General features: G+C 64.0%; 57 protein-coding genes and 2 tRNA genes (1 of these 59 cut by a window edge). 27 read left to right on the top strand and 32 right to left on the bottom strand.

Annotation, left to right across the window (positions count from 1 at the left end; genetic code table 11):
• Window positions 1-434 precede the first annotated feature (434 nt).
• From ACODSP_RS03230 to ACODSP_RS03190, 9 genes are all read right to left on the bottom strand, one after another.
• A complete protein-coding gene (locus ACODSP_RS03230; protein ID WP_488964190.1) occupies window positions 435-878 on the bottom strand; it encodes a hypothetical protein in 444 nt (147 codons plus the stop codon).
• Between the two features lie 8 nt (window positions 879-886).
• Complete coding sequence (locus ACODSP_RS03225; protein ID WP_488964189.1) at window positions 887-2,350, bottom strand: hypothetical protein; 1,464 nt, start codon at window positions 2,348-2,350, stop codon at window positions 887-889.
• A gap of 56 nt (window positions 2,351-2,406) precedes the next feature.
• Window positions 2,407-3,171, bottom strand: coding sequence for a hypothetical protein (locus tag ACODSP_RS03220; RefSeq protein WP_488964188.1), 765 nt, complete (start codon window positions 3,169-3,171; stop codon window positions 2,407-2,409).
• 323 nt (window positions 3,172-3,494) lie between these two features.
• Window positions 3,495-5,597 (bottom strand): hypothetical protein, encoded by a 2,103-nt coding sequence (locus tag ACODSP_RS03215; RefSeq protein ID WP_488964187.1) that lies wholly within the window; start codon window positions 5,595-5,597, stop codon window positions 3,495-3,497.
• On the bottom strand, window positions 5,594-6,760 hold the full coding sequence (locus tag ACODSP_RS03210; RefSeq protein ID WP_488964186.1) for a DUF7146 domain-containing protein: 1,167 nt from the start codon (window positions 6,758-6,760) through the stop codon (window positions 5,594-5,596). Before ACODSP_RS03210 ends, ACODSP_RS03215 begins: the two co-directional genes overlap by 4 nt.
• Window positions 6,757-7,149: a hypothetical protein gene (locus ACODSP_RS03205; RefSeq protein WP_488964185.1), complete on the bottom strand. Its 393-nt coding sequence runs from the start codon at window positions 7,147-7,149 to the stop codon at window positions 6,757-6,759. The genes ACODSP_RS03210 and ACODSP_RS03205 overlap by 4 nt, the downstream gene beginning before the upstream one ends.
• The gene (locus ACODSP_RS03200) at window positions 7,136-7,486 is read right to left on the bottom strand and encodes a hypothetical protein (RefSeq protein ID WP_488964184.1); all 351 of its coding nucleotides are present in this window, start codon (window positions 7,484-7,486) and stop codon (window positions 7,136-7,138) included. The genes ACODSP_RS03205 and ACODSP_RS03200 overlap by 14 nt, the downstream gene beginning before the upstream one ends.
• Entirely contained in the window at window positions 7,471-8,019 is a 549-nt protein-coding gene (locus tag ACODSP_RS03195; protein WP_488964183.1) for a hypothetical protein, read from the bottom strand. Before ACODSP_RS03195 ends, ACODSP_RS03200 begins: the two co-directional genes overlap by 16 nt.
• A complete protein-coding gene (locus ACODSP_RS03190) occupies window positions 8,016-8,414 on the bottom strand; it encodes a hypothetical protein (protein WP_488964182.1) in 399 nt (132 codons plus the stop codon). The genes ACODSP_RS03195 and ACODSP_RS03190 overlap by 4 nt, the downstream gene beginning before the upstream one ends.
• 557 nt (window positions 8,415-8,971) lie before the next feature.
• Here ACODSP_RS03190 and ACODSP_RS03185 point away from each other — a divergent pair.
• Genes ACODSP_RS03185 through ACODSP_RS03175 form a run of 3 tightly spaced genes read left to right on the top strand, consistent with a single transcriptional unit; the run spans window position 8,972 to window position 9,926 of the window.
• Window positions 8,972-9,370 (top strand): helix-turn-helix domain-containing protein, encoded by a 399-nt coding sequence (locus ACODSP_RS03185; RefSeq protein ID WP_488964181.1) that lies wholly within the window; start codon window positions 8,972-8,974, stop codon window positions 9,368-9,370.
• Between the two features lie 57 nt (window positions 9,371-9,427).
• Complete coding sequence (locus tag ACODSP_RS03180; protein WP_488964180.1) at window positions 9,428-9,703, top strand: BrnT family toxin; 276 nt, start codon at window positions 9,428-9,430, stop codon at window positions 9,701-9,703.
• A gap of 28 nt (window positions 9,704-9,731) precedes the next feature.
• Window positions 9,732-9,926 carry a BrnA antitoxin family protein gene (locus tag ACODSP_RS03175; RefSeq protein ID WP_488964179.1) on the top strand — a complete coding sequence of 65 codons (195 nt, stop codon included), beginning with the start codon at window positions 9,732-9,734 and terminating at the stop codon, window positions 9,924-9,926.
• Between the two features lie 135 nt (window positions 9,927-10,061).
• On the opposite strand, the gene ACODSP_RS03170 is transcribed toward ACODSP_RS03175, so the two are convergent.
• Window positions 10,062-10,550: a hypothetical protein gene (locus tag ACODSP_RS03170; protein WP_488964178.1), complete on the bottom strand. Its 489-nt coding sequence runs from the start codon at window positions 10,548-10,550 to the stop codon at window positions 10,062-10,064.
• A gap of 134 nt (window positions 10,551-10,684) precedes the next feature.
• Between ACODSP_RS03170 and ACODSP_RS03165 the strand changes: the two genes are divergently transcribed.
• From ACODSP_RS03165 to ACODSP_RS03130, 8 genes are all read left to right on the top strand, one after another.
• A complete protein-coding gene (locus ACODSP_RS03165) occupies window positions 10,685-10,900 on the top strand; it encodes a hypothetical protein (protein WP_488964177.1) in 216 nt (71 codons plus the stop codon).
• Window positions 10,893-11,156 (top strand): hypothetical protein, encoded by a 264-nt coding sequence (locus ACODSP_RS03160; RefSeq protein ID WP_488964176.1) that lies wholly within the window; start codon window positions 10,893-10,895, stop codon window positions 11,154-11,156. The genes ACODSP_RS03165 and ACODSP_RS03160 overlap by 8 nt, the downstream gene beginning before the upstream one ends.
• The gene (locus ACODSP_RS03155; protein ID WP_488964175.1) at window positions 11,149-11,460 is read left to right on the top strand and encodes a LexA family protein; all 312 of its coding nucleotides are present in this window, start codon (window positions 11,149-11,151) and stop codon (window positions 11,458-11,460) included. The genes ACODSP_RS03160 and ACODSP_RS03155 overlap by 8 nt, the downstream gene beginning before the upstream one ends.
• The gene (locus tag ACODSP_RS03150; protein WP_488964174.1) at window positions 11,453-11,743 is read left to right on the top strand and encodes a hypothetical protein; all 291 of its coding nucleotides are present in this window, start codon (window positions 11,453-11,455) and stop codon (window positions 11,741-11,743) included. The genes ACODSP_RS03155 and ACODSP_RS03150 overlap by 8 nt, the downstream gene beginning before the upstream one ends.
• Before the next feature lie 12 nt (window positions 11,744-11,755).
• Entirely contained in the window at window positions 11,756-13,480 is a 1,725-nt protein-coding gene (locus ACODSP_RS03145) for a ParB/RepB/Spo0J family partition protein (RefSeq protein WP_488964173.1), read from the top strand.
• A gap of 93 nt (window positions 13,481-13,573) precedes the next feature.
• Window positions 13,574-13,951 carry a hypothetical protein gene (locus ACODSP_RS03140; protein WP_488964172.1) on the top strand — a complete coding sequence of 126 codons (378 nt, stop codon included), beginning with the start codon at window positions 13,574-13,576 and terminating at the stop codon, window positions 13,949-13,951.
• Complete coding sequence (locus tag ACODSP_RS03135) at window positions 13,941-14,165, top strand: hypothetical protein (protein WP_488964171.1); 225 nt, start codon at window positions 13,941-13,943, stop codon at window positions 14,163-14,165. Before ACODSP_RS03140 ends, ACODSP_RS03135 begins: the two co-directional genes overlap by 11 nt.
• A 50-nt stretch (window positions 14,166-14,215) precedes the next feature.
• Window positions 14,216-15,466, top strand: coding sequence for a tyrosine-type recombinase/integrase (locus ACODSP_RS03130; protein WP_488964170.1), 1,251 nt, complete (start codon window positions 14,216-14,218; stop codon window positions 15,464-15,466).
• A 226-nt stretch (window positions 15,467-15,692) separates the two neighbouring features.
• Here ACODSP_RS03130 and ACODSP_RS03125 read toward each other — a convergent pair.
• Window positions 15,693-15,778: transfer RNA gene (locus ACODSP_RS03125), tRNA-Leu, on the bottom strand.
• Window positions 15,779-15,920: 142 nt separating this feature from the next.
• Here ACODSP_RS03125 and ACODSP_RS03120 point away from each other — a divergent pair.
• Together ACODSP_RS03120 and ACODSP_RS03115 are read left to right on the top strand one after the other, a co-directional pair.
• A complete protein-coding gene (locus ACODSP_RS03120) occupies window positions 15,921-16,442 on the top strand; it encodes a disulfide bond formation protein B (RefSeq protein ID WP_488964169.1) in 522 nt (173 codons plus the stop codon).
• Window positions 16,439-17,071 (top strand): demethoxyubiquinone hydroxylase family protein, encoded by a 633-nt coding sequence (locus tag ACODSP_RS03115; RefSeq protein WP_488964168.1) that lies wholly within the window; start codon window positions 16,439-16,441, stop codon window positions 17,069-17,071. Before ACODSP_RS03120 ends, ACODSP_RS03115 begins: the two co-directional genes overlap by 4 nt.
• A gap of 46 nt (window positions 17,072-17,117) precedes the next feature.
• Here the strand turns inward: ACODSP_RS03115 and ACODSP_RS03110 are convergent, their stop codons facing one another.
• Complete coding sequence (locus tag ACODSP_RS03110; protein ID WP_488964167.1) at window positions 17,118-17,543, bottom strand: YccF domain-containing protein; 426 nt, start codon at window positions 17,541-17,543, stop codon at window positions 17,118-17,120.
• Window positions 17,544-17,586: 43 nt separating this feature from the next.
• Window positions 17,587-18,954 (bottom strand): sodium-dependent transporter, encoded by a 1,368-nt coding sequence (locus ACODSP_RS03105; protein WP_488964166.1) that lies wholly within the window; start codon window positions 18,952-18,954, stop codon window positions 17,587-17,589.
• A gap of 255 nt (window positions 18,955-19,209) precedes the next feature.
• Here ACODSP_RS03105 and ACODSP_RS03100 point away from each other — a divergent pair, with 255 nt between their 5' ends.
• On the top strand, window positions 19,210-19,446 hold the full coding sequence (locus tag ACODSP_RS03100; protein WP_488964165.1) for a hypothetical protein: 237 nt from the start codon (window positions 19,210-19,212) through the stop codon (window positions 19,444-19,446).
• A 373-nt stretch (window positions 19,447-19,819) separates the two neighbouring features.
• Here the strand turns inward: ACODSP_RS03100 and ACODSP_RS03095 are convergent, their stop codons facing one another.
• Window positions 19,820-20,617 (bottom strand): tetratricopeptide repeat protein, encoded by a 798-nt coding sequence (locus ACODSP_RS03095; RefSeq protein ID WP_488964164.1) that lies wholly within the window; start codon window positions 20,615-20,617, stop codon window positions 19,820-19,822.
• Window positions 20,618-20,668: 51 nt separating this feature from the next.
• Between ACODSP_RS03095 and ACODSP_RS03090 the strand changes: the two genes are divergently transcribed.
• The gene (locus ACODSP_RS03090) at window positions 20,669-21,592 is read left to right on the top strand and encodes an SDR family oxidoreductase (RefSeq protein WP_488964163.1); all 924 of its coding nucleotides are present in this window, start codon (window positions 20,669-20,671) and stop codon (window positions 21,590-21,592) included.
• A gap of 41 nt (window positions 21,593-21,633) precedes the next feature.
• Window positions 21,634-22,920: a DUF445 domain-containing protein gene (locus ACODSP_RS03085; RefSeq protein ID WP_488964162.1), complete on the top strand. Its 1,287-nt coding sequence runs from the start codon at window positions 21,634-21,636 to the stop codon at window positions 22,918-22,920.
• Between the two features lie 9 nt (window positions 22,921-22,929).
• On the opposite strand, the gene ACODSP_RS03080 is transcribed toward ACODSP_RS03085, so the two are convergent.
• The 3 genes from ACODSP_RS03080 to ACODSP_RS03070 form a co-directional block, all read right to left on the bottom strand.
• Window positions 22,930-23,805, bottom strand: coding sequence for a glycosyltransferase family 8 protein (locus ACODSP_RS03080; RefSeq protein WP_488964161.1), 876 nt, complete (start codon window positions 23,803-23,805; stop codon window positions 22,930-22,932).
• Between the two features lie 111 nt (window positions 23,806-23,916).
• On the bottom strand, window positions 23,917-24,615 hold the full coding sequence (locus ACODSP_RS03075) for a hypothetical protein (protein ID WP_488964160.1): 699 nt from the start codon (window positions 24,613-24,615) through the stop codon (window positions 23,917-23,919).
• Window positions 24,616-24,714: 99 nt separating this feature from the next.
• Entirely contained in the window at window positions 24,715-25,383 is a 669-nt protein-coding gene (locus ACODSP_RS03070; protein ID WP_054166706.1) for a glutathione S-transferase family protein, read from the bottom strand.
• A gap of 236 nt (window positions 25,384-25,619) precedes the next feature.
• Here ACODSP_RS03070 and ACODSP_RS03065 point away from each other — a divergent pair, with 236 nt between their 5' ends.
• Window positions 25,620-26,078 carry a GNAT family N-acetyltransferase gene (locus ACODSP_RS03065; RefSeq protein WP_488964159.1) on the top strand — a complete coding sequence of 153 codons (459 nt, stop codon included), beginning with the start codon at window positions 25,620-25,622 and terminating at the stop codon, window positions 26,076-26,078.
• Window positions 26,079-26,186: 108 nt separating this feature from the next.
• Here the strand turns inward: ACODSP_RS03065 and ACODSP_RS03060 are convergent, their stop codons facing one another.
• Both ACODSP_RS03060 and ACODSP_RS03055 read right to left on the bottom strand, forming a co-directional pair.
• Window positions 26,187-27,314 carry an FIST signal transduction protein gene (locus ACODSP_RS03060; RefSeq protein ID WP_488964158.1) on the bottom strand — a complete coding sequence of 376 codons (1,128 nt, stop codon included), beginning with the start codon at window positions 27,312-27,314 and terminating at the stop codon, window positions 26,187-26,189.
• Window positions 27,315-27,322: 8 nt separating this feature from the next.
• On the bottom strand, window positions 27,323-28,027 hold the full coding sequence (locus ACODSP_RS03055) for an arylesterase (RefSeq protein ID WP_488964157.1): 705 nt from the start codon (window positions 28,025-28,027) through the stop codon (window positions 27,323-27,325).
• Between ACODSP_RS03055 and ACODSP_RS03050 the strand changes: the two genes are divergently transcribed.
• The 4 genes from ACODSP_RS03050 (at window position 28,026) to ACODSP_RS03035 (ending at window position 34,432) form a co-directional block, all read left to right on the top strand.
• Window positions 28,026-28,757, top strand: coding sequence for an ABC transporter ATP-binding protein (locus ACODSP_RS03050; protein ID WP_488964156.1), 732 nt, complete (start codon window positions 28,026-28,028; stop codon window positions 28,755-28,757). The two genes, ACODSP_RS03055 and ACODSP_RS03050, sit on opposite strands and share 2 nt — an antisense overlap.
• A gap of 1 nt (window position 28,758) precedes the next feature.
• A complete protein-coding gene (locus ACODSP_RS03045; RefSeq protein ID WP_488964155.1) occupies window positions 28,759-31,365 on the top strand; it encodes an ABC transporter permease in 2,607 nt (868 codons plus the stop codon).
• 92 nt (window positions 31,366-31,457) lie between these two features.
• Complete coding sequence (locus ACODSP_RS03040; protein WP_488964154.1) at window positions 31,458-31,910, top strand: PilZ domain-containing protein; 453 nt, start codon at window positions 31,458-31,460, stop codon at window positions 31,908-31,910.
• Window positions 31,911-32,212: 302 nt separating this feature from the next.
• On the top strand, window positions 32,213-34,432 hold the full coding sequence (locus ACODSP_RS03035; RefSeq protein ID WP_488964153.1) for a TonB-dependent receptor: 2,220 nt from the start codon (window positions 32,213-32,215) through the stop codon (window positions 34,430-34,432).
• A 40-nt stretch (window positions 34,433-34,472) separates the two neighbouring features.
• Here the strand turns inward: ACODSP_RS03035 and ACODSP_RS03030 are convergent, their stop codons facing one another.
• The 7 genes from ACODSP_RS03030 to ACODSP_RS03000 form a co-directional block, all read right to left on the bottom strand.
• Window positions 34,473-35,516 carry a sulfate/molybdate ABC transporter ATP-binding protein gene (locus ACODSP_RS03030; RefSeq protein WP_488964152.1) on the bottom strand — a complete coding sequence of 348 codons (1,044 nt, stop codon included), beginning with the start codon at window positions 35,514-35,516 and terminating at the stop codon, window positions 34,473-34,475.
• 13 nt (window positions 35,517-35,529) lie between these two features.
• The gene (gene cysW / locus ACODSP_RS03025; protein ID WP_488964151.1) at window positions 35,530-36,393 is read right to left on the bottom strand and encodes a sulfate ABC transporter permease subunit CysW; all 864 of its coding nucleotides are present in this window, start codon (window positions 36,391-36,393) and stop codon (window positions 35,530-35,532) included.
• A gap of 1 nt (window position 36,394) precedes the next feature.
• Window positions 36,395-37,249, bottom strand: a complete 855-nt coding sequence (gene cysT, locus ACODSP_RS03020; protein ID WP_488964150.1) for a sulfate ABC transporter permease subunit CysT — start codon at window positions 37,247-37,249, stop codon at window positions 36,395-36,397.
• A 195-nt stretch (window positions 37,250-37,444) separates the two neighbouring features.
• Window positions 37,445-38,452, bottom strand: coding sequence for a sulfate ABC transporter substrate-binding protein (locus ACODSP_RS03015; protein WP_488964149.1), 1,008 nt, complete (start codon window positions 38,450-38,452; stop codon window positions 37,445-37,447).
• A 467-nt stretch (window positions 38,453-38,919) separates the two neighbouring features.
• Window positions 38,920-39,906, bottom strand: a complete 987-nt coding sequence (locus tag ACODSP_RS03010; protein ID WP_488964148.1) for a hypothetical protein — start codon at window positions 39,904-39,906, stop codon at window positions 38,920-38,922.
• 208 nt (window positions 39,907-40,114) lie between these two features.
• Window positions 40,115-41,401 carry an EAL domain-containing protein gene (locus ACODSP_RS03005; protein WP_054166630.1) on the bottom strand — a complete coding sequence of 429 codons (1,287 nt, stop codon included), beginning with the start codon at window positions 41,399-41,401 and terminating at the stop codon, window positions 40,115-40,117.
• 268 nt (window positions 41,402-41,669) lie between these two features.
• Window positions 41,670-41,744: transfer RNA gene (locus tag ACODSP_RS03000), tRNA-Gln, on the bottom strand.
• Window positions 41,745-41,927: 183 nt separating this feature from the next.
• On the opposite strand from ACODSP_RS03000, the gene ACODSP_RS02995 reads away from it, so the two are divergent.
• A complete protein-coding gene (locus ACODSP_RS02995; RefSeq protein WP_488964147.1) occupies window positions 41,928-43,160 on the top strand; it encodes a peptidoglycan-binding protein in 1,233 nt (410 codons plus the stop codon).
• A 1-nt stretch (window position 43,161) separates the two neighbouring features.
• Here the strand turns inward: ACODSP_RS02995 and ACODSP_RS02990 are convergent, their stop codons facing one another.
• The 5 genes from ACODSP_RS02990 to ACODSP_RS02970 form a co-directional block, all read right to left on the bottom strand.
• Complete coding sequence (locus ACODSP_RS02990; RefSeq protein ID WP_488964146.1) at window positions 43,162-43,662, bottom strand: N-acetyltransferase; 501 nt, start codon at window positions 43,660-43,662, stop codon at window positions 43,162-43,164.
• A 199-nt stretch (window positions 43,663-43,861) separates the two neighbouring features.
• On the bottom strand, window positions 43,862-45,517 hold the full coding sequence (locus tag ACODSP_RS02985) for a long-chain-fatty-acid--CoA ligase (protein ID WP_488964145.1): 1,656 nt from the start codon (window positions 45,515-45,517) through the stop codon (window positions 43,862-43,864).
• 197 nt (window positions 45,518-45,714) lie between these two features.
• The gene (gene motA / locus ACODSP_RS02980) at window positions 45,715-46,575 is read right to left on the bottom strand and encodes a flagellar motor stator protein MotA (RefSeq protein ID WP_488964144.1); all 861 of its coding nucleotides are present in this window, start codon (window positions 46,573-46,575) and stop codon (window positions 45,715-45,717) included.
• Window positions 46,576-46,843: 268 nt separating this feature from the next.
• Window positions 46,844-47,965 carry a 3-dehydroquinate synthase gene (gene aroB, locus ACODSP_RS02975; protein WP_488964143.1) on the bottom strand — a complete coding sequence of 374 codons (1,122 nt, stop codon included), beginning with the start codon at window positions 47,963-47,965 and terminating at the stop codon, window positions 46,844-46,846.
• Between the two features lie 26 nt (window positions 47,966-47,991).
• Entirely contained in the window at window positions 47,992-48,549 is a 558-nt protein-coding gene (locus ACODSP_RS02970; RefSeq protein ID WP_488964142.1) for a shikimate kinase, read from the bottom strand.
• A 220-nt stretch (window positions 48,550-48,769) separates the two neighbouring features.
• On the opposite strand from ACODSP_RS02970, the gene ACODSP_RS02965 reads away from it, so the two are divergent.
• The 4 genes from ACODSP_RS02965 to ACODSP_RS02950 are packed head-to-tail and all read left to right on the top strand — an operon-like array spanning window position 48,770 to window position 52,233.
• A complete protein-coding gene (locus ACODSP_RS02965; protein WP_488964141.1) occupies window positions 48,770-48,946 on the top strand; it encodes a hypothetical protein in 177 nt (58 codons plus the stop codon).
• Entirely contained in the window at window positions 48,930-50,702 is a 1,773-nt protein-coding gene (locus tag ACODSP_RS02960; RefSeq protein ID WP_488964140.1) for a hypothetical protein, read from the top strand. The genes ACODSP_RS02965 and ACODSP_RS02960 overlap by 17 nt, the downstream gene beginning before the upstream one ends.
• A 5-nt stretch (window positions 50,703-50,707) precedes the next feature.
• Window positions 50,708-51,718 carry a site-specific tyrosine recombinase XerD gene (gene xerD / locus ACODSP_RS02955; RefSeq protein ID WP_488964139.1) on the top strand — a complete coding sequence of 337 codons (1,011 nt, stop codon included), beginning with the start codon at window positions 50,708-50,710 and terminating at the stop codon, window positions 51,716-51,718.
• Complete coding sequence (locus ACODSP_RS02950) at window positions 51,715-52,233, top strand: SixA phosphatase family protein (RefSeq protein WP_488964138.1); 519 nt, start codon at window positions 51,715-51,717, stop codon at window positions 52,231-52,233. The genes xerD and ACODSP_RS02950 overlap by 4 nt, the downstream gene beginning before the upstream one ends.
• A 78-nt stretch (window positions 52,234-52,311) precedes the next feature.
• Here ACODSP_RS02950 and aspS read toward each other — a convergent pair whose 3' ends face one another.
• Window positions 52,312-54,129 (bottom strand): aspartate--tRNA ligase, encoded by a 1,818-nt coding sequence (gene aspS, locus ACODSP_RS02945; RefSeq protein WP_488964137.1) that lies wholly within the window; start codon window positions 54,127-54,129, stop codon window positions 52,312-52,314.
• 229 nt (window positions 54,130-54,358) lie between these two features.
• Between aspS and rnd the strand changes: the two genes are divergently transcribed.
• Window positions 54,359-54,868, top strand: the 5' portion of a protein-coding gene (rnd, locus tag ACODSP_RS02940) for a ribonuclease D (protein WP_488964136.1). 642 nt of this gene lie beyond the right edge of the window; the window shows 510 of its 1,152 coding nt (coding positions 1-510); the start codon lies at window positions 54,359-54,361; the stop codon falls past the right edge of the window.

Here is a 54,868-nt window from a genome sequence, read left to right as displayed (position 1 = left end):
GTGGGGCGCTTGTCGCGCCAGCGTAGCTATATGGGGGTAGGACAGTCGGGACTGTCAAGGGTCGTTTTTTGCCGCATCGGGGTGCCCGATCTCCCCCCTTGCCAGTCGCCGGAATGTTCTGCATTTGTTCACATATGGCAAAGTACGGACACATCCTGGCCGAATGGCTCGACGTTGGCATGTTTATCCGGGTGGAGTGCCTGCGCTGTGAACGCGCGGCATCGGTCGATCCGCGCCCGCTCGCCTTGCGCTACGGTGCCGCTGCCAATCCCCTGACGCTGCCATGGCGCTGTACAGGGTGCCGGGGGCGGCGGGTCTGGTGTTACCTGGACACGGCTGGCGGGGAGCAGTTCGAAAGCCTTTCAAAGGCTGAGTTGCGTTGGCGTCCGCAAGAGCAATGGCCCCTCAAACCCTGCAAATCCTGGCGATAATGGTCACGCCGCCGCCGGCGCCGTGCGGACCTCACCCAGCCCATAATGCCCGACCAGAACGCCAAGCGCGGCAACAAGATGGGCGCCCACATCGTCACGCCGGACGTGCGTCCAGCCCGCGAACTGCTTCAACGTCTCGCCCTGGCCCAGCACATACCACGCGACCCGCCCCGCCGGCTGATCCACACCACCCAATGCCCGCATAGTCGCGTCCAGGCGCCCGCGCGGATCGCCACCGCCATAGGCCGCAGACGGGGCCGGGCGAATGCCATTCGCCAACGTGTCGGCAAAATGGTCGTAGCGCATGATCCCGACCGATCCATGGGCCGCATCCCATTGCTGCTGGAACCGCCGCCCCGCCTCCACCTGTGCCGGCGTGATCGTCCCCCGGCCATGCATGGCGGACAGGGTATCGGCGACCTTCTTTGCCACGGACTTTTCCGTCATGCTGCACCTCAGAATTCCAGGGGGTTGTAGTCGCGCATGGGGGAGGCACGGCGACGATGGTCGGGCCGCTCCCGTTCCTGCTGCTTCTTTTGCGTGTCAATCGAGTTCATGACGTCGGCAAAGCCACCCTCGGACAAAAGCGCATAACCACCCGCATCAATGAGGTGGGAAAATTCGCCTTTAGTTGGGATGCCGCCATATGTTGCAGCACCACCAGGCTGGATGACCTTGCTGTAAACATAGCCGCTGGCCAGGCCCTTGCGCGTGTAGCGCATGCGAGGCGACAGCAGCATTCCTGGCTGCCCCTCTACCATTGTGGACATGGGCAGGCGCCATGCTTCCAGACGCGGATGCAGCTTGTTGGTGGGGGCGGCTACGACCTTGATGCCGGCATGCTCCGAAACGGACTGGATCCAGGATAGGTCATTGGCGTCAGCCTTGTCCGATCCGTCGCCTCCCGACGGATCAGCAATGCCGATAACCTCGAACCCCCTGAATTCTGCGTCGATCATGCGACGCAGCTCTTGGGCGAACCGGCGAGGGCCATAGCCAGGCCTGTACATTTCGTTAAGCCCACGCCATTGCCCGCCCTGTGCGCGTTGCCAGAAGCTGGCGGCCGGATGAAGGTCTGTATCCAGGCCGATGATGATCCGCCGACCGGGGATAGGTGTCAGTTCTGAACTGGCAACGTGAAGATCATCGTTGAACTCGTCGGCAAATACCGGCATTCCCCGCTTGGAATAGGCGTACTTGGCGTGGATCATGACGTCGATCCACCACTTCTCCTTGCCGGGTATCTTCTCTAGGTAGTATTCACGACCGCCTGTAAGGTTGTGTAAATTCTCTGCACCGGGAGACAGCCCCCCAGGCTGCTTGAACAACTTCCACCCTTTGGGCTTTTCCTCTTCGAACAATCGGTACCACCAGCTTTCTCGGTCTGGCGCATTCGTATCCATCACCAATTGTGGCTTTGTGCATCCGCCATGGAGCACTGGCGGATAGCGGTTCAAGCGGCCATCAATGGCTTGCACAACATCATAGTTGGTTTCGACTGCCTCGTTCAGATAGCCGTCAGAAAGCTCCACACCCTTCAACTTGCCCACATCCTCGGGGCGGTCCATTGCCATGAACATGATTTCAAGCTTGGCTTTGAAGGGCTCCAGAAACGGCAGTGTGTGGGTCCGCTGTTCGGCACTCCAACTCCCTTCATGTTGCGGCACCACCTCGAACCAACTCTTCATGGTCGAGTTGGTCAGTTCCGTGTACGTGTTACGGAAAATGCCGATACGCCGCCGCCGGATACCATCGATAGGGCTTGGCACTTGGTTGGCTACCTTCAAAATCAACTTGCGGAAGGAAGCGTTGGTTTTCCCGGACCCTATGGGGCCGAGAATGCCGCACACGCGGGCATCGGACAGGATGTAGGCAGCGGCAACCGGGCCGGACGGGATGTACTGGTGAAGGATGTTCATGATGGCGCCGTTTATTTTAAAATTTGAAAGGTGAATTGTCCCGAGAAGGACCCAGGTCAGACGGGCGTATCGTCGGCTGGGGGGGTGGCCCCGTCGTCGCGTGCCACCCCCCCAATTCGCGATGCGTCGGTGCCGCTAGCCAGCCCGTCCGCCCCGCCTGTCGGATTGGAAGTCTGCTTGGAAGCGCCTGCAAGACATTGATTCATATAGGCATTCTCGCCATCTGCCACTTGCACCTTACCATCTCCGTTTTCAAGCGTGAAGCTAAGACCTTGATATTGCTCGATTTGTGACGCTTCCCCGTCCAAGGTCAGCCCCTGCTGTGCTGCCCCGGCCAAATCACCGATGATCAACGTCAGTCCGCGTTCCTGCTTGATCGCAACGTCGATAGGCTGGCGCTTCTCGACGTACATGGCGGCGGTCGCTGCGCATTCCTTTTGGAACTTCGCCACGGCCAGGAGATCAGACGTGCGCAGGCGCGCCGCCAACTCTTCCACGGGAACGCTGTAGAAGTCCGCCAGCACCAGCACCGGATGGCGATGCTTGGAAAGCAGCAGCTTGCGGAATTCCACGGTCTGGCGGTTCTGGCTGCCCCTGGGCCGTCCGCCCCCTGCCCCACGACGCGGTTTACCGAAGAGCGCCTCACCAAGCCGCGCCGCATCGTCCAGCGGCCCCGCACCCGCGCCCTCTGTCTCCGCCCATAGGTCCGGCTGTTGGGCATCCTGCTGCGCTTTGCAGGCAGGATCGGAAGACAATCCTTCCGCCGCGTCCAGAACCTCCGCAACCGCTGTTGCTACCCCACCAGTCCCTGATCCTGCCATATCCCCCCCCTATTTAACCGGTGGCGGTGGTACGGGCGGCGGTACGGTGCGTGGTACGGGCTATCCTATTGGAAACTAAGGTATATCTACCTATCCGTACCACTGTACCACCTGTACCACCACACCACTACGCACCCACGCACACACATGCACATACACATCAATCAAACCCGTGGTACGGGTGGTACGGTGGTACAGCGCTGATATTGCTGCGCTTTTCCGTACCACCGCCGTACCACTCTGCCGTACCACCCACCCCGACCCATCCCGCCCGCCAAAAACCCCGCGTTTTTTCTGCCCGTCATCCTCGGGTCGGGGTTAGGTCAATAGGGGTTGGGGTCGGGGAGATGATCGGGCCAGGGGTCGGGGCCGGGTGGCCGTCCCTGGTCAACATGGAGGCGGGATTGAGCATCGGCCCCACCATCCGCCCCTGACCGTTGTGATGGGTCCGGCGGCGGGGTCGGGGCGGATGCTGGATGCTTTGCGTGTGGATGGCTGTCGCCATCCGGCAGACAGATGGTAAGGGGCACAAGCAAGGCCCGGCTTGGATAGCCACCGATGCGTATCTTCCGGGGCTTGCCGTCGCTGCCGGCCTCCGGCCTGGTCGCACCCGGCAATCGCTCCAGCGTCTGCACCCACACGCCGCGCGTGTCGGCGGCACTGTGCCAGTGCGTGCCCTGCATCAACCGGTTCAGGCCCGTGGATTGGTTGGCGATGGCCACATACTTGAACAGATATTGGCTCTGCACCCGCATGCCGATGCTGCCCAGCACCGCCTCTGCCCTGGCCGCCCTGGCGCCGATATCGTCCTTCTCACCTGAGGTCAGGTTGTCGGCCACCGCCTCCGCCGCCGCCATGCGCAGCCATTCGGCCACGGTCAACCGCTTGCGGTCGTGCGGGTCCTCCACCACACAGGTCATGAGGTGCGTGAGACAGCTATGCTCGTCCGCATCGGGCTGCGCCTCGGCAATCGCCCCCGCCGGCAACCGCTGCGCCCACGGCTCAATATCGCCCTCAACGCTGGGCGCATCGTCATAAAGGGCCAGGTGCGCGCACGCCAGCACGGTGCCATACACATCCTGACCGCGCGCGCTGTGCCCGCCTTTGGCCATGGCGTCGCGGTACGCCTCCACCGTGGCCGGGAAATCCCGCCATCGGTCGATCACACGGCGCAGCAGACGCGCACCCAGCTTGGCCATCTTTTCCTCTGTGATGGCCGGCGCCTTGCCGCCCTGGGCCAGCGGCCCCAACCGGAAAATGAGCATGCGGCTCAAATCCTGCGGCTTCATGGGCGGCATCAAGATGGACGAGAAACCCACGACGGAATACAGGTTGAAGGTGGTCCCCTCATGGTCCTGCCCGCCACGCACGGCCATGGCGCCCGTATGCGCCGATCTGGCCAGCTCCAGCAGCGCCGCCAGCTTCCGGTTATCTTCCCGCGCCTCCGCCTCGTCCAGCCAGACGGGAAAGCTGCTGTACCGCACCGTCTGGCGCACGCCCGCCGCCGTGGCATCTGCCGTCTGCAACGCGCCACCGGGTCCGTGCAACCATCGCTGCGCATCCTGCAACGTGCTCTTGCCCGTGCCATACCCGCCCGTGGTCCAATGCACGGGCCGCCGGTCCAGCGCGCCGCCGATCATGGCGGCCACGGACAGGCCAAGCATCAGATGGGCGTCTGTCTCGCCCCGCTCCAATGCCCATCGCTGGTACAGGGCCTTGACCTGGGCCGCCGGCCCCTTGTCGCCCGCCGGCTGCCGTTCGTCTGCCGGTCGCAACCCCTTGCGGCCCGATGGATAGACATAGCCGTCAACCAGCCCCGGCGCGATCTCCCGCTGCTGACCATCCTTGTCCACGCACAACAGCACATCGCCCAGATGCAGGATCAAGCCGCCATCCGTCCCTTTCCAGGCACCGGGGCCGCGCACCCGCTCCTGCGGGCTCCACACACCGCGCCGTGCGGCCTGCGCCATAAGGGCGGCGGCGACAAGGTCGGGCTTCCACCCGGTGATGATCCACTTCGTCTCTTTCTCGCCCGTGGCATACTGCGTCACCACGGCCTTCATGCTGGCCCAATGCTTGGTCAGGTACTCGCTGGCCACCTCACCAAACAGGCCCTGTACGTTCAACCGGCTATGGTCCTTGGCCTTGAGGCTGCGCAGCTGGCCAAGCGCGTCCAGATACCAATAAACATCACCCAGAAGGCCAAGCGCGATAACCGGGCAATCCTTGGGCAGGTGCCCGTCATACGGCACATAGCCATCATCGCCCCCGCCATCATCCTCTTCGGGTGGCGGCGCTGGCGGCGGTCCCTCTGCCGCTGGCTCACATAGGGCGCGGGTCATCGGGTCCGGGTGCCCTGCCGCCGCTTCTGCCTCCGCCAGCATGCGGCGCACCTCGGACATGTTCCCTTCATCTGGCGGGCTCATGCGGCCACACTCCGGCCACGCGGCCCACGCTCTGCGGTGCCGCGTGCGGCCTTCAACACGTCATTCACGTCTTTCACCCCCTGGGGCGGGCGCGGCGTCAACACGCGCTTTCCCTGCGCCTCATAGGCCGGCACCACTTTGTGGGTCAGGGTCCGGTCGGCGGGGCTGTCGGGCGCGTCATTGTCGCGCCACACCACCACCGTCTGGATCGCCTCCGGCCATTGGATCGCCGCCATATTGTCAATGGATATGCCCGCCACAATGCGGGCCTCCGGGATCTCGGTGGCCACCGACAGGGCGTTTTCAATCCCCTCGGCAATATGCACCTCCGACGGGAACCGCATGTCGCGCCATGCCGGCAACCGATTAATCTGCCCTGTCTGGGCATTGATCCGCACACCCCGCCACAGGCGGATAACCGCGCTGGCGCCGCTGAACAGGCCAAGGCTTTTCTTGTTCTCTTTCAAATCGGCCTTCACCCATTGCCCGCCCTGGCAATCCAGCCAGGTGCGATGCAGCGCCATAAACGTACCATCCGCCGCCGTGATGGCCGCGACCATGGCGGGCAGGTTATGCAGGGGTCGGCCCTTTTCGTCGGTGCCCAGCTCCTTGCACGCCAGCGCAGGGTGGAACCGCACCCCGCGAAACCACCGCTCCGCAAAGGGCAGGCGCTCAATATCGATGCCGCGCCCCAACAGATAGGCGTCAACCGGCGTGTCGATGATCCGTTCCTGCGCCTCCAGATACCGGGCCATGGCGCCGCGCCGGATTTTCTCGGCCAGCGCCGCCGCCTCGTCATCGCGCTTCGCGCGCGCCTCTTTGGCCGCCAGCGTCTTGCGCATGGCATCCGGGTCCGTGCCGTCCAGGCCAAGCCAGGCCTTGGCCCACTGCACCGCCTGGCGCATGTCCCCGCCGAACCACAGCTGGGCCGTGAATTCCAGCGCTGACCAATTCTTGCCGGCACTCCAATCCTTGATCAGGCCCTGGCATTTGCCCCTGATCGCAATGCGAAAGCTGCCGGCCTCCCGGTCATCGCGAAACGGCGACAGGCAGACAAAATCATTGCCCCGCACATCGCCAGACAATCCCCAAGCCTGCACCAGCTCGGCCATCCGGTCGCGCAACGCATCGGCAATCTGCTGGGTTGTCGGCCCCTGGCTCATCGCTGCCACCACTGGCTGGGCGCATCCTGGCCCATATCTTCCGGCGGCGGGGGCTGCTGCTTCGTCGGGCGCGCGGGCTGCTGTTCACGGTGCCGGCGAATGGCATTCGCCCGCCGCCGATGCGCCACCTGTGCCAGCGTCTCCGACAGGGTCAGCATCGCGCTCGCCACCGGCCTACTCATGCTGCTGGGGTGGGGCGTCTGTCCGTCGCAAAGCTCCCGCACCTTTTCCAGGGCGCGTACCACCGGCTCCATGTCCGCCGGCATCGGGGCGCCCATTGCCGCCGTCACGCGCGCCCATCCTTGGCTGCTGGGGGCAAGGGCCCAATTGCTTGCCGCCACCAGCAATTCGATATCCGGCGGAAAATCCGTCTCTTCATAGCGTGGCATGGCCGTCGCCCTCCCCGCCCGTCACGGCGTCAAAGGCGCGATAGGCATCGATGGCGGCGTCTCTGTAGAGAGCCTGCATTGAAGCCAGATGGTCCGCGATTATCCACGCCACATCATTCGGCCCCGTGTCCCGGATGACGACATCCGGCAATTCCGCGATTGTCATGGGGCCGGAAAATGTTCGCTGTAGCCGCACCACAGGCTCAATCCATTCCGCCATGTACGGGTTGATTTTGAACCCTTGCACAATGTTTCCGGCGCGATCGAACGATGCGGATAAAAGGGCGATACGGCCATGTATCGATACGGCCCGCGATAAGGTCAGGATGGTCTGCATGTCGCCTCCCGCCGCATGTCGGCTATCATCTTGGCCAGCTCGTCCAGCTTGGCCGAAAGGTCGGAAACCGTAACGGGCTGGGGCGCGCCATCTTGGATCAGGACCCCGCGCACCGCCTCCATCCCGAACAACAGGCTGGCCCGCGCAATATTGGCCGCACTCGGCGCCGGCCCATCATCGGCAAGCCATCGCTCCGCCGTCTGCGGCGCCACCTCAAATTCCCGCGCGATGTTCTTGGCCCGGTGGCCGTCCGCATATCGGGCGCGCAGGAACCCGCGCCAACGGCACGCGATATCCTCCGGGCGCACGGCACCGATGGCCGCGCGAATTTCCTTGGTGATCTGCCCCATTTTCTGTTCAACCCCCGTCGCCGATGCTATCCGCGTCGGTTGGGGGTTGGTCTTCGGTGGGCACCGGGGCGGCATTTCCAGCGACAAGGCCAGGGTGGCGGCGGGGGCCGCCACCCTGGCAACCTGCGGGCGGGCGAAAAAGGATTTGGCCGATGGCTGCCAGGGCTTCATGGGCTGCTTCATGGGCGCACCTCCCGCCCTGCCTGTCCGTACAGCATCACCAGAACCTGGAATTCCCGCCGCTGTTCCGGCCCCGGCTGGTTGGCGGACAGGACAAGGGATGCCACAGCGTCCAGCACGGTGGAAAAGGGCGGGTCCACCCGCCGCCGCCGTCCCGCAAATCCCTGCGCGCGGCGCAGCTCATGCCAGACCTGGCCATGCGGCTTGCCACTGCCGATGATCAGGGCAAAGGCAAAGGCCTGGGCCTCTGGCCAGTCGATGGCACACAGCCGACCGGGGGAGGTCAGGAGGGTAACCTCCCCCGGCGGCGCGGTTCGGCCCTGGCGGCAACCGGGCGGAACCGCAGCGGGGGCAAGCCACCCCCCCGCCTGTTGGGTGTGGGCGCGGGCGGCTTTCATGCCTCTGCCTGCCGGAAAAGCGGCTTAAGAAAAGTCACTGCGTCGCGCCAACCGATAATGTCGGTCAACTGGTCCATCTGGCGGGCGCCCCACAACCGGTGCGGGGCGGGCCGGCGACACTTTTTGCCACCCCAAACGCGGGTGGTGCTCAAAACGTAGTCCAGTTCCTGCCGCCGCCGGGACCGGATGAAAGTGGGTGACCGGATCATGCTGCCACCTCGTCGGAGGGAAGCGGCGGGATGAAATCTTCGGGGCCAAGTGGAATGCCGTTGCGCCGCGCATAGGCCAGCAATGGCCCCTGGTGACGGGCCGGGATCAGGCCGCCGGTTCCACCCTCCGACGGGGATACCTGCCATTTACACACAGCGCTATGGGAACGTCCGACAATGCGGCCCACGGCAACGGGGCCGCCAAGCTTGGCGATGACAGATTTCGCAATGGGAAGTGTGGCGTTGGTCTGCATGGATACTATATGTGAGAAAACAGAACATCATTGCAAGCCGAAATGTCCATCATTCGGTCATGATATGCGACTGCATCCGCAGCAAATTGCGGACATGTCTGATTTTCTCCGAGATCGCCTTCGAGACGTGGGGCGAACACAGCAGCAGTTTGCAGACGCGATCCATCGTGATCGGGTAGTGGCCACCCGCATCATCAACGGATCGCAGCCACTAAAGCTCGATCAGTTGCAAGCGGCAGCCAAGCTACTGGAGATTTCTATTGCCGACCTGTTATCCGGGTTGGGTGTCGATCCGGGCTTACCGGCGATCGACGCCGACCTGCTGGCGGATTGCCTGTCAATTATTCAGCGCAAGGCAAAGGATATGCCGCCACAGGTTCAGGCCCGCATGACCGCCACGCTCTATGATCAGGCACGCCAACACCCTGAACTGTTGGCATCCATGGATGCCACCGCCGAAACCCTGGTTCGCTTCGCCCGTGCGGGCGGATAGTTTTTGCCACCCCAAAAACCCCTTGTGCAACCGGGTTTTTGGGTGTACGAAAACCTCATGGATATCGAATTCGACCCCATAAAGCGCGATGTGACCCTGGCTCAACGCGGCGTTGATTTCGCCGATGCGGCCCTGGTCTTCGCGACCCCGCACATCACCTTTCGCGATGATCGCGTGGAATATGGGGAGGATCGGTTCATCACCGTGGGGCATCTGAATGGCCGCATGGTGTTCCTGGCCTGGACCCCGCGCGGCGCGGCCCGCCGCATCATCAGCATGAGGAAGGCCAATGAACGCGAACAGAACCTCTACGCCCCCCGTTTCCGGGGTTGACGACACACCAGACGATGACATCCCGGACATGACCGCCCCGGAATGGCAGGCCCGGATTGCCGCTGCCCCCCTGATCAACCGGGGCGGGCGGCCAAAGGCGGCGGTGACAAAGCAGAAGGTGAACCTGCGTATCTCGCCGGACGTGCTGGACTATTACCGTGCCACCGGACCCGGCTGGCAGACGCGGATGGAGGCGGCCCTGCGCGCAGGCATGAAACTGTAATGACGATGGCGCGGGTCTTCCGCCCGCGCCCTTGCCACCGCACCGGCCTGGTCAAGGGGCGGACAGGGAACAACTGGTCGAACAAGGCTTCCAGCTTGCTCAGGCGTTCCTGACGCCAGGGCGGAAGGTTGTCGTTTATCTCCGGTATGGCGGATCATATTCCCCATCATTCGGGCGCAACTTATAAGCATATGGGTCGTTTTTGCTAACCGCCTTGTATATACCACCAATATTTAGAGCCACACCACAGAGTAGAAATATAACCGTTGCTCTGTCCTTCCTGCTTTTCCAGGCAGCAAACAACAGGCCCAAAGCTATAAAGGCGAATGTGTATAACATGAAAATTTCCAGGACTATTTTCTTTATTGGCGGGCAAGTTGGAGTGTCATTAATTAAAAAATCCAGTGCAGCAGGCCCCAATATATGGGCCAAATCTGCGCCAAAAAGACATTGATTGGGATTAGGATAATCCAGTTCCACCAGTTCATATCTGGCCAGTCTGAATACATCAGATACCCAAATGTCGCGATGTCCGCCGCCAAGTAGGCGCGGACCCACCATAATTCGGTATTCAAAGCGCCCTCGCATACGATTGAATGCACGCACTTTGATAAGCACATGCAATTGAATACACCAATAGGCTGCATCACTGACACTTTGGTGTCACGCAACAATGCGGTACATCGTCGCTTGACATTATGTTCTATTTTCTCACATCATCCTGGCGAACGACATTCGCCGCCGCCAAGGAGGATGCTTTGAGCAAGCCCGCAAATTCCATTCTGACCGTCACGGCCCACGGGCCGGGGGCGGCGGAGTTTATCGAAGCCCTGCGCCGCCACGCTGCCACGCTGGGTATTCGCCCCCTGTCCACCGCCTTTCATGATGCGTTGAATGAGATGGGCGGCGATTTCCCGCCGCAACTCCACGCCGTCCCCGACATCCTGGCGACGTCGGCGGTGGGCCATGCCTGATCCCCTGCGCGAAACCATCGCCGCTTTCAACGATCTCGATTGCGGGCTGACCATCACCCTGGGCTTTGCCCGGCAGATGAACCTGCTGCAATCCGATCTGGCCGAGATCCGCCAGTACGTGAAGGCCTTCCACCAGTGGAAGGAAAACGCCGTGCTGGCCCGGAACTGGAAGGGTGAGGCCGCCACCCCCGGCGCACCGCAACCGCCCACTTGCCTGCGCCGCTACATGCCCCGAAAGGAACCGGCCCATGCCTGATCCCGCCCCCCACGGCCTGACGCCGATGCAGTTGCAGGCGATGCAGGTTATCCAGGAATTGACAGATGCGTCGGGCGGCGTGCCGCCCTCCTATGCCGATCTGGTCCGCGAACTGTCCGTATCCAGCCGCGCCTCGATCCACCGCATTATCACGGGCCTGGAAGAACGCGGCTTCATCTCCCGCATCCCCCACCGCGCCCGCACCATCGCCATCCGCCAGCGCGTCCCCATGCCCGATTTCACCCCCTTCGAATGGCTGCCCGGTCCGAACTTGGGCGGGCAGGTGGAAGCGATCAATGGTTGACGCCCCCCTGGCCACCGATCTGTGGGACTGCGCGGCTGTCGCCGCGCACCTCAAAATCAGCCGCAGGGAATTCTACCGCCGTCGCCCGGCGCTGGAAGCCCGCGGCTTCCCCAAGCCGATCCCGGAAAGCCGGCACTATCAGCCCCTGGCCATCATCGTCTGGGAGGTAGAGGCCAGCACGGGCCGCCGCCTGGATGGCGTCGCCCTGCTGGAAGCCGCCGGCATGTCCAACGTCTCAACATCCCGCATCCTGGCCGCCCGCGCCGGTGCGCTGCTTGCCTGAGGGACACCGCCCATGTCCACCGCACCCACCACCCCGTTCGGCCCCCGCCTGAGCCAGCTGCGCGCCGCGCGAAACTGGACGATGACGGAACTGGCCGATAAGGCCGACCTTGCTGCAAGCGCCATCTCCCAATTGGAAAGCGGCAAGAACGCCTCGCCGTCGCAGACCACGGCCCGCAAACTGGCCGCCGCCCTCGGCGTCACTTTGGCCGAACTGCTGGGGGAGGAAGCGCCCGCCAACACTTCATCCGTTGGAACGCTCCCACGCCGGGTTATCCGTCCCTCACCGCTCAACCCGCGAAAGCGCTTTGACCCGGAACAGCTGCGAGAGCTGGGGGAAAGCATTCGTTCCGCCGGGATCATTGAACCCATCATTGTCCGTCCGATCCCTGGGGAAGAAGGCGCCTATTGGATCGTGGCCGGCGAGCGCCGCTGGCGGGCGACCGAAACCTTCCTGTCGGGTGATGACCTGGATGCCTATCCCATGCCCGTGGTTATCCGGGAAGGGATGACGGATGAAGACCATCTGCGCCTGGCCATCATCGAAAATCTGCAACGGGTCGATGTGGCGCCGTTGGAAGAGGCTGCAGCCTTCGACCAGTTGGAATTCATGGGGTGGTCGAAAAAGGATATCGCTGGTGCCATCGGCAAGGTCCCTGAATATGTGCAGCAGCGCATCCGCCTGCTGAAACGCCTCTGCCCCGAGGCACAGGCCGCCTTGGCGGACAGGAAGATCAACTTCACCCAGGCACTGCACCTGACCTCTATTGACGCAGAGCAGCAACGTGATTTGCTGAAAAAGCTCGACCGCTACCCCACGGCGGAACGGATGCGCGATGCCATCTATGGCGACATGGTGCCGGTCAGCCGGGCTATCTTTGATCTGGCCGATTACACCGGTACCATCACTGAAAATCCGGTCACAGGCCTGCGCTACTTCGCGGACAAGAAGGCCTTCCTTGAGGCACAATTTGACGCGGTCAAGGCAACCGAGGCCCGCTTTGTGGACGCGGGTTGGTCATGGGTGGAACTCAAGAACTGGTCGCTTAGCGAAAGCCAGTACGAGGATGAACGCACCACCGACAAATCCGTTGGCGGCGTCTACATCGACCACTGTTCCTATGACGGTACGGTGAAGATCCACGAAGGGCTGGTTAAGCGCGACTTCTCTGAGCGAACAGCGAAAATCAAGGCCGAAACAGAAAAGCGAGAACGCGATGACGCCGCGCATGAAGCGTTTGTCGACATGCTCCGGCACCGTTTGAGCCTTGATGTTGAAATGGTCGCAAGGCTCGCGGTGCTTAGCCTGATGGCACAGGGCTATGACGGCGGCTTCTTCGAAACGCATCGCGGACTATCGGCGAAATGGTTGACGCCTAACAGTGTTAGGAGTGGCCAGCCGATTTTGCCGGCCTTCGCCGCCCGCTTGCAAAACAATGCCAAAGAGCAATGGAGCGGCAGCGATTGCCTGACCATGGACACCGACACCATCTGGGCGGTTCATGCCCTCATGGGCCTGCAAGACGATGAGAAGGCAGGGTCGCCAACGGCGTTTGATATCTGGGCCGAAGAAACGGCCCGCCGGCTCAAGGTTCGCCGGCATAGCAAGGCCCACCCCATGGTGGAATTCCTCGCCCGCCGCTATGCCATTCCTATCCCGGCCCATCTCCAGCCAGCACAGATCGATATCGAAGACGCTGCGAACGCCGTTCGCACCGACGCTGCGGCGGCGGAGTAACCGGCCATGCGTCGCCCCATCCTCCGCCCCCTGCTGATCGGTCTGGCGCTGGCCTGCCCGTTCCTGCTGGCTGCTTTATGGCCGGGGGTCTGAATGACGGGGCCGCGCACCACCGATCCGAATGGGGGCGAGGCGCGGCAACGCTGGCGCCCGCCCATGAAGGAAGACAGGCCTGCCCCGCCCGACCCGGACAGGCCCTATCTGGCCCTCTATGTCACCCTGGTCACCTGCATGACCAGCCTGGGTGACAAGGCGTCGATCAAGGCCTGGATCGCACAGAACAAGGCCGCGTTCGACGCGCTGTCGCAGGGATCGCCCGAACGGGCGCGCATGCTGCGGGATATCTACGCGCTCCATGTGCTCTGTCTGGACCCGCAGACGGTCCAGGCTGCCCCCGCCGCTCCCGCCCTGGTGCTGCCGGCATCCGACATGGTTGACGGCATATTGCAGGGGACCGGCGATGACACGTAGGCCGGTGCCCGTATGCCTTGAAGCCGCTGACATCGCCCTGCTTGCGCTGGGGCGCTTCACATCGGCGGCAAAGGATGCGCGATGCCGTCGCCTTGCCCGCCTGCGCCTGATTGAGAGCGTCAGCCTGTTCGTCGAAAAGGGCGTGGATATGGTGGCGTGGCGCACCACAGACAAAGGCACCCTTGCCGCCGCCCAAACGCGCATTGTGCGATAAACCGCCCTGTCCTACTCTCCCTTTCCAAGCTGCCGCCACAGCGAGGCCCCATGTCCAAGTCTGCTGCCCGCCCTCCCCTTTTCCGCGCCCGCGACGCTGCCGGCGGTCGCACCCGCTACAGCTGGGAACCGCCCACCTGGCTGGCCAAGGCTGGATGGGCCACGGTACCTATCGGCATGTCGGACACGATGACGGAGTTTGAGGCGTGGGAGAAGGCGCGCGCCATCAACGCCATGGTAGAAGATTGGCAGGCCGGGCGCCTGACAGAGGTGCCCGATCTGCTGCTGACCATGAAAGCGGTGAAGCGTGACCGCCGCCCGGCGGCAAAGCGTCTGGCCCGCGCACCGGCACTCAAGGGCACCTGCGGCCACCTGATCGAACGCTATCTGGCCAGCGATGAATTCGGGGATCTAGCCGACAGCACGCGCCGCACCTACAAGCCTGACATCGATCTGCTGCGCGATTGGTGCGGCGATCTGGCGGTATCCTCCATCTCACCGAAGGACTGCAAGGGCCTGTACAACACCCTGAAAAAGAAGGCCCCAACGCGGGCGGCCAAGGTGGTGGTTATCGGTCGCCTGCTCTGGTCCTGGGGGGAGGGCGAAAACCTGGCCACCATGAACCCCTGGCGCAAGGTGGTGGCCAAGCGCCCCCGCCGCGCCCTGCCCAATCTCTGGACACCGGAGGCGATTACCCATTTCGTGGCCACTGCCGACAGGATGGGAGAACACGGGATCGGCACCGCCGTCCTGCTGAATAGCTGGCTGGGCCAGCGCAAGGCCGATGTCCTGAAATGGTCGCGACGCATGTACCGGGACGGTTCCTTGGCCGTGGTGCAGCAGAAGACAGGTGCCCGTGTTGAACTGCCCCTGGGCATCGTGCCGCAGCTTGTGGCGCGGCTCGAAGCCGACAATGTCCGCGCTGCCGCGCGCGGCATATCCTCTACCTTCCTGGTCTACGATCCCGCCACGGGCTTGCCCTACAGCGATGACAGCAGCCGCGACGTGTTCAACCGCGTGCGCGACGCGGCCACCACCGGCATGCCGGCCACCGATGATCTGCCGGCACTGCCCCCCATGCCGGAGATTGCCGACCTGGATATGATGCGCCTGCGCCATACGGCAGTCACAGCGCTACTGGATGCCGGCTGCACCATCCCCCAGGTCCGCGCGATCTCCGGCCACTCGCTCGCCAGCATCACCCAAATCATGGAACTATACGGCATCGTCACCGCCAAACAGGCCGGCGACGCCTTCCGCCTGCGCATGGCGGCGGAAGGGATGGACGGGGCGGAGGATTGAAGGTAGCTTTCTCTCGGGTCTAACCCACGAGATCACCGCAAGGTGGTTGCCAGACGCCCGGCCATTGGTCGGGCGTTTTGCTTTTCAGCCACATCAATCCGTTCTGAAAACGTTCTATCTTGCCCCGCCACAGACGGCAGCAAATGGTATGGATGGTATGATGCAGATGGTAAATCCGGTTTTGTTCTCATGCCCAAAAACCGGAAAAATCCCAATGAAATCAAATTGGTGCCCCCGGTCGGACTCGAACCAACACGCCCTTGCGGGCAACAGATTTTGAGTCTGCCGCGTCTACCATTTCGCCACGGAGGCACCGAGCGCTTCAACGCGAGGCGGCACTATAATGATGAAAGGCGGGCGGTCAATGAAATCCTGCGGGGAGTGCCGCTTGCGGCCATCGGTCCCATCGGGGTGGCCCTTTGCGGGGGCGGGTATCATCATTATAGTGTCGGCCATGATGAATACGCCCCCCTCCCCGCTCGCCCGCCTTACCGGCGCGCCCCGCCTCCCTTCCGTGCTGCTGGTGCTGGCCGCGCTGGCAGCGCTGGGGACGGCGTTCGCCTCGCAATATTGGGGCGGGTTGAACCCGTGTGAGATGTGCTGGTGGCAGCGCTATGCCTATATGGCCGCCATCGTGCCGCTGTTGCCCTCGGCCTTTCTGCGGCTGACGGCGGCACAGCGGCGGGTGTCGCTGCTGCTGGGCGGGCTGGTCTTTCTGGTGGGGGTCGGTATTTCGCTGTTCCATGCCGGCGTGGAGCAGAAATGGTGGGAAGGTTTCACGGCCTGCACCGCCCCGATCAGCGCTGGCGGCCTGGATGATCTGCGCGCCGCGATCCTGGCCGCCCCCGTTGTGCGCTGTGACGAGATCCCCTGGTCGCTGTTCGGCATATCCATTGCCGGGTTCAGCGCCATTGCCAGCTTGGTGCTGGCCCTGTTCGCCGTGAAGGCGGCCTTTTCCACGGAGACGGCACGATGAGCCATCCCAATCCGACCCTGCCCGCCCATCTTCTGGCCCCCCGCCCCCTGGCCGACGGTCCCGCCGCCGATGCAGGCGAAGTGCCGGCCTCGGCCCGTCCGCGCCGGCTGCCCGGTGATCCCGCCCCCAGCCTGGAACGGATGATCCGCGTCGATCAGGCCGGTGAATATGGCGCCGTTCGTATCTACACGGGGCAGATGGCCGTTCTGGGCAAGGGGGATAAGGGCCCCATGCTGCGCCATATGACGGAGCAGGAGCAGGTCCATCTGGACACGTTCACCACGTTGGCGCGGGAGCGCGGCGTGCGGCCAACGATGCTGCAGCCCGTCTGGCATCTGGCCGGCTGGGCGCTGGGTGCCGGTACCGCCGCCCTGGGCAGCCGGGCCGCGATGGCCTGTACGGTGGCCGTGGAAGAGGTGATCGACCAGCATTATGCCGAACAGGCCGAGCAGCTGGGTCCCGAGGAAGCGCCGTTGAAGGCCACCATCGAGCAGTTCCGGGCCGAAGAACTGGAGCACCGCGATATCGGTCTGGCGCATGAGGCGGAGCTGGCCACCGGCTATCCGGTCCTGTCCGCCCTGATCAAGGCGGGGTCGCGTACCGCCATCTGGCTGTCGCAACGGATTTGAGGGTTAGGCCGGGGCGGCGCCAAAGGCACCGCCCCGGTCCCGCGCCTTACCGATAGCGCATCGCGTCCGCGATCTCGCGGTCGATAATGGTCTTGCCGATAGGGGCGAAGGCCAGGCCCGCAAACTTGAAATGCTGCAGACCGAACGGGATGCCGATGACCGTGATGCAGCAGGCCAGCCCGATGATCAGGTGGCCCAGGCCCAGCCAGATACCGCCGAACAGGAACCAGATCACATTGCCGATGAAACCCAGCGGGCCGGTACCGATATCTTCGCGCCCCGTCAGGTCATCACGCGATACCGCCACCCGGCCAAAAGGCCAGAACATGAAGATGGCGATGTTCAGCGCGGCCCGCGCCCAGGGGATGCCGACAATGGAAATGACCATGACCAGCGTCGCCGTGAGCCAGGCCAGCCCGGCATTCCAGCCGAACAGCAGCAGCCACAGGATATTCATCAGAAGATTGATCATCGCGCGGTCCCTCCTTTTAGGACGTGCCCTTTAATCTGGGGGTTCAGAGGAAATTTGAAACGACCGTTGCGACGACTCCGATTGGTGCCACTACGCGGACCAGAATGCGCCAGAAGCTGTAGAAGAACGGGCTTTCAAAGCCCACCGCCGCCACACTGTCCTGGCGCGTCACCACCCAGCCCGCAAACAGGGCCAGCATCACGCCGCCCAGCGGCAGCAGGATGTTGGAGGTCAGGAAGTCGATCCAGTCGAACCAGGTGCGGGTGCCGCCGAACGGATGTAGATCCGACCAGATATTGAAGGAGAACAGGGTCAGGAAGCCCAGCACCCAGGCGACGATGCCGCCGGTCCAGGCCAGCGCCGAGCGTGACAGGCGCACACGACCGGCAAAGGCCGCGACGATCGGCTCCAGCAGCGAGACCGAGGAGGTCAGGGCCGCGATGGCCAGCAGCACGAAGAACACAGCCCCAAAAATGGCCCCGCCCGGCATGGCACCGAACGCCACGGTCAGCGTCACGAACACCAGACCCGGCCCTTCTGACGGGTTCAGGCCATTGGCGAAGACGATGGGGAAGATGGCGGCACCGGCCAGCACCGCCGTCAGGATGGCCGCAAAGACGATGACCACCGAGGTGCGGGGGATCGACACGCCGCCCGGTAGATAGGCGCCATAGGCCAGCATGGTGCCAAGCCCGATGGAGAGCGAGAAGAAGGCCTGGCCCGTGGCGGCCAGCACCACATCCCAGGTCACGGCCCCGAAATCCGGCTTGAACAGATAGACCATGCCGGCGGTGAAATCGCCCTCGACCCCGGCATAGATGCAGAGCACGACCAGTAGCGCGAACAACAACGGCATCATCCAGACCACGGCCTTTTCGATGCCAGACTGGATACCGCGCGCGACCGGGATGATGGTCAGCAGCATGAACAGCGCGTGCCAGAAGGTCAGGGCCAGAGGATCGGCCAGGAAATCATTGAAGGCCTTGCCCGTTTCCGCCCCCGACAGGCCCGACATGCCGCCCATCAGCAGCTTGGGGATATAGGCCAGCGACCAGCCCGCCACGACGGAGTAGAAGGACAGGATCAAGACCGCAGCCAGCACGCCGACACAGCCGACCAGCCCCCAGGTCGCCCGCCCCGAATAGCGGCGCCCCAGTTCGACCAGGGTCTCAATTGGCCCCTGCCGGCCCATGCGGCCCAGGGTCAGTTCGGCGATCAGGATGGGCAGGCCCACGGCCAGCACACAGATCAAATAGACCAGCATGAAGGCGGACCCGCCGCCCGTGCCGATCATATAGGGGAATTTCCAGATATTGCCCAACCCGACCGAGGAGCCGATGGCGGCCATCAGGAAGGCGAAACGTGACGACCATTGGCCGGCGGCAGCACCGGCATTGTCATTGGATTGCAAGAGGCCTACCCCTGTTCCGATCCGGCCATTATCCCCCGCATGGCGAGGCCGGCCGGGTTTTGTCCGATATTTCAAGCAATAACCCTGGCCCCCAGCCAGGGGCAAGCCCCGCACCAACCGGGCGGCGGCGATTCCAGGACGATTCCATTACGGAAATCCTAACACGCGCATGGATGCCGGCCCGGTCCTGCGTTGATGGCGGATTGACGGGCTTGGTCACAGAGCATACTTTATGCCCAACAACTGAGGTGTGTGATGGCGATCAGCGGCGTGTCCTCTTATAGCTCTTCTGTCTTCCAGACCCCCGGCGTTCGCCCGGCGGAGAGCAATACACGCGTGCAGCCGGTGCCCCCGTCTGATGAGCAGGAGCAGCAGACCGCCGCCACCCAGCAGGATAATCAGCAGACCAACACCAATCCGACCGACAATGAACGTCAGGAAGCGGTTGCCTCTGGTCGTACCCGTGGCAGCTTCGTGAATATCACCGCCTGATCCGGTGATAGGTTCAAAACAAAAGGCGCGGTGCCCACGGGTACCGCGCCTTTTGTTTTTTGGGCTGGGTGAGCCCCGGATCAGGCCAAGCTGCCAAAGGTTTAGAGCGGACTTCTTTTGACTGTAAACGCGTTTTCTTCGTCATCCCGGCGACAAGCCGGGACCCAGCGTGAGGCGTGGTTAGCGCCGATATGACTCATGTCGCGGCTATCGCCGCTCTACACTGGGTCCCGGCTTCCGCCGGGATGACGATAGGGGATGATTCCAGTCAACATAAACCCGATCTAAACCTTGGCAGCTTGGAGGCTGGCGACTGCCAGCCCGGCGCTTGAGGGAACGTGAAATCTCCCTTGATCGGTTACGATCAAGGGGATCACTGTTCCTTCTTTTTCTTCAATTCCCGCTTCTGGTCGGTCTGGGCGCGGTCGAGTGCGTTCAGGTTCTGCAGGGCGATATTGGCGGCGGACGTACCGGCGGCCACACGGCGTACCGATTCCCAATCCTGCTTGGCCCGCACCATATCGCTCTTGGCGGCGCGCAGATTACCGCGCAGCAGCAGCGCCTCCCCACTTTGCGGGGACAGGCGCAGCGCCTCTTCCACATCGTTCATCGACTTGCCATCCAGCGCCAGAAGATGGTGCGCCTGGGCCCGCAGCAGCCAGGCCTCCGGCATCTTGGGCGCCAGTTCCACGACCTTGTCCAGATCGGCGATCACTTCCCAGTAGCGTTCCATGCCCGCGCGCGCGATGGCACGGTCCATCAGGATCTGCGGGTCGCGCGGCGTCAGCTCCAGAGCCTTGCCGAACGCCGCCTCCGCCTGCGGCAGCTTATGGGCATTGGACCAGGCCGTGCCCGCCCGGCTCAGCAGATTGGCGCGCACGGCGGGGCGTTCACGCACCATCTCCGCCGCCACCGTCTCCAGCGCCGGTGCCGCCTGTTCCCAATCCCCGCGCAGCATCTGGGCCAGGGCCTGGCAAAGACGGGCATCCACACCCGCCCCCTGCCGTTCCCAGAGCTTTGCCTCTTCATAGGCGAAGTCGGGCAAGGCCTCGGCCCGGTCAAGGCAGGCGGTGCGATTGGCGAAAATCGCCCCTTCCTGCGCCGTGGCAGACAGCGGCAGGCACAGGGGGATAAGGGCGATCAACGCCCCGGCATTGAGCATTCGGTTCATGGCACGCTACAAATCCTGATCCGTCCCCTGCTGGCAAGTGTCAAAACGTTCATGATCACAACACTCCCCCTGCCGGTCGGCCGGCTGTTCATCTTCGGTCTGGGTTACACGGCCCTGCATCTGGCCGACCGTCTGCGCCATATGGGCTGGTCGCTGGCCGGCACGGTGCGGGGACAGGACAAGGCCGATGCCTTGCGCGCGCAGGGCATTGACGCCTTTACCTTTGACCGGGGAAAGCCGCTGGCCGATATCGCGGCGGCACTGGATGGGGTCACCCATATCCTGTCATCGGTGCCGCCCGATGCCGATGGCGACGCCGTGCTGGACCATCACGGGGCCGATATCGCGGCGCGGGCATCTGGCCTGCGCTGGGCAGGATATCTGTCGACCACCGGCGTCTATGGCGATACCGGCGGTGGCTGGGTGGATGAGGACAGCGCCTTGAACGCCACCGGCCCGCGCGGTCGGCGGCGGGTGGCGGCGGAGACGGGGTGGCTGGCCCTGCACCGGCAGGCCGGCCTGCCGGTGCATCTGTTCCGCCTGCCCGGCATCTATGGTCCTGGGCGCAGCGCCCTTGATACGGTGCGGGCGGGCACGGCGCGGCGCATCGACAAGCCGGATCAGGTTTTCTGCCGTATCCATGTCGATGATATTGCCGGCGCCATCATCGCCTCCATGGCCGCCCCCCACCCCGGCACGGCCTATAATGTCGTGGATGATGAGCCCGCACCCGCCGCCCAGGTCGTGGAACATGCCGCAGCCCTGCTGGGAGTCGAACCTCCCCCGCTGGAACCTTTCGATCCCGCAACAATGTCGGCCATGGCCGCCAGCTTTTATGCCGATAATCGCCGGGTCCGGAACGACCGGCTTAAATCCTGGCTTCAATATCGGCTGATCCACCCCACCTATCGGGAAGGACTGGCGGCACAGCTGTGGGCGGAGACAAATGGTGTCAGGCCTGTAACGGCTGGGTAAATCCGCAGGCGGACCATTGCCGTCCAGGTTAGGATCAAGGAATGCACGACCCCGCCCCCCTGAACGACATCACCGCCCCCGTTGCCGCCGAAAGCGATGATGCGGCCCTGCGCCACGATCTGTCGCGCCACCGCTGGATGGCGGGGTCCTGTCTGGCCCTGGCCGCCGGTGGCTGGGCCGTCAGCCACGCCCCCTTCATGCCGTCCGGCATCGCGCCCGCCCTGCGGGCCGTGGCAGAGGCGGGGATGATCGGCGGGTTGGCCGACTGGTTCGCGGTGACGGCCCTGTTCCGCCATCCGCTGGGCCTGCCCATTCCGCATACGGCCCTGGTGCCCCGCAACCGCGACCGCATCGCCGACGGCATCGCCGCCTATATCGACCGGGAATTCCTGGAACCCGCCATGCTGGTGGAACAGGTCCGGCGCATGGACCCGGCGGCCAAGCTGGCCAATCTGCTGGCGGATGAGGAGGATCGCGGGCGGCTGGTCGATCTGGTGGCCGGCATGCTGCCGGGGCTTCTGTCGCGGCAGGGCGATGCCCCGCTGGCCAATGCCCTGGGCCACGCGCTGGCCGCCGGCCTGTCACAGGCCGACCTGCGCCCGGCCCTGGCCGGCGCCCTGCGCCATTTCGTGAACAGCCCGTCGCTGGAACCACTGCTGCGGGAGATCGCGGACCGGCTGATCCATCTGATGCATGGGCAGCGCGGCTGGGTGGAGTCGGCGGTGGCCGGCAAATCCCGCTGGTGGATGCCGTCTTCGGTCGATAAATCCCTGGCCGACACGATCAATGAGGCAATCCTGGGCCATCTCTGGGATCTGCGCTCCCCCCACGCCCCGGCGGGGCAGGAATTGCGCGACTGGCTGAAGTCCCTGCCCGATGAGGTGGAGACCGGCAGCGAGCTGGCCCAGCGTCTGCTGGAGGCGCTGCGTCAGTTCACGGGGCCGGAGGTGGCGGGCCCCTTGCTGCATGACCTGCTGTCGGGCCTGCGCGATGCGGCGCTGGCTGATCTGGACCGGCCCGATGGCCATATCCGTTCCGCCCTGCATGGTGTGGCGGCGTCATTGGCCGATGCCATGCGGGAGGCACCGGTGCGCGACCGCCTGAACCAGGCGGTGGAGCAGGCCTTCACCGCCGCCCTACCCCGCTGGCGCGAGGCGATTCGCGATTTCGTGGCCCGGACCCTGAAGGCGCAGGATGTAAAGGAATTCACGCAGCGCCTGGAACTGCGGGTGGGCCGGGACCTGCAATATATCCGCATCAACGGCACCCTGCTGGGTGCCGCGATCGGTGGGCTGCTCTATGCATTGAACCAATGGCTGGGCGGGTGACGGCGGCGGTTACGGTTCGAACAGCAGCCGGCCAGCGACATATTCTTCCTTCATGGACCCCCATGCCGCCAGATGGATGACACAAACCTCACGCACCGGCTTGGCATATACTGACAGGACCACTCCCGTCGTAAGGTCCCGGACAATGCCCCCCATGTTGCAGTGAAAATTGTACAGCGGGTCCAGTACCGTGACCATCCCGGTACGGCAAATCACACCGTTGAACGCCGTCTGTTCGGTAAAATGCGTAAATCCGGGATTGCAGATATCGACCCTTGGCGCAATTTCCAGGATGTCCTGGAACCAATTGTCCCAGAAGGGGGAAGCACCAGAAATGGCAAAGACGCCGGAACTGAAGAAGGACCGCCCCGCCATTGCGCGTGCAAACCGCACCTCATAGGTGCCATAGAGCCAGTTTTCCTGAACATTCCTGGTGAGCGTCATGTCGTGCAGCACACTGGGATAGTAATGAGAGACCATCGGAGAGGCGACAACCATATCCTGTCCAAACATCTGCGCCTGTTTTACAGCCGCAACCAGAGTATCGTTCTGAACCCAGGTGTCACAATCCATGTAGATATAATTGGCATAGCCAGGGATGATTTTAGGAAACAGCGGCCGGATGAACTGCCCGAATGTGTAGCCATGTCGCCTGACAATATCGGCGAGCACCGTAGGAAACACGTCCAAACCCAGCGGGACATAGCGCACGCCGTACCGGGCCAGCTCGTCCTGATGTTCAGGGGACAGGCCGGGGGACACGCAGAACCGGTCTTGTGCCGCCATGGTGGGCGCGCTCTTGGCGATGGAGGCCAGGAGATTGCGGCAATGGAAGAAAAAATTGTCGTCGCAGGCGATGACAATGGCAAACTCGTTTTCCGACACCTGCAATCTCCATATCATCATAAATGAGAATCCGCGCCCCGGAAGCCGACCAGAGCGCGGATATCATCAAACTACGTGATTGCGGGAAAGACTGGCAAGCGTACGCAATTGTCAGGGTGTCGCGAAGGCCGACAGGGTCACCCGCGCCTCCAGCACCATCTGGTCCTGCACGCCGGGCAGGGCATCGGCCATCTGGGGTGCGGCCGCCATCACCATCTTTTCCCGATAGGCACTGGCCGGCATGGCCACACGCTGTTCGGTGAAGCTGATATCGCCGGCCCGGTAGTTACGGCCTGGGAAGGCGGCGTTGAGGCGCTTCAACTCGGCATTGACCTTGGCGTAGATCTTGTCGCGCAGGGCCGACCGGGTTTCCTCCGTCTCCGCCAGGGTCGGGTCGAAGGCGACACCGCCCACCCGCACCTGCAGGCCGGGCTTGCTGGCCTTCTTGGCCCGGTCGCCCAGCGCCGACAGCTGGCCTTCCGGCAGACGGGCCTGCAACTGTGCCTGCCAGCGTTCCAGTCCGGCGCTGTCGCTCTGCGGGTTCATGGCGACGATGCGCCATTCCGCCCTGTCCGCCATTCCGGCCACCGCCTTCAGCACATCCGACCGGACGGTGCCGCCATTGCCGTTGCCCGCGATATCAACGACCAGGGTGACCAGGGCCGTTTCCGTCTTCACCCAATCTTCCACCGAGACGTTGAAGGAAACGGTATCGATCACGGGCTGCACGGGCAGGGTCTGGGCCGACACAACCGGAACGGCGGTGAACAGCAGGCTGGCAAGGGCAAGGGGGACCAGCGACCGGCGCATTTCATTTCTCCACAGAACACGTATCAACGGGGCGAAAACGCCCTGCCCGCATCCTACCCCATGGGTTGCGGCCAAATTGCGTCGGGATTGCGGAAAGGATCAGAAATCCAGATCGGCGTAATGTTTGGGCGGCGGCAGGCCCGGCTGATGGTCGGTCAGCAGCGGGCGGAAGCTGGGCCGGCTTTTCACGCGGGCATAGAAATTCCGCGCCTCGGGATGATCATCCCAGGGCACATCGCCCAGGTAATCGATGGAGGACAGCTGTGCCGCCGCCGCGATATCGGCCCAGCTGAACTGATCGCCGGCCAGCCAGGTGCGCCGCTCGCACAGCCAGCCGATATAGTCGAGATGGTAATGGATATTGGCCAAACCGGCGCGGATCGACTGTGTATGCGGCGTTCCCTGGCCGGAGAAACGCTTGAACAGCTTTTCCCCCACCAGCAGGTCCGTCACCTCGGCCCGGAATTTCACATCGAACCAGCCAACCAGCCGCCGCACCTCGGCCCGCAGCGCTACCTCGCGGCCCAGCAGGCTGCTCTCGGGATAGGCATCTTCCAGATATTCGCAGATGGCGGTCTGGTCAGCGATGACGCTGCCATCTTCCTCCACCAGCACCGGCACTTCGCCGGCGGGGTTCAGCAGCATGAATTCCTCACGCCGCTCCCAGGGCTTTTCCAGCTCCAGCGCGAAATCCAGGCGTTTTTCGGCCAGCGCCACCCGCACCTTGCGTGAAAAGGGGGAGAGGGGATGGTGAAAAAGCGTCCGCATGCTGGTTCCGATCCGCCGTCTGATTACCGGCTGAAGTCAAGCTGTGCCACAGAGAATACCCGTCTGACAAGGGTTGGGCACCGTAACCTTATGGCCAGGGTCTTGTGATCACGGGGAAAATTGCGGCTGAACCCCGGTTCTGCCCCCGAATTGGCCCCCGATTCGTGTCGGGGCGGGTGGACAGGCCCCCCTGCCCGATGCGATATCCGGTGTCGGTTCAGAATGGGGGATGGAACATGGGCGGTGGCGTAACGGTGCGGGCGATCCAGGCGGATGACCGGGTGCAATGGCGGGGCCTGTGGGATGCCTACTGCACCTTCTACCGTGCCGATGTGCCCGCCGATGTCACCAATGCGCTTTGGGCCCGCATCCTGGACCCGTCCAGCAGCGTGAACGGTCTGGTGGCCGTGGATGATGCGAGTGGGCAGTTGCTGGGCCTGTGCCATTACGTCCTGCACCCGCATACATGGTCGGCCAAGCTGGTCTGTTACCTGGAGGACCTGTTCACACAGGAGGCCGCGCGCGGCAAGGGTGTGGGCCGCGCCCTGATCACCCGGCTGACGGCGATGGGGCGTGAGGCCGGCTGGGGCCGCGTCTATTGGAACACCGAGGAAGACAATGCCCGCGCCCGCCACCTTTATGACAAGGTGACAGGCGGGGCCGATGGCTATGTGCGGTATATGATCAAGCTGTGAGGGATGTGACCACGTAGGTCAGGTCGACGCGCAAGCGTCGCCCTGACAGAAAAGGCTTTCAATCCATATCTGTCAGGGCTCGCTTTCAGCTCGACCTGACCTACGGCTTCACACAAACAGCACCAGCACACCCGTGTAGCCATAAAGCTGCGCGTTGGAGATTTCACCGCCGGCAAAAAAACCGGTCAGCGGGAAGTCGCCCAGATGGCGGCGGATCAGGTCGCGCTCCACCCCTTCCCTCCCGAACAGCCGGCCCCCGCGCGCCACACAGGTGATGTAGATGCCGGCGCGCGGCACCTGACCCACCGGTAGTCGGCGTTTCAGCCCCTCCAGCATGCGGACCATGTCCGCCTCGGCGGCGGCGGCATCACGGCGGCAGAACTGGATCGGCTGCCCGTCGCGCACATTCTCCCCGATGGCGACCCAGCCACGTTCCAGATCGATGGCCGTCAGGTCACGGACCAGCCGGTCACCCCGGTCATCGCCGGGAATGGGCAGGCCCGCCATGATCAGCCCCGATATCCGGCGCAGATCGGCGGACAGTTCCGGCCCGATATCGGCCTTCAGCGCCGACAGCGCCGGGGCGCCGTCAATCTCCATCACCACATGCGCATCCGCCCTGGTGATGGCGCGGACCGGCCCGATGGGGGTGCAGCCCTGGGTCAGACCCGTGGCGACGGCGATATCGGCATCGAACATCACGCCCGACAGGCCCGGCCCCGTTTCATGCCCGCACAGCACCGCCTGTTCCCCGCGCGAGGCCGTGAGGCCACCCACGATGAACCCGCCCGTCCGCCCCGCCACATCCAGCAGCAGCGATGGCAACCGCGCATGGCGCGGATCGCCATGCAGCAGCAGCAGCAGGGGGGCATGGTCGCGCAGCCAGGGCTGAACCGCATCCACGGCCCCTGCCCCGTCGGTCATCGGCCCCAGCAGTTGCACCGCCCCATCGGGCAACCGCCCGATCAGGACAGACAAGGCCGGGCGGTCATAATGCTCAGCCCCCTGGCCCAGCACGCCGATGCCGACCGTGCCGACCCAGTCGCGCACGCCCGTCACCCCGCGCAGCAGGGTGGCAATGCTGCCGATCTGGTCGGCCAGATGATCGGTGACATAGAGCACGCCGAAATTGGCACCAGGCACCAGGGTCAGATGATCCAGGCAGTTCTTGGCGGCACTGGGCCAGTCGGCCCCGGTGCCGGTCGCGCTGGCGAACAGGGGTGCGTCGTCGGGCATTTCCTCCATCACTTCGCCCCGGCCTTGATCTGGTCCAGCGTGGCGGTAACGGTGGGCAGGATATTCTTGACGATGACGGCAACGCCTTCGGTGGTCGGGTGCATCCCGTCCTCCTGGTTCAGCTTCGGGTCCATCGCCACCCCTTCCAGGAAGAACGGGTACAGCGTCACCCCATGCTTCTTGGCAAGATCGGGATAGATGGCGTCGAACACCTTGCCATATTCACTGCCCAGGTTGCGGGGCGCCATCATGCCGGCCAGGATGACGGGCACATTCTTTTCCGCCAGCTTGGTCAGGATCTTGTCCAGGTTTTCGCGGGTGCGGACCGGGTCGATGCCGCGCAACCCGTCATTGGCGCCCAGTTCCACGATCATCAGGCCCGGCTTGTCAGCCAGAATCCAGTCCAGCCGCGACAGGCCGCCCGATGTCGTCTCCCCCGACACGCCGGTATTGGGGACGGACACGGCATAGCCCTTGGCCTTCAGCGCCGTTTCCAGCTGGCTGGTGAACGCCGCCTCACGCGGCAATTTATAGCCGGCGGACAGGCTGTCCCCCAGGACGATGATCTTTAATGGCGCCGGTGTGACCTGCGCCATCGCGCCCGACGGTGCCAATAGGCATGAAAGCAGCAGGATCAGTATCCCGAGTCGGTTGAAAGCGGCCCCCACGGGGCCATATCGGTTCGGTTCACCCTTGCTGCGAAGGTTTGTCATGGCGATGCCCATAGTTCCGGCCGACCCCGTCGTCCTGTTGCGCGATATCCACCTTAAGCTGGAGAGTGAGGCGGGCAGCGTCAACATCCTGAAAGGCATCGATCTGCATGTTGGCCGTGGGGAAAAGGTGGGCGTGGTCGGGCCCAGCGGGTCCGGCAAGTCCTCCATGATGATGATCCTGGGCGGTTTGCAGCCGCCTACCTCCGGCTCGGTCAAGGTGAAGGGCCATGAACTGACCCGCATGAATGAGGATGAACTGGCGCGGTTCCGCCGGGATGAGGTGGGGATCGTGTTCCAGTCCTTCCACCTGATCCCCACCATGACGGCGCTGGAAAATGTCGCCATCCCGCTGGAATTTGCCGGTGCCCCCGACGCCTTTGACCGCGCCCGCAAGGGGCTGGAAGCGGTCGGCCTGGGCCACCGCCTGACCCATTATCCAGGACAGCTGTCGGGCGGCGAGCAGCAGCGCGTGGCGCTGGCCCGCGCGTTTGCGCCTGAACCCTCGCTGCTGCTGGCCGATGAGCCGACAGGCAATCTGGATGGCGACACCGGCAAGCGCATCATCGAACTGATGTTCACCATGGCTGACCGGGTGGGCACCACCATCGTGATGATCACCCATGATCCGGGTCTGGCGCGGGAATGCGACCGCGTGATCCGGCTGGTCGATGGTCTAATCGTCGATGACAGCGCCGGCGATGCCCGGCCCCTGGCGGCGGCGGGGCGTTGAGATGACGGCCACCACCCTGTCCACCAGCAGCACCCAGGCAGCACCGCAATCGGGCGGCTTCCTGTCGGAATGGAAGCTGGCCTTCACCATCGCGCGGCGGGAACTGCGCGGCGGCCTGTCGGGCTTCCGCATCTTCATCGCCTGTCTGGCCATCGGCGTCGGCGCCATCGCGACGGTGCAGTCGATCTCCAGCGGCATCGAGGATGCGATGCGCAGCGATGGCCGCGCCATCCTGGGCGGCGATGTCTCCGCCCGCATCCTGTATCAGCAGGCCACGCCCGAACAGATGGCGTTCCTGGCGGCACGCGGCGAGGTGATGACCGCCGCCGAAATGCGCGCCATGGCCCGCGACCCCGATGATGGCGGCAACACCGCGCTGGTGGAGCTGAAATCCGTCAGCGGCAATTACCCGCTCTATGGCAGTTTCGACATCCAAGGGCCGGACGGCCTGCCGCAGACGGTGGATATCCAATCCCTGCTGGCCGAACGCGAGGGGCGTTACGGTGCGGTCGTGGAGGACACGCTGGCCACCCGCCTGAACCTGAAGGTCGGATCACCGGTCAGCATCGGCGGGCAGGTGGTGGAGGTGCGCGGCCTGATCGCGCGCGAGCCGGACAAGGCCGGGTCGGGCAGCTTCTCCCTCGGCCCCCGCCTGATGCTGTCGGAAGCAGCGCTCGCCAAGACGGAACTGATCCAGCCGGGCAGCCTGATCACCTGGTCCTATCAGGTGAAGCTGCGCGACGGGATCACGCCCAAGGATTTCCGCGAACAGGCCAAGACGGGGATGGAGGGGGCACCCTGGCGTCTGCGTGACTATCTGAACGCCGCCCCGCAGCTGTCGCGGTTCATTGACCGCATGACCCTGTTCCTGACCCTGGTGGGGCTGACGGCCCTGCTGGTCGGCGGGGTGGGCGTGGGCAATGCCGTGCGCGCCTATATGGATGCCAAGTCGAACACCATCGCCATGCTGAAATGCGTGGGCGCGTCGGGCTCGCTGATCTTCAAGACCTATCTGATCCAGATCCTGGCCCTGGCCTCGGTCGGCATCGTCATCGGTCTGGCCGTGGGCACCGCCGGCCCCCTGGCCGCAGGGCAGGCGCTGGCGCAGGTGCTGCCCATAACGGCCCGCATCGGGGTCTATCCCGAGGCGCTGGCCGTGGCCGCCGGCTTCGGATTCCTGACGGCGCTGGCCTTCTCGCTGTGGCCGCTGGGCCATGCGCGGGAGGTGCCGGCCATCGCCCTGTTCCGCGAACTGGTGCAGAAGGCCAAGGGCCGGCCCCGCCTGTCCTATCTTCTGGGCATTGCGGCATCGGGCCTGGGTCTTGGCACCCTGGCCGTGGCGACGGCGCAGGAAAAGGGCTTTGCCATTTCCTTCGTCATCGGCGCCGTCCTTGTGCTGGGCCTGTTCTGGCTGGCCGGGATCGGCGTGACCAAGGCGGCAAAGGCCGTGGGCCGGCCCCGCCTGCCCGTCCTGCGTCTGGCCTTCGCCAATATCCACCGGCCCGGCAGCCCGACCAGTGCGGTTGTCCTGTCGCTGGGTCTGGGGCTGACGGTTCTGGTCGCCATCGCCCTGATCGAAGCGAATTTCCAGAAGGAGGTTTCCGACCGCCTGCCCACCAACGCGCCGGCCTTCTTCTTCGTCGATATCCAGCCCGATCAGGTGGAGGAATTCCGCCAGACCGTGCTGGCTGTGCCGGGGACCGAGGATCTGGCGCTCACCCCCAACCTGCGCGCCCGCATCGTGGCCATCAATGGGGAAGAGGCGGAAAAGGCCCTGAAGACCAAGGAATATTCCTGGGTCCTGAACGGCGACCGCGGCATCACCTGGCAGGCGCAAGCGCCGGCCAACGACAAGGTGCTGGCCGGTGAATGGTGGCCCGCCGATTATCAGGGCCCGCCCAAGCTGGCCGTGTCCAAGGAGATCGCCGAAAGCTTCGGCATCGGCCCTGGCGCCACCATGACCATCAATGTCCTGGGTCGCGATATCGAGGGCGAGGTGGCTTTGGTCCGGGAACTGGACTGGGACACGATCACCATCAACTTCACCCTGGTCTTCTCCCCCGGTGTCCTGGAATCGGCACCCCAGACCTATCTGGCCACGGTGCGCGCGCCGGTGGCGGCGGAACCGGCGGTTCAACGCAACGTGGCCGTGAAGTTCAGCAATATCAGCGCGGTGCGCGTGAAGGACGCGCTGGAGACAGTGTCAGAGATCCTGGTCAATGTCGGTCTGGCCGTGCGCCTGACGGCGGCGGTGACGCTGCTGGCCGGCACCCTGGTCCTGGCCGGTGCGGTTGCCGCCGGGCATCGTCGCCGCGTCTATGATGCCGTGGTGCTGAAGGTGCTGGGGGCCACGCGGGCGACCGTCCTGCGCGCCTTCCTGCTGGAATACGGTCTGCTGGGCCTGATCACGGCGGGTATTGCCGGCCTTCTGGGCACCATCGTCGCCTGGATCGTGGTCAGCGAAGTGATGGACTTCCCGTTTGTCTTCATGCCCTGGGCGGTAATCAGCACCGCCTTGATTTGTACTGCCATCACCCTGACCTTGGGCTTCATTGGCACCTGGCGCGCTTTGGGTCAGCCCGCTGCACCTGTCCTTAGGATTGATTGACGACAACTGCGCCTGTCTGTTGTAGATATATAAGGAAAGGCTTCCCACGCGTGATAGGCGTGGGAAGCCGCTTGGCACCGGATGGGACAGCGATGCAGGTGGCAACGATGGAACCGGCGACGACGGTCGATAGCACCGGCCCGATCCCGGATGAGGTGTTGAACGCCAAGCTGATCGCCTGCTGGCAGGCGGCGTTGAATACCGATGACCCTGATGAAAGCCAGCGCTGGGTGGATATGGCCGAATGGCTGGCCCATCGCGACGATGAACCCGCCCCCACCACGCGAAGCAAGCGCCCCGTCGGCGACCGCCGCCGTTTCCCCCGCGTGCCTGTGCGCAGCACGGCGCTGCTGACCCTGGAGGGCCGCGTCATCCGGGGTGAAACCGTCAACCTGTCACGCACCGGCGCCTGTTTTGCCTGCACCGGCCCGGACGGGCTGGAGATCGGCATGCAGGGTGTATTTTCGGTGCACGGCTGGGTGGAGGATCGCCCCGCCCATATCGTGGCCCTGGACCCCGGTCAGGTCCGTCTGCGGTTCGACTGAAACACGCGTACGAGTCGCCGCGGCTCTGTGGGTAAGTGACTGCATTCAGACACTTGTTGCCGTTTCAACACATTACCGCACTGCACAACGGCCCTGCAGGGGTTTCATTACGCAGTTGCGAAATCCAGGCGGCGCCTAGGGAATGGCATCTGCCCGAACCCGGCGTCACGGAACTTTCATCGCAACGACCGTTCACCTCTCTGACGTTCGATCTATGACTGCGCGATCACGCGGGACCGGGATGGGGATACAGCCCCGCTCCTGCGTCGATCGAGACATTGTGAGAGAGAGTAGAACGGATCATGCAGTCCACCTTGAAGCACGCCCTGCTGGCGGGCCTGTCCGCCGTCACGCTGGCCACGCCGATGGCCGCCCTGGCCCAGACCAGCACCGACACGCTGGAAGAGATCATCGTGACGGCGCAGCGCCGGGCCGAGAACCTGCAGGAAGTGCCGATGTCCGTCGCCGCCATTTCGGGCGAGGGCTTGCGCGATCTGCTGGCCGGCGGTGCCGATATCCTGGCCCTGTCCGCCAAGGTGCCGGGCCTGTACGCCGAAACCTCCACGGGCCGCATTTTCCCGCGCTTCTATATCCGTGGCCTGGGCAATAACGACTTCTATCTGGGCGCCTCGCAGCCGGTTTCCGTCGTCATCGATGAGGTGGTGATGGAGAACGTGGTGCTGAAGAGCAGCCCGCTGTTCGACGTGCGCCAGGTGGAGGTGCTGCGCGGGCCGCAGGGCACGCTGTTCGGTCGCAACACCACCGCCGGCATCGTGAAGTTCGACAGCATCGCGCCCAGCCAGGATACGTCCGGTCGCGCCGCCCTGTCGCTGGGCACCTACAACACCTTGACCATGGATGCCGGCTTCGGCGGCGCGCTGGTGGAGGACAAGCTGTCGGCCCGCGCCTCGGTCATGTATCAGCGCCGCGACGATTATGTCCGCAACGCCACCACGGGCCGCGATCTGGGCGGCTATCAGGATGTGGCCGCGCGGCTGCAGTTCCTGCTGACCCCGTCCGATGACACCAGCGCCCTGCTGAACATCCATGGCCGCGACCTGGGCGGCACCTCGTCCCTGTTCCGGGGCAATGCCCTGACCAAGGGCTCGAACAAGCTGAACGCCAATTATCGCAAGCGCACCGTCGCCTATAATGACGGCGACAATAACAACCAGGAATATGATGGCTGGGGTTCGTCGCTGAAGATCGACCATGATCTGGGCGCTGTCACCCTGACCTCAATCACCGCCTATGAGACGACGGACGGCTATTCCCGTGGCGACACGGACGGCCTGCCCCTGAACGCCGCCGAAAGCCAGGGCAATATCGATGACCTGGACCAGTGGACGCAGGAAGTGCGTCTGGCCAGCGACACCGATGGCCCGCTGAACTGGCAGGTCGGCGGCTTCTATTTCAATTCCGACGAACAATTCTCCTTCCGCCCCTACCGTTTCTTTGAAACTGGCGGCGCCAGCGGCTTTGTCACGCTGCGCAACCGTAATGAAAGCTGGGCCCTGTTCGGCCAGGCCGGCTATCAGCTGACGGAAGACCTGAAGCTGACGGGTGGCGTGCGCTATACCGAAGACGACAAGAAGATGAATGTGCTGAAGGCCCTGACCGCTGGCACCTTCCGCTCCATTGAGAACGGTACCGCGCAGGTTCAGACGGCCTATACCGGTACTCGCTATGTCCGTCTGAAGGATGACGAGGTCAGCTGGGACGCCAGCCTGTTCTATAACGTCACCGACGATGCCGCCGTCTTCGCCCGCGTCGCCCGTGGCTTCCGTGGCCCCACCATCCAGGGCCGCACCGTGTCCTTCAACGGCCCGCCGACCACCGCCACCTCGGAGACCATCATCTCCTATGAGGCGGGCGTGAAAAGCACGCTGCTGAATGACAAGCTGCGCCTGAACGGTGCCGTCTATACCTACACCGTCAACGACATCCAGTTGACGGCGTTCGACGCCAACGGCACCGCCCGCCTGTTCAATGGCAACAAGGGCGAGGCCAAGGGCTTCGAACTGGACGCCGAATTGCAGGTGACGCGCGATCTGGTCCTGACCGCCGGCGTGACCTACACGGACACGGAGATCAACGACAAGAGCGTGACCTCCAGCGTCTGCGCCCCCATCAGCGTCTGCACGGTCAAGGACCCGCTGGTCAGCGGTCGCGCCCTGATCGACGGCAACCCGTTCCCCAACGCGCCGGAATATATCCTGAACTTCACGGCGCGGTACGACTTCCCGCTGGCCGATGGCGGCACCCTGTTCGCCTTCACCGACTGGAGCGTGACGGGCAAGACCAACTTTGTGCTGTATGAATCCGCTGAATTCTACAGCAAGGGTGATTTCGAGGGTGGTCTGCGCCTGGGCTACAAGGCCCCGGACGACAAGTATGAAGTTGCCGTCTTCGCCCGCAACATCACGGACGAGCAGAACGTGAAGGGCGTGATCGAGAACTTCATGGCCCCGGTGGTGAGCGACCCGCGCACCGTCGGCATCTCGCTGTCCACGAAGTTCTGATGAGGATCAGCGGCGGCCCTGCTCTGGGCCGCCGCTGACATTACCCCGCATAGACATTGGCCCGGCGCAGGCGCAGCGAGACGGTCTGTCCCGGCGTCAGCGGTGTGGTGGTGGCGTGGCGGTCCAGGACCGCTTCCACCACCTTGCCATTCAGGTTCAAATCCAGACGCAGCTGCGGCCCCACGGGCTGGATCAGGCGGATGGTGGCGGACAGGGTCCCCGCCTCTCCCGGTTCCGCCAGATCAATATCATGGGCGCGGATATAGGCCGTGGCCGGACCCGGCGGCGGCAATTCATTGACCACCGGCACCCGCGCACCGGCAATGACCGCCGCCCCGTCGGCCACCACGCAGTCCAGCCGCGTGCCGCCGCCCAGGAAATCGCAGACAAAGGCCGAGGCCGGGTTGTCATAGACCTCTGCTGGGGTGCCCACCTGTTCAATGCGCCCCTTGTTCAGGATGGCGACACGGTCGGCCAGTTCCAGCGCCTCTTCCTGGTCATGGGTCACGAACACCGTCGTCACCCCCATGCCCTTGTGGATGTCACGCAGCCAGCGGCGCAGTTCCTTGCGCACCTTGGCGTCCAGCGCGCCGAACGGCTCATCCAGCAGCAGCACGCGCGGTTCGGTGGCCAGCGCACGGGCCAGCGCCACACGCTGCCGCTGCCCGCCTGACAGCTGGTTGGGATAGCGGCCCGACAGGGGCGCCAGCTGCACCAGTTCCAGCAGGTTCATGACGCGGGTGCGGATGTCGGCGTCGGAAATCTTGGGCTTGCGGCGGGAGACACGCAGGCCGAAGGCCACATTCTCAAACACGCTCATATGCCGGAACAGGGCGTAATGCTGGAACACGAAGCCGACGCGCCGCGCATGCGGCTCCGACACCGTCGCATCCTCCCCCTCGATCAGCAGGGTGCCTTCATCGGCATAATCCAGGCCGCCGATCATGCGCAGCAAGGTGGTCTTGCCCGATCCCGAGGGACCCAGCAGGGCCATCAGTTCCCCGGACTGGATATCCAGGTCAATCCCGTCCACAGCCGCAAAGCCGCCGAAACGCTTGGTCAGGTTCTTGATATTGATGCTCATGGGTCCGTTCCCATCAATGGCGGCGGGCGGTGGCGGCCAGTTCGGCGCCGTGGCGCCATTCCAGCAACGATTTGGCGACCAGCGTCACCAGGGCCAGGATGGCCAGCAGCGAGGCGACCGCAAAGGCGGCCACGAAATTATACTCGTTGTAGAGGATCTCCACATGCAGGGGCATGGTGTTGGTCTCCCCCCGAATATGGCCGGACACGACCGATACGGCCCCAAACTCCCCCATGGCGCGGGCATTACACAGCAGCACGCCATAAAGCAGACCCCAGCGGATATTGGGCAGGGTTACGCGGCGGAAGGTTTGCCAGCCGCTGGCGCCCAGCGTGATCGCCGCCTCTTCCTCCTCCACGCCCTGTGCCTGCATCAGCGGGATCAGTTCGCGGGCCACAAAGGGGAAAGTGATGAACATGGTGGCCAGCACCAGGCCCGGCACGGCAAACACGACCTGCACCCCATGTTCACGCAGGAATGGTCCCATCAGGCCGTGCGCGCCGAACAGCAGCACATAGACCAGACCGGAAATGACGGGACTGACCGAGAAAGGCAGGTCGATCAGGGTCAGCAACAGGGATTTGCCGGGAAACTTATGCTTGGCGATGGCCCAGGCGGCGGCAACCCCGAACACCACATTCACGGGCACGGCAATGACCGCGACTAGCAGGGTCAGCTTGATGGCCGCCAGCGCGTCCGGTTCCACCAGCGCCTCGAAATAGGCGCCCAGGCCCCGGCGCAGCGCTTCCGTAAACACAGCCGCCAGCGGCAGCAGGATGAAAAAGCCCAGGAAGCCCAGGCCCGCCAGCATGATCAGCGCCTTGACCCAGCCGGGTTCGGCCACCGTCACGCGGGATTTGGGGGCATGTCCACTCATCTCACACCCCCGCCCAGCGGCGCGACCAGCGCTGCAACAGATTGATCACCAGCAGCATGATGAAGGACAGGATCAGCATGGCGATACCGACAGAGGCGGCACCGGCATAATTGAACTGTTCCAGCTTGATCACGATCAGCAGCGGCGCGATTTCCGACACCATCGGCATGTTGCCGGCGATGAAGATCACCGATCCGTACTCCCCCACCGCCCGCGCCAGGGCCAGGGCAAAACCGGTCAGCAGGGCCGGGAAGATCACGGGGAAGATGACGCGGATAAAGGTCTCGAGCCGCGTGGCGCCCAGACAGGCCGCCGCCTCCTCCAGCTCCGTATCCAGTTCCTCCAGGACGGGCTGTACGGTCCGCACCACAAAGGGCAGGCCGATGAAGGTCAGCGCCACCACCACGCCCAGCGGCGTATAGGCGACCTTGATGCCCAGCGGGTCCAGATACTGCCCCACCCAGCCATTGGGCGCGTAGAGAGAGGTCAGCGCGATGCCGGCCACCGCCGTGGGCAGGGCAAAAGGCAGATCGACAATGGCATCCACCACCCGCTTGCCCCAGAAATCATAGCGCACCAGCATCCAGGCGACGGCCAGCCCGAAAACGGCATTGATCGCCGCCGCCACGAACGCCGCGCCGAAGGACAGGCGCAATGCGGCCAGCACGCGCGTTTCCGTCACCTGATGCCAGAAGCCGGACAGGCCGATATCCCACGGGCGGATCATCAGGGCCGCCAGCGGGATCAGCACAATCAGGGTCAGATGGGTCAGCGTGATGCCCAGCGTCAGGCCAAAGCCCGGAATGATGGAGCGGTTGCGCCGTTTAAACAGCGAGAAGCCGGAAGCACCGCTCATGCTGCGCCCCCAAGGGTGGCACCCGCCGAACGGCGAAGGGAAGGCAATGAAGGCAAGGCGAAATTCCTGTCCATGACCACCCCCCTGTTTTGACGCGCATGCCCCGCCGGTCCTGTCGGGTCCGGCGGGGATGGCTGGGGGTCAGACTAGTCTGGTTTGCCACCACCACAAAGGGTGCAGTGGTTAACGGCCTTATTACTGACCGGGCTTGTAAATCTCGTCAAACACACCGCCATCGGCGAAGTGGGTCTTCTGGGCCGTGGCCCAACCGCCGAACTTGGTGATGTCGAACAGTTTGATGTTGGGGAACTGCGTCGCATATTTCTGCGCCAGGGCCGGCAGACGCGGACGGTAATAGTTCTTGGCCGCGATCTCCTGCCCTTCGGGGGTGTAGAGATAGGTCAGGTAGGCTTCAGCCACCTTGCGGGTGCCCTTGCGGTCAACATTCTTGTCCAGAACGGCGACCGGCGGTTCGGCCAGGATGGAGACAGAGGGAACCACGATCTCCAGCTTGTCGGCGCCCAGTTCATTGATGGCCAGGAACGCTTCATTCTCCCAGGCCAACAAGACATCGCCGATGCCACGCTGTACGAAGGTGGTGGTGGAACCGCGCGCACCGGTATCCAGCACGGGCACGTTCTTGAACAGCTTGGCCACGAAATCCTTGCCGGCCGCATCGCCGCCGCCATTCTTATCGGCGGCATAGCCCCAGGCCGCCAGATAGTTCCAGCGCGCCCCGCCCGAGGTCTTGGGGTTCGGCGTGATCACCTGGATGCCCGGCTTGATCAGATCGTCCCAATCCTTGATGGCCTTGGGATTGCCCTTGCGGACCAGGAACACGATGGTGCTGGTATAGGGCGTGGAATTATAGGGCAGCTTGGCCTGCCACTGCTTGGACAGCAGGTCCGTATTCTCGGCGATCGCATCGATATCAGAGGCCAGTGCAAGGGTCACGACATCGGCGTCCAGCCCGTCAATGACAGAGCGCGCCTGCTTGCCCGAACCGCCATGCGAGGCCTTGATCTCGATATCCTCGCCCGTGGTCGCCTTCCAATGCTTGGCGAAGGCGGTGTTGAACTCCTTATAGAGTTCGCGGGTCGGGTCGTAGGAGACGTTCAGGATCTGCCCACTGCCCCACACGGGCGACACGGCCAGGCCAACCAGGGCGGCGGTGGTGATGGCGACACGCTTGAACCATTTCATCGTGGAAACTCCTTCATCCATCAGGCGGCTGCCACGAAGCATGGTTCGTGGCGCTTTAGCGTTTGGTGACGCGGCGCAAGCTGCGCGATCAAATTGCCGCGACCGTCGGGTTAATCCCTATCGGTGAAATGGACTTTGTACTGACCTTGATGTGCTGTCAATACGGATTTTTAACGTATAACTAATGTTGATTATGAAACAACCGCGACTTTTCACTGTTAAAATATGTGAAATCACGGTTAACTATTTAATATCAGTTACTTAAGTGGAACCTGATCGAATATCAGGTGGGTATAGCATCAGAGGTGGCGTGCCCGGTCGCGCAGAAATGCCCAAACCGGTCAGGGCCTATCCCGTATCCATCGGGCTGGGCGCTGCCTATTCTCCACTAAACTCAGGTAAATAAAAAGGGCGCCGGTGGCGCCCTTATCTGCGGAGATATCAGGGGATCGGATAAGGTCGACGGCTCAACCGCCGCGCTGCCAGACCTTGCTGATCAGGAAGTTCTTGGCCAGGAACTGATAGGTCCGCTTCAACCGGTTTTCGGTTTCCGGTTCCTTGTCGATATCGTTGCCGTCCCACATTTCGATCACTTCGTCCCACACCATCAACATGGTGTGCAGTTCGTCGCGCATGCGCCGGATGAAGGCGACCTGGGCGTCGAAGGTGCGCAGCATGGCCATCACTTCGGCCGTCTGTCCATCCACCTGGTCAAAGATATCGTCAAAATTGGCGACCGGGGTCTTGGCCAGCGCCTGCATGCGCCCCACATCGGCCACCACCTGCCCCTCACCTTTGAAGGTGCGCTTGGCCTGACCGAGCTTCGACATGATCTTCTGAACATGCGAATAGCGGTCGCGCAGCGCCTCGATATAGGACAGCTCGCGGGCCAGATAATCGACCTTGTCGACCATCTCCTGCTTGCGGTCATCCGGCAGGCCGAACTGCTTGGCCAGCTTGGAGAAGGCCTCCTGGGCCTTCTGCTTGGTCTGCGGGTCTTCCACGATCTGTTCCAGTTGGAACCGGTCGGTGATCATGGACTCACGGCCCGTGATCCAGGAGACGAGCTGCAGCGTCAGGCGGCCACGGGCAATGGTCAGGTGACGTTCATCCACCCGCCACGACGCCGAACCGTCCAGCAATTCGCGCGGAATGCTGTCGCCCGGACGGATTTCCTTGACGAATTTCAGCCCCTTCTCGACGATGGTCAGCAGACGTGCATCGTCACTCTTGTCTTCGATCTGAAAACTCTCGCGCAGGGTGCGGAAGGGAATTTTCCCCCAGACATCGCCCAGATGAACATTGAGGACGGGGTCGTTATTATCCTTGGACAGCGCGAAATAGCCGCCCGGAAGCTGAAAGACCTTGGAGGTGAACAGGAAATGGGTGCTGGTGTCGCCCTTCTGGTCACCCTGGTCCTTGCCTTGGCCTTCTGTCGCGCTTCTTTCAGACACTGAAACCATCCGGGCTGACCCGGTCCCCATCTTCCGCGATCATTGCAACGGCCAGTATAACCCGCCCGCCCCTTTTTGCGACACGAACCATATCACCCAAAGGGTGGGTTGACGAACCCTTATCTGGATTTCCGGGATGTATCGGATTGGAAATGGACAGACCCCTGTAACCTTGCCGGCCCACGTTACAGACGGTCGGCAACTGCCATCAATCATTCATCATCTTGGCGCTCTTGATGGCGTCGCGCAGCAGCACGCCCTTGCGCAGGATATTGTCGACGATACGGCCCTGGACCATCTGGATGCCCGCCTTTTCCGCGAACATCAGGCCCGATACCGAGCCGCAGCGGGCCAGGATGAACCGGCAATTGCTCTGCGCCTTGATCTTTTCGGAAAAGACCTCGAACTCATGGTCCGACATCATGTCCATTTCGTCGTTCCAGAAGATCTTGGCATAGTCGCAGGCCATATATTCCAGATCCATATGCGTGACCCAGAAATCATTCAGCCCGTCGATACAGATCTGGTACCCCTTGGAAGAGGCGAAATCGACCACCTCCTTATAGGTGTCGATATTCTCCACCAGATCGGCCTTGTTGATCTCCAGGATCACATTGCCGCGCAGGTCCGCCGTCAGACGTTCGTCAAACTTCACGAACGAGGCCGACATGATGGTGGACAGGTTCAGGTTCAACCCGATGCGCCGACCGCGCAGGAAATCCACACCGTAATTCAGCGCCTTCAGCACCGAATTATCGAGATTGGCCGTGAAGTAGCTGAACAGCCACTTGTTGGCGGTGATGTCGTAATTGGGTGACAGCCGTTCTTCCAGCGCCTTGATGGCGATATACAGTTCGAAATATTCGAACTGGTTCTGTTCACCATTGGTGATATCGACCACCGGCTGGTTCAGCATGAAGGGTGACAGGTCGAACATCTGCACGGCGCGTTCGATCTTGCCCAGCTCTTCCAGCGTGATGGGCGGCTTCGTCTCCGCCTTGGCCGCGTCGGCATTGCTCTCCCGCGCCAGACCTTCGATGAACCGGATCACGTTCACGAAGTTCAGCGACAGTTCCATGATGGAATAGAGGCTGTCTTCCCCATAGGGATTGCGCTTCACCATGGAGGTGCGCGACAGCATCAGCTTTTCGATCTTGGAACAGACGTCAGAGATCAGGGAAAATTTGATGCCCTTGTACAGGACGATGACGTCGTCGTTGGACAGGGAGAAAAGCTGGAGATAGGCGGACTGATCAGCGGTTTCCTGCATGGCCCGCTTGATGGAGATCAGGTCAAGCTGGCTCTTATCCTTCAGAAGCGACATATGCAGATGGATCAGGCGCAGTCCCTGCACCTCGCGCTTGGCGCTTTGCAGCAGCGTCAGCAGCTTCTGATCGTCATACTCGGGCTTTTCATTCATCGCAGTGGCAGACGAACGCTCGCCCGGTTTTACCCGGACCCAGTCGCGTTTCGGTGCATTCGGTTGGCGATTCATGAAGTTGCCCTTGCGCCCTTCCGCTTGGAATGTGCCAGTACCGGCCTTTGCCTGCGATGGTGGTTAATCGGCCATTAAAGGGGCTTATACCCCAAAGGCATAGATTTCACTATCCACCATCGGACAAGTATACAAAATTTTATCTATTCCTCCTACCGTGATTTTCCCCCCGAACGACCTGAACCGCAAGATGACCGGTCGCATATATGCGGAAGATGGGACGCCACGGCGTGCCAAGCTTGATCGCGGAGAACAGGGAGAGGAGGGGTGGCTGGGGCGCCAGGATTCGAACCTGGGAATGGCGGTACCAAAAACCGCTGCCTTACCGCTTGGCGACGCCCCAACATTGTCCCGTCTGACGGGCGGCGCGCACCATAGTCAGTTTGCCATCGCTGTGCAATAGCTTCGCGAAAGGCTGCGCCCCTTGCTGCGGAACCACTGGCAGGCGCTGGTAATCGTGTTAGTGTCGCCTTCATCCTACCACCTCTTGTGGCTGAAAGACCGGCTCCGCCCGGATACGCGAAGAATGCCCAAATACGCCGCCCGCCCCTTGCGCCGATTCGTTCCCGCCCTTCTGGCCCCCTTGCTGCTGTCGGGCCTGACACTGGCCCCCGCCGCAGCCCCTGCTGCGGCGCAGGAGGTGAAGAAGCCGACGGTGCAGAAGCCGGTGAAGCCCACCGTGAAGAAGCCGGCCACCACCGCGCCCAAACCGGCGGCAGCCCCCAGCAAGCCACGCCGCAAGGCCGGTGCCGCCACCGCGGGTGCCGCGGCAGCGGCCGGCGGTGCTGCGGCCCTGGCTGCCGGCACGCAGGTTCCGGCCCTGCTGCCCGCCGGGACCGACCCGGAATTGAAGGCGCTGGAAGGGAAGGCGCGGGAAGGCGACGCCGATTCGCAGATGGCCCTGGCCGATGCCCTGACGTCACAGACGCCGACCGGCGCGCAGGATCTGCGCCGCGCCATCTACTGGTACGGACAGGCGGCGGCCAAGGGCGACGCCGATGCCGCCTGGACCCTGGCAGAGCTGTTCCGGGGCGATATCGGCATCCCCGACGATATGGAACAGGCCGCCAACTGGTATCGCAAGGCTGCCGAAATGGGCCATGCCGAGGCGGCGTTCGATCTGGGCCTGCTCTACACCGAAGGCTATGGTGTGGAGCGGGATACGGGAGAGGCCGCACGCTGGTTCCAGCAGTCCGCCGATGCCGGCGTGGCCCGCGCGCTTTATATGCTGGGCACGCTCTATGAACAGGGCGTGGACGGCGCGCCCGACCTGGATGCGGCACGGGCCTGGTATGGACAGGCGGCGGAGGCCGGCGACCCCGGCGCCCGTCAGGCCCTGCGCCGCCTGGATGCCGGGGGCCGCAATGTGGAAGTGGCGGAAGGTCCGCCTGCCGGCATGCTGGGCGGCCCACCGGGCAGCGCCACCATCCGCCGGTCCACCGTGTCCGGCGTCCTGCCCCGCAGTGACCAGGATGGGGACGATGATGAGGATGGGGCCGCCCCGACCGCCGCCGGCCCTGTGGCGGCGATGATCAGCGGCGCTGCCGCAGGCACCGGTGCCCGCGCCATCCCCGTCGATCAGGCGGGCGTGCGCGAAATCCAGACCCGCCTGATCAAGCTGGGCTTGCAGAAGGGCAAGGCCGACGGGTTCCTGGGCAAACGGACGGTCGCGGCCATCCGCGCCTATCAGAAATCCGTAGGCCTGCCCGTGGATGGCAAGGCCAGCCAGACCCTGCTGCGCCGCCTGCGCCAGGGATAGGCTAAACTCGGCGTTCCATCAGGATCTCCGTGCCGTCGTCGCGAACCTTGGTAAAGCCCGCACGCGACAGCAGGTGGCGGGCCCGGCTGTCATAAAACAGGGTGGCGCGGATGGACTGCTTCTGTGCATCGGCAAGGTTGGTCAGGGCCGACAGTAGCCGTGCCCCCCGCCCCTGCCCGCGCAAATGCGGCAGAAACAGGAATTCCAGCAGCGTCACCGGCCCCTGGACCGGCCAGTCCAGGACCAGCAGACCCGTGGTCCGCATATCCTCCCCCATCAGCAGGGTGACGGCATCGGGATGCGTCCGCCGGACCGCGTTCAACCGGCCCTCCACCTGTGCGGAGACAAGAACGCCACGGGCAGATGCCGGCACATCGGCCAGCATCTGTGCCGCATCCGCCCCAACAATCTGACGCAGCAGCGCGCGGTCACCCGCCAGGGCGACCCGCGCCTGCATACCGTCAACAGCGCCGATAAGGGCGGCAATAGGGTCCGGTTTCATGAAGCGGCCATTTTGGGTTGCGCACTCCCCACACGATAGCCGCCAAATGACAGGATGCCCCTGTGAACTGCTTCACGTCACGCGATGTGAAATGCCACTTTTCCCGCGTGACGCATCATGATTTCATGTCCCCTCAATCGCCGGGCCGCGCGGCGGCAGTCCCCGCCGCACCAACGGTCAAAGGATTTTACCGTTGGTATCACTCCGCCGCCGCCCCCGTTGATGGCAGGGGATGGTTCAGGAAACGCTTGCGCAGTTCCGTCTTCAACAGCTTGCCCGTGGCCGAATGCGGCAGTTCGGGCACGAAGACAATATCGTCAGGCAGCCACCATTTCGCCACCTCGCCTTCCAGATGGCGCATCAGAGCCGTCTTGTCCGGTTCATGCCCGGCGCGCGGCACGATGACCAGCAGGGGCCGTTCGACCCAGCGCGGATGCGGCACACCCACCACCGCCGCCTCCTGCACCGAGGGGTGGCCCATGGCGGCATTTTCCAGATCGATGGAACTGATCCATTCGCCGCCCGATTTGATCACGTCCTTGGCGCGGTCCACGATGCTCATGGCGCCGTCATCGCTGATCACGGCCACGTCGCCGGTCTTGAACCAGCCATCGGGGGTGAAGGCGTTCTCATTGGCCTTGTCATCCTTGTAATAGCCGCGCGTGATCCACGGCCCGCGCACCACCAGCTCGCCATAGGAATGGCCGTCGCGCGGCTGATCCTGGCCATCGGGGCCGATGACGCGCATTTCCACACCATAAAGCGGGCGTCCGGCCCGCAGCTTGGCGTCATGCTGCTGTTCCACGGGCAGGGCCGCTTCGGCCTGGGACAGGGCGCCGACGGACCCGACGGGCGACAATTCCGTCATGCCCCAGCCCTGGACACAGGCCACGCCATGGGTCAGCTCAAATTCCTCCAGCATGGCGCGCGGCAGGGCGGAACCGCCGACCGTCACATTCTTCAGGCTGCTGAATTTCGCCCCCGTGGCGCGCATATGCGCCAGCAGACCCAGCCAGACCGTGGGCACGCCCGAGGAGATGCTGACCTGTTCCTGTTCCATCAACTCATAGACGCTTTTGCCGTCCAGCTTGGGACCGGGCAGCACCATCTTGGCCCCCACGATGGCGGCAGAATAGGGGTAGCCCCAGGCATTGGCATGGAACAGGGGCACGACCACCAGAATGCTGGACGCCGCCCGCACATCCAGCCCCGGCGCCGTCAGCACGCCATAGGCATGCAGGACCGAGGAGCGATGGGAATACAGCACGCCCTTGGGATTGCCCGTGGTGCCCGAGGTATAGCAAAGGCCGCAGGCCGTGTTCTCGTCAAACTCCGGCCAGTCATAGGTATCGGGCTGCGTGGACAGCAGGGTCTCATAGCAATGGAGATGGGGGATCACGCTGCTGGCCGGCATCAGTTCGGCCCGCGTCATCACCACCACGCCTTCGACCCCCTTGAAGAAAGGCCACAGCTTTTCGACCAGCGGCAGGAACATGGGGTCGACGAACAGGAACCGATCCTCGGCATGGTTCACGATATAGGTGATCTGGTCGGGGAACAGGCGCGGATTGACCGTGTGGCAGACGGCACCGACACCCGGCAGGGCATAGTAGAGTTCCAGATGCCGATGGTCGTTCCAGGCCAGGGTGCCCACCCGATCCCCCGGCTTCACACCCAGCGCATCCATCGCATGGGCCAGCCGCGCGGTGCGGTGCCAGGCATCCTTCCAGGTATAGCGGTGCGCCGCCTCGCCCGCGAAACGCGACGTGATCACCTGATCGGCATAATTCTGCGCGGCATGCCGCAGCAGACCGATGATCATCAGCGGACGGTCCATCATCAAACCAGCGAGCATTCGGATCTTCCTCCCAAGCGTATCCGTCACCTGTGTTTTCCACAGTCTTGTTGACGATAGCTTGGGGCTTTCCGATGCCGGTTTCCAGAGGGATTTAAACGCTTGTTCCAAATTTTTCCGCCGGCGGAGACATGCCGCACAGCAACAAAAAACCCGGCCGCCGTTGCCGGGGCCGGGTTTGCTGTAACGAGGGTGTCTTAACTGATCTGGGAGAGGAGTTCTTCCAACTCGTTGAAGTCGGGCATGTATTCCGAGGGCACCTTTTTTCGGGCCGCTTCGATGGAGACCTGTGGGGCGTATCCGCCCAGATGGGCCACCACCGCCGTCTTGATCACGCCATAGAACAGGCTGTCCTCTTCCGCGATGCCCTTCAGGCGCCCGGCAATGGGGGCGGCCAGACAATAGGCCAGGAAGATGCCCAGGAAGGTACCGACCAGCGCGCCGCCGATCAGCTTGCCCAGCACTTCCGGCGGTTCGGAGATCGAGGCCATGGTCTTGATCACGCCCAGCACGGCGGCCACGATGCCAAGGGCGGGCAATGCGTCGGCCAGGCCCTGGATGGCATGGGACGAATGCTGGTCCTCATGCTTCATCTTGTCGATCTCGGCTTCCATCAGGCTTTCCATTTCCATCGGGTTATCGACGCCGATGGAATACATGCGCAGATAGTCAGAGATGAACTTCACCGTCGTGTTGCTTTTCATCACGGCGGGATAGGCGTTGAAGATGTTGCTTTCCAGCGGCTTTTCGATGTGCTGCTCAATCGCCAGCACGCCCTTGCTCTTCATGGTCTTGAGGATCTGATAGAGCAGGGACAGAAGCTCGATATATTCCTTCTTGTGGAAGGGCGAACCCGCGAAGATCTTCTTGATGTCCCGGCCCGACGCCTTGACCGTGTGGGCGGAGTTGGTGATCAGGAAGGACGAAACGCCCGACCCGCCGATGATCATAATCTCCTTCGGCATGGCTTCGATGATGATGGCCATCTTGCCGCCAAAGATGACGTAACCGCCAAACACACAGAAAAACACGCCGACAAGGCCGATGATGGCGAACATGCGCTACCCCGGAATGGTGGGTCCCGCCCTGGACCGATGGGTGAAGGTAAACCAACGGCTTGGCAAAACCAACCCAGCATAGAGAGCGGGTCTGTGGAAGGCGCAGGAGAGCATGTCGCCCTCACCCTCCCAAGCCTCCCGGCTTGGGCCCCTCCCTCTCCCACCTTTATGGGCGAGGGCTGAATTTTTAGCCCCTCGCCCGCCTGCGGGAGAGGGAGGGGCCCGAACGCGCAAGCGTTTGGGAGGGTGAGGGAGCGACGCCCCCGCCTTACCCCACCAGCGAGGCCGCCAGAACCGCCTTCACATCCTCCAGCGCCACATCGGCACAGCGGAAGGCCTTGCCGATACCGCGCGCCAGGATGAAGGTGACGCGGCCATCCTTGACCTTCTTGTCCTTGGCCATGTGCGCCGCCAGCTTTTCCGCTGTCCAGGCACCACCACCCAGATGGGCCGCCGACACCGGCAGACCGACCGACGACAGATGCGCCTTCGCCCGCGCCAGATCGGCAGCGGGGCACAGGCCCATGCGCACCGACAGGTCAAAGGCCATGACCATGCCAATGGCCACCGACTCGCCATGCAGCAAGGCCGTGCCATACCCGGCCTCCGCCTCCAGCGCATGGCCGAACGTGTGGCCCAGGTTCAGCAACTCGCGCAGGCCGCCTTCGCGTTCATCCTTGGCCACGATATCGGCCTTGGCATCGCACGAAACCCGGATTGCCTCGGTCAGCAGGGCATCGTCGCCATCGACCAGCGCCTTGCCGTTGGTTTCCAGCCAGGTGAAGAAATCCGGACGGTCGATCAGGCCATACTTCACCACCTCGGCATAACCGGCCAACACTTCCCGCTTCGGCAGGGTCTTCAGGCTGTCGGTATCGGCCAGGACCAGACGCGGCTGGTGGAAGGCGCCGATCAGGTTCTTGCCATGACGGCTGTTGATGCCGGTCTTGCCGCCCACGGAACTGTCCACCTGGGACAGCAGCGTGGTCGGCACCTGGACGAAGTCGATGCCACGCAGGGCGATGGCCGCCGCGAAGCCGCCCAGATCGCCCACGACCCCGCCGCCCAGCGCCACCAGCACCGTCTTGCGCTCGATCCCGCGCGACAGCAGGGCGTCCATCACCGCGCCCAGCTTCTCCATGTCCTTGCTGGCCTCGCCCGACGGCACCACGATCGGGTCCATGACCCTGGCCCCGGCGGCGCGCAGACTGTCCAGCAGGGGGGACAGGTGCAGGTCGGCCACGGCACTGTCGGTCAGCACCACCAGCGGGCGGTTGCCCACCGCATCGCGGATCAGGGTGCCGGCATTGCGGATCAGGCCCGGCCCTATATGGATGTCATAGGAACGGTCACCCAGGGCGACGGGGACGATGGTGCTCGGGCGGGTCATGGTCGGTTCCGGATGCTGTCGGGCGGTCAGGCGGCGCTGCTGTCGGCATCGCCCAGCCACTGGCGAAGGGCAACGATGACGCGGTCGGTGGTGACGTCGGGCGGGCTGTCGTCGCTGTCCACGGTCAGGTCGGCCTGGGCATAGACGGGATAGCGGACATCCATCAGCCGGCCCAGAACCACGCGCGGATCACCCTGGCGCAGCAGGGGCCGGTGGTCACGCCGGGCGGTACGGTGAACCAGCAGATCCAGATCGGCGCGCAGCCAGATGGAGATGCCATGGTCGCGGATGGTCTGGCGCGTCGCCTCATCCATGAAGGCGCCGCCGCCCGTGGACAGGACCTGCACCGGCTGATCCAGCAGCCGGCTGATGACGCGGCGTTCGCCGTCGCGAAAGCCCGCTTCCCCGAACCGGTCAAAGATTTCCTGAATGGTACAGCCGGCGGCCCGCTCGATCTCGTGATCGGCATCGACGAAGGGCAGGCCCAGCTTGGCGGCCAGGCGCTTGCCGATACTGGTCTTGCCGGCCCCCATCAGGCCGATCAGCACCAGTGTCTTGGGGATGGGCAGCACCGTCACGGACATGGGCTCCAAGGTCCAGCTTGCCGGCATACCCAGACGGGGGACAACCGGGATGGCGGATGGTGGCGTGATTGCCAGCCCATGGCGCGGGCGCTATGGTGCGGGTCAAGGCCACCGGAACGGACGTTTCCATAGCACGAGGGGGTGGGGTCACCCAACCCTGGGAGCCAAGGGAAAAGCGGAGCCGGCACTGGTCACCGACGCATGGCTGGACCCTCTATCCATGCGACTGTCTGTCATTCTGGTTCGGGACCTGTTTTCCATGAGCATGCTGGTGAAGATTCTGCTGCTGGTCGTTGTGCTTGTCGGTGTCGGCGGTTTCGCCGTGCTGGCCAGCGTCGATCTGCCTGCCCCCTCGCAGCCGGTGGAACGGGTGATCCCGAATGACCGTTTCAAGTAACCGGCACCGCCGGCTGGGTGGCCCCCTGGGTGGAATTGCGGCCCTGGGCCTGACGCTGCTGGCCGGCACCGCGCTGGCGCAGCAGGCGGAGCCCGTGCCCTCGATCCCCACAGGCGCCCCTGTCTCCCTGTTCCCGCCGGCACCCGCCACGGACCCGGCGCCCGCACCCGATGTGGTCGGCACGGATGCCGCCGCCAGCCCGGATGCAGCGGCGGCTCCCACCGCCGACGCCCGCTCACCCAAGGGCGTGATGGTGGAGGAATTGAAGGCGCAGGACCCGGAACTGGCCGGTACCCTGGGCCCCGACAATGGCGGCCTGCCGCCCGATCTCTGGCACGGGCTGCCGCGCGCCGATGTGGAGGCGCTGGTGGCCGGCATCCCCGCCGGCCTGACCAGCCCCGCACTGCGCGCCATGACCAGCAGCCTGCTGCTGACCAGTGCGGACGGCTTGGGTGCGGGGGAAAAGACCCGGAATTTCGCGGCCCTGCGGACCGAGGCGCTGCTGCGCATCGGCGATGCCGACGGGGCCGATGCCCTGCGCAATGTCGCCCCCGCCGTTCTGGAGGATGAAGGGGCGGCGCTGGCCTGGCTGGAGATGCGTTTCTTCGCGGGTGACCGGCAATCGGCCTGTGATCAGGTGCCGGGCCTGCTGTCGCGGTTCCAGCATCCCGTCTGGCAGAAATGGCAGATCGTCTGTCAGATCGCCAATGGACAGATGGATGGCGTCTTTCTGGGCCTGGACCTGATGCGCGAACAGGGCGACAAGGACGACCTGTTCGCCCGTCTGGCCGAAGGGGCCGCCAACGCGGTGAAAACGCCCGTGAAGGGCGTTCTGGAACCCACGCCCACGCAGTTGGCCTTGATCCTGGTATCGGGCCGGCCCTTCCCGCCGGAAACCAAAATCGCCGGCCCCGGCCCGCTGGCCGCCTTGGCGCGGCTTGCTACCCTGCCAGTGCCGCAGCGTCTGGCCGCCGCCGAACGCGCCGTGGCGCTGGGCGGGCTGGACGGTCCCGGCCTGCTGTCGGTCTATGAGGCGGTGGCCGATGCCGATCCCAAGGCCCTGACCATCGCCGCCGCCAAGAAGCCGACGCCGCTGCTGCGGGCACAGTTGCTGCGGGCCCTGCGCGCCGAACCGACGCCCGCCGCCAAGGCCGGGCTGTTCAAGGTGGCGATGCTGGCCAGTTCCACCGAACAGCAGGCGGGCGCTTACGGCGCCCTGCTGCTGGAGGAGGCGCGGCAGTTCCGCCTGACGGTCGGTTTCGCCTCCATCGCGCCGCTGGTGGCCCGCCTGCATCTGTTGCAGGGGGAGGCCACCGCCGCCGGCCCCTGGATCAATCTGGCGCGCGATGATTTCAACGCGTCGAAGGATGAAGGGGCCTTCGCCCGGCTCTGGCCGCTGGCCGCCGCCCATGGATTGCTGCGGGAGACGGACTTTGACCGCGCCCGCTGGGTCCGCGACCTGGGCGGCGATACCGCGCGCGACAAGGCGGAAGAGGTGCTGATCCTGCTGACCGCCCTGCATGGCGGCAAGGATGCGCCGCTGCCGCCGCTGGCCGATGGCGGCGCCCCGCCGGGTCAGGTGAAGGGGGCGGTTCTGCTGGACGCCGTTACGGCGCTGGGCAGTGACGGGGCCGTGGGCACGCCGGCCTTCGACCTCGCCGCCATCCTGACCGATCTGACCCGCGCCGGCCTGTCCGAACAGGCCCGCCAGATCGGGGCGGAGGCGATTGCCGGCCTGCTGCGGCCGGGGGCGTGACCAGGATGGCGGGGGCAGCGGCCACAGCAGGGGCGGCAAAGGCACGGCCGGGCCGGCCCCGCAAGGCCCCCGCCCCGCCGCCGCCCTGGGTCGATGCCTTTCTGGACATGATGGTGGCCGAACGCGCCGCCAGCCCCAACACGCGCGATGCCTATCGCCGCGACCTGACGGATGTGGCGTCGTTCCTGACACAGGCCAAGCGGCCCAGCCTGGATCAGGCCAGCAGCGATGATTTGCGGGCATATCTGGAGCATCTGGCCGCCGCCCGCATCAAGGATGCATCTGCCGCCAAGACCGTGGCCCGCCGCCTGTCGGCCCTGCGCCAATATTACAAGTTCCTGGTGTCGGAAGGGCACAGGGCCGAAGACCCGGCCAGCGTTCTGGATACGCCCAAACAGGGCCGGTCCCTGCCGAAAATCCTGTCAGAAAGTGATGTGGCGGCCATGCTGACGGCAGCGGCAGCGCTGGGCGCGCCGGAGGGACGGCGGCTGAATGCCCTGCTGGAGGTTTTGTACGCCACGGGCCTGCGCGTGTCGGAACTGGTGGGCCTGCCCATGAGCGCCCTGACCCGCGATACCCGCGCCCTGATTGTGCGTGGCAAGGGCGGTAAGGAACGGCTGGTGCCCCTGTCGGCCCCGGCCCGCGACGCCATCGCGGCCTATCTGCCCGACCGGCCCTATTTCATGACCAAGGGGCGGGAGGGCAAGCAGCAGGCCTATCTCTTCCCCTCGCGCGCCACCGCCGGTGTCCTGACGCGGCAGCGGTTCGGACAATTGCTGAAGGAACTGGCCATCCGCGCCGGGCTGGACCCCGCCAAGGTCAGCCCCCATGTCCTGCGCCATTGCTTCGCCACCCACCTTCTGGACCATGGGGCCGACCTGCGCTCGGTACAGAAGATGCTGGGCCATGCCGATATCGGCACGACGCAGATTTACACCCATGTCGTGGGCGAGCGCCTGAAACAGGCGGTGGAACAGCATCACCCCTTATCGGCCAAACGAAAGGCAAAGGCATGATCCGTCTCGTCGCCGCACTGGCCCTGACCGTCGCCCTGGCCCTGCCATCCCTGGCGCAAGAGGTGGTCTTGGTCCGCCATGCGGAGAAATCGACCGAGGCTGATCCCGGCCTGACCCCCGACGGACAGGCCCGCGCCCAGGCCCTGGCCAGCCTGCTGCGCGCCACCCCGCCCACCCTGATCCTGACCAGCCCCGCCCGCCGCACCCGCGACACCGCAGCACCCGCGGCGGCCCAGGCGGGCGTGACGCCGGAGGTGGTGCCCATCCCGCCCGGCGATATGCCGACGCATATCCGCATGACGGCGGAAAAGCTGGCGACCCTGAAACCAGGTCAGGTGGCCTTGGTGGTCGGCCATTCCAATACGGTGCCCGCCATCATCAAGGCCCTGGGCGGCCCCACCATCCCCGACCTGCCCGAATGCGCCTTTGACCGGCTGTACCGCTGGAACGTGGCGGAGAAGACGCTGCGGATTGAGCGATATGGGGTGGAGAGTGCGTGCCCCTTGATGGAGTAACACACACGAAATCCGCGCTACCAACCATGACCTACGAAACAAAAAAGCCCGCCTCGTTGGAGGCGGGCTTTTTCATTCTCAGGCGGGGTCCGCCGTCGTGATCTTCGGCTTGGGCAGGTCCAGCTTGATGTGCAGTTCCTTCAGCCGGTCCGGGGTGGTGGCGTTGGGGGCCTGCATCAGCAGATCTTCGGCGCGCTGGTTCAGCGGGAAGACGATGACCTCGCGGATGTTCGGCTCGTCGGCCAGCAGCATGACCATGCGGTCGATACCGGGGGCCGAACCACCGTGCGGCGGGGCGCCCAGCTTGAAGGCCGACAGCATGCCACCGAACTTGGCTTCCAGAACCTCCGGCGGGTAGCCGGCGATCTCGAACGCCTTGTACATGATCTCCGGCTTGTGATTGCGGATCGCACCGGACGACAGTTCCACACCGTTACAGACGATGTCGTACTGATAGGCGTTGATGGTCAGCGGGTCCTGATTCAACAGCGCGTCCAGTCCGCCCTGCGGCATGGAGAACGGGTTGTGGCTGAAATCGACCTTCTTGCGCTCTTCGTCATATTCGAACATCGGGAAATCGACGATCCAGCAGAACTTGTAGGTGTCCTTCTCGATCAGGTCCAATTCCTCGGCAATCTTGGTGCGGGCCAGACCGGCCAGCTTGGCGGCAGGGCCGACCTGATCGCAGACGAAGAACACCGCGTCGCCATCCTTCAGACCGACCAGTTCACGCAGGGCTGCCTGTGCGGCTTCCGGCACGAACTTGGCGATGGGGCCCTTGCCGCCCGCCGCTTCGAACAGGATATAGCCCAGGCCCGGCGCGCCCAGGCCACGGGCCCAGTCGTTCAGCTTGTCGAAGAAGCTGCGCGGACGGTCGCTGACCGACGGCGCGCGGATGGCGCGGACGACGCCGCCCTTCTCGATCACGCCCTTGAAGGCCTTGAACTCCACATCATCGCGCTTGAACACTTCCGTCACGTCGGTGATCAGCAGCGGGTTGCGCAGGTCCGGCTTGTCATTGCCGTATTTCAGCATGGATTCAGCGTACGGGATGCGCACGAACGGATACGGGGACACGGCCCGCTTGGTACCCGTGAAACCGCTGAATTCCTCGAAGATGCCGTGGATCACCGGCTCGATGGCGGCGAACACGTCTTCCTGGGTGACGAAGCTCATCTCGAAATCGAGCTGGTAGAACTCACCCGGCGAACGGTCGGCGCGGCTGTCCTCGTCACGGAAGCAGGGCGCAATCTGGAAGTACCGGTCAAAGCCCGACACCATCAGCAGCTGCTTGAACTGCTGCGGCGCCTGCGGCAGGGCGTAGAACTTGCCGGGATGGTTACGGCTCGGCACCAGGAAGTCGCGCGCACCCTCCGGGCTGCTGGCCGTCAGGATCGGGGTCTGGAATTCCACGAAACCCTGCTCGATCATGCGGCGGCGGGCCGACGCGATGACGTTGGAGCGCAGAAGGATGTTCTTCTGCATCTTCTCGCGGCGCAGGTCCAGGAAGCGGTAACGCAGGCGCAGTTCCTCGCCGGCATCCTGCTCGCTATTGACCTGCAAGGGCAGCGGATCGGCGGCCGACTGCACCGACACGTCGCGCACCACCACCTCGATATGGCCGGTGGGCAGGTTCTCGTTGATCGTCTCGCCCGTGCGGGCCACCACTTCACCCGTGATGGTCACCACCGATTCCAGGCGCAGACCTTCCAGCACCTTGAAATGCGGCGAGGAGGTATCGACGACCAGCTGTGTGATGCCGAAATGGTCGCGCAGATCGACGAACAGCAACTGCCCATGGTCGCGCTTGCGGTTGATCCAGCCGGACAGGCGGACGGTCTGACCGGCATGGTCCAGGCGGAGTTGGCCACAATTATGCGAGCGATAGGCGTGCATGGCGGATCGATCCCAGATGCGAACAGGCAACAGAAAGGGGACACCGGCGGCAAAGCCTCCGGCACGAAGAGCGCACACCACACCGGACGGGCATGGCTTGTCAAGGCCGGCAAGCGCGGGACAGCCCCGGCATCGCCGGGATTTAGGCCCGGAAAACGGGTCTTTGCATGCCGGCCCGACGGATATCCGCATTCGACAGCGGCGATGGCCTGATGTATCACATCCGGCCATGAGCCTGATCACCACCACCGACGCCCTGTCCGCCTTCATCGCCCGTGTCCGTGACGCCGAGTACGTCACCGTCGATACGGAATTCATGCGGGAAAAAACCTACTGGCCCGAACTGTGCTTGGTTCAGGTGGCCGGCCCGGATGAGGCCGCCGCCATCGACCCGCTTGCCCCCGGCATCGACCTGTCGCCGCTGTATGAGCTGCTGGCCGACCCGAAGGTGCTGAAGGTATTCCATGCGGCCCGCCAGGACCTGGAAATCTTCGTCAATCTGACGGGTCAGGTGCCGGCCCCGCTGTTCGACACGCAGGTCGCGGCCATGGTCTGCGGCTTTGGCGACTCGGTCGGGTATGAGACGCTGATCACCAAGCTGACGCCGGCCCGCATCGACAAATCCAGCCGTTTCACCGACTGGTCGCACCGGCCCCTGACCGACAGGCAGCTGCATTACGCCCTGTCCGACGTCACGCATCTACGCCCGGCCTATGAGAAGATCCGCGCCAAGCTGACC

It is taken from the genome of Niveispirillum sp. FG156, from assembly GCF_057809555.1.
This window is presented reverse-complemented; position numbering and strand designations above follow the sequence as displayed.

Bases quoted from the DNA above. Each gene is read 5' to 3' on its own strand.
- ACODSP_RS03215 (WP_488964187.1), bottom strand. From the start codon at position 5,597: ATGAGCCCGCCAGATGAAGGGAACATGTCCGAGGTGCGCCGCATGCTG.
- ACODSP_RS03090 (WP_488964163.1), top strand. From the start codon at position 20,669: ATGATCACAACACTCCCCCTGCCGGTCGGCCGGCTGTTCATCTTCGGT.
- ACODSP_RS02960 (WP_488964140.1), top strand. From the start codon at position 48,930: ATGACCGTTTCAAGTAACCGGCACCGCCGGCTGGGTGGCCCCCTGGGT.
- ACODSP_RS03150 (WP_488964174.1), top strand. From the start codon at position 11,453: ATGGTTGACGCCCCCCTGGCCACCGATCTGTGGGACTGCGCGGCTGTC.
- ACODSP_RS03195 (WP_488964183.1), bottom strand. From the start codon at position 8,019: ATGAAGCAGCCCATGAAGCCCTGGCAGCCATCGGCCAAATCCTTTTTC.
- ACODSP_RS03140 (WP_488964172.1), top strand. From the start codon at position 13,574: ATGACGGGGCCGCGCACCACCGATCCGAATGGGGGCGAGGCGCGGCAA.
- aroB (WP_488964143.1), bottom strand. From the start codon at position 47,965: ATGACCCGCCCGAGCACCATCGTCCCCGTCGCCCTGGGTGACCGTTCC.
- ACODSP_RS03115 (WP_488964168.1), top strand. From the start codon at position 16,439: ATGAGCCATCCCAATCCGACCCTGCCCGCCCATCTTCTGGCCCCCCGC.
- ACODSP_RS03190 (WP_488964182.1), bottom strand. From the start codon at position 8,414: ATGAAAGCCGCCCGCGCCCACACCCAACAGGCGGGGGGGTGGCTTGCC.
- ACODSP_RS03035 (WP_488964153.1), top strand. From the start codon at position 32,213: ATGCAGTCCACCTTGAAGCACGCCCTGCTGGCGGGCCTGTCCGCCGTC.
- motA (WP_488964144.1), bottom strand. From the start codon at position 46,575: ATGTTCGCCATCATCGGCCTTGTCGGCGTGTTTTTCTGTGTGTTTGGC.
- ACODSP_RS03130 (WP_488964170.1), top strand. From the start codon at position 14,216: ATGTCCAAGTCTGCTGCCCGCCCTCCCCTTTTCCGCGCCCGCGACGCT.
- ACODSP_RS03230 (WP_488964190.1), bottom strand. From the start codon at position 878: ATGACGGAAAAGTCCGTGGCAAAGAAGGTCGCCGATACCCTGTCCGCC.
- ACODSP_RS03055 (WP_488964157.1), bottom strand. From the start codon at position 28,027: ATGACAAACCTTCGCAGCAAGGGTGAACCGAACCGATATGGCCCCGTG.
- ACODSP_RS03070 (WP_054166706.1), bottom strand. From the start codon at position 25,383: ATGCGGACGCTTTTTCACCATCCCCTCTCCCCCTTTTCACGCAAGGTG.
- ACODSP_RS03005 (WP_054166630.1), bottom strand. From the start codon at position 41,401: ATGAATCGCCAACCGAATGCACCGAAACGCGACTGGGTCCGGGTAAAA.
- ACODSP_RS03065 (WP_488964159.1), top strand. From the start codon at position 25,620: ATGGGCGGTGGCGTAACGGTGCGGGCGATCCAGGCGGATGACCGGGTG.
- ACODSP_RS03120 (WP_488964169.1), top strand. From the start codon at position 15,921: ATGATGAATACGCCCCCCTCCCCGCTCGCCCGCCTTACCGGCGCGCCC.
- ACODSP_RS02970 (WP_488964142.1), bottom strand. From the start codon at position 48,549: ATGTCCGTGACGGTGCTGCCCATCCCCAAGACACTGGTGCTGATCGGC.
- ACODSP_RS03180 (WP_488964180.1), top strand. From the start codon at position 9,428: ATGGATATCGAATTCGACCCCATAAAGCGCGATGTGACCCTGGCTCAA.
- cysW (WP_488964151.1), bottom strand. From the start codon at position 36,393: ATGAGTGGACATGCCCCCAAATCCCGCGTGACGGTGGCCGAACCCGGC.
- ACODSP_RS03060 (WP_488964158.1), bottom strand. From the start codon at position 27,314: ATGCCCGACGACGCACCCCTGTTCGCCAGCGCGACCGGCACCGGGGCC.
- ACODSP_RS03205 (WP_488964185.1), bottom strand. From the start codon at position 7,149: ATGCCACGCTATGAAGAGACGGATTTTCCGCCGGATATCGAATTGCTG.
- ACODSP_RS03030 (WP_488964152.1), bottom strand. From the start codon at position 35,516: ATGAGCATCAATATCAAGAACCTGACCAAGCGTTTCGGCGGCTTTGCG.
- ACODSP_RS03045 (WP_488964155.1), top strand. From the start codon at position 28,759: ATGACGGCCACCACCCTGTCCACCAGCAGCACCCAGGCAGCACCGCAA.
- ACODSP_RS03015 (WP_488964149.1), bottom strand. From the start codon at position 38,452: ATGAAATGGTTCAAGCGTGTCGCCATCACCACCGCCGCCCTGGTTGGC.
- xerD (WP_488964139.1), top strand. From the start codon at position 50,708: ATGGCGGGGGCAGCGGCCACAGCAGGGGCGGCAAAGGCACGGCCGGGC.
- ACODSP_RS03210 (WP_488964186.1), bottom strand. From the start codon at position 6,760: ATGAGCCAGGGGCCGACAACCCAGCAGATTGCCGATGCGTTGCGCGAC.
- ACODSP_RS03220 (WP_488964188.1), bottom strand. From the start codon at position 3,171: ATGGCAGGATCAGGGACTGGTGGGGTAGCAACAGCGGTTGCGGAGGTT.
- cysT (WP_488964150.1), bottom strand. From the start codon at position 37,249: ATGAGCGGTGCTTCCGGCTTCTCGCTGTTTAAACGGCGCAACCGCTCC.
- ACODSP_RS03155 (WP_488964175.1), top strand. From the start codon at position 11,149: ATGCCTGATCCCGCCCCCCACGGCCTGACGCCGATGCAGTTGCAGGCG.
- ACODSP_RS03095 (WP_488964164.1), bottom strand. From the start codon at position 20,617: ATGAACCGAATGCTCAATGCCGGGGCGTTGATCGCCCTTATCCCCCTG.
- ACODSP_RS03225 (WP_488964189.1), bottom strand. From the start codon at position 2,350: ATGAACATCCTTCACCAGTACATCCCGTCCGGCCCGGTTGCCGCTGCC.
- aspS (WP_488964137.1), bottom strand. From the start codon at position 54,129: ATGCACGCCTATCGCTCGCATAATTGTGGCCAACTCCGCCTGGACCAT.
- ACODSP_RS02985 (WP_488964145.1), bottom strand. From the start codon at position 45,517: ATGCTCGCTGGTTTGATGATGGACCGTCCGCTGATGATCATCGGTCTG.
- ACODSP_RS03040 (WP_488964154.1), top strand. From the start codon at position 31,458: ATGCAGGTGGCAACGATGGAACCGGCGACGACGGTCGATAGCACCGGC.
- ACODSP_RS03135 (WP_488964171.1), top strand. From the start codon at position 13,941: ATGACACGTAGGCCGGTGCCCGTATGCCTTGAAGCCGCTGACATCGCC.
- ACODSP_RS02995 (WP_488964147.1), top strand. From the start codon at position 41,928: ATGCCCAAATACGCCGCCCGCCCCTTGCGCCGATTCGTTCCCGCCCTT.
- ACODSP_RS03145 (WP_488964173.1), top strand. From the start codon at position 11,756: ATGTCCACCGCACCCACCACCCCGTTCGGCCCCCGCCTGAGCCAGCTG.
- ACODSP_RS03200 (WP_488964184.1), bottom strand. From the start codon at position 7,486: ATGCAGACCATCCTGACCTTATCGCGGGCCGTATCGATACATGGCCGT.
- ACODSP_RS03160 (WP_488964176.1), top strand. From the start codon at position 10,893: ATGCCTGATCCCCTGCGCGAAACCATCGCCGCTTTCAACGATCTCGAT.
- ACODSP_RS03100 (WP_488964165.1), top strand. From the start codon at position 19,210: ATGGCGATCAGCGGCGTGTCCTCTTATAGCTCTTCTGTCTTCCAGACC.
- ACODSP_RS03175 (WP_488964179.1), top strand. From the start codon at position 9,732: ATGACCGCCCCGGAATGGCAGGCCCGGATTGCCGCTGCCCCCCTGATC.
- ACODSP_RS03185 (WP_488964181.1), top strand. From the start codon at position 8,972: ATGTCTGATTTTCTCCGAGATCGCCTTCGAGACGTGGGGCGAACACAG.
- ACODSP_RS02950 (WP_488964138.1), top strand. From the start codon at position 51,715: ATGATCCGTCTCGTCGCCGCACTGGCCCTGACCGTCGCCCTGGCCCTG.
- ACODSP_RS02990 (WP_488964146.1), bottom strand. From the start codon at position 43,662: ATGAAACCGGACCCTATTGCCGCCCTTATCGGCGCTGTTGACGGTATG.
- ACODSP_RS03075 (WP_488964160.1), bottom strand. From the start codon at position 24,615: ATGCGCCGGTCGCTGGTCCCCCTTGCCCTTGCCAGCCTGCTGTTCACC.
- ACODSP_RS03110 (WP_488964167.1), bottom strand. From the start codon at position 17,543: ATGATCAATCTTCTGATGAATATCCTGTGGCTGCTGCTGTTCGGCTGG.
- ACODSP_RS02965 (WP_488964141.1), top strand. From the start codon at position 48,770: ATGCGACTGTCTGTCATTCTGGTTCGGGACCTGTTTTCCATGAGCATG.
- ACODSP_RS03050 (WP_488964156.1), top strand. From the start codon at position 28,026: ATGGCGATGCCCATAGTTCCGGCCGACCCCGTCGTCCTGTTGCGCGAT.
- ACODSP_RS03085 (WP_488964162.1), top strand. From the start codon at position 21,634: ATGCACGACCCCGCCCCCCTGAACGACATCACCGCCCCCGTTGCCGCC.